This window comes from Eisenbergiella massiliensis (genome assembly GCF_003435485.1).
Window position 1 is genome coordinate 1,429 of sequence record NZ_QVLV01000020.1, and the last position, 57,671, is coordinate 59,099.

The window sequence follows — 57,671 nt, forward strand, 5'->3', positions numbered from 1 at the left end:
CATATAGCCCCCCAGGGAAACACAGGGACACGCAGGACTCTCCTTCGCCCCCCCCCACCGCAAGATCTTCTTCTCTTTTTCTAAAGAAAACCTTAAGACTTTTTATTTTCTTTTTCTAAAATAGACACACTCACGTCACAATTTTCCGTTATCATATATTTCAGATAGTTAAACAACTCAAAACTATCTCCCCCCTCATAAGAAAACGAAAAGCTGTCATGCGGATTTCCGCCGGCAGCTTTTTCGTTTGTATACCGCAGAAAAAATGACATACGGCCGCATCCCCCATGCCTGCCGTATGTCATTTTTTTACTTCCCCTACATACTTTATACTTACCTTCCGGGATTTTCCATCCATTCCCACGCCAGCTCCACCAGCCTGCTTCTCACCTCCCGGCTCTCAATCATCCTGTCCTGTGTAGCTTTCATTCCATACTTCACTGAAGAAAAGGCCGTTACAGCCGGTTTCACCCCGGCGTTTTCATATATATCCTTCAGCGTCTGAACGGCCGGTTCCAGGCCATGTTCCGGATTCCCAACCAGAATAATTTTCACCTTTTTCCAGAAACGCTTCTCCTCCGCTTCATCGTGAAGCCTGGGAGACATGCGTTCCAGCAGCCGGTAGAAAGCCGACGGTAAATTACCATTGTAAAGCGGCATGACGAAAATGCTCTGTTCTTCCTTATCCATCCACGCCGTCAGCGCGGTCAGCCCGTCCTTTTTCGGGCAGCTGCCGTGGATGCACTCATATTCACATGGTCCGCAGCCCTCCAGGCTGAAATCATGAATTGACCGGATCACAAGCCGGTTATTCGTCTGCTGACGCAGAAACAACAGAAAATCTCCGCAATTGCCGTTCTTTCTGGAACTGAAATTTAATCCAAGCATATCTGCCGCTTCCCTTCCTTCAGCCACCGCACCGTATCCTGAATGGTCTGCATCAGGTCACGCGGGCTGTAGCCTAATTCTTTTGTAGCCTTATCATGTGAGAACCTGTCATTGCTTCTCAGCGTATACAATGAATAAACCGTGTACAGCGGACGTTTCTTTTTCCATCTGGCATAGCCCGCCAGCAGAGGGGCGGCCGCCTTCGCCAGCCACATGGGAAGCACCGGGACGCTTCTGCATTTACAGGTTTTTTTAGCCATGGCAAGCACCTCGCGGATTTCGTAGTGGCGGTTGGAAAGAATATAGCATTCCCCCTTTCTGCCTTTCTCCGCCGCCAGCAGGCAGCCCGTTGCCACATCACGCACATCCACAAAATCATAACCGCCTTTGACGCAGGCCGGAAGCCGTCCCTGAATATAATCGCTTACCAGCTGTACCAGGTAATTTCCCGTGCCGCCAAAGGGGCCGAGAATTCCCGACGGATGGACAATCACCGCATCCAGCCCCTGCTTTACCATATCAAGCACCGCTCTGGTCGCTTCCGCCTTGGTTTTGGCATAGCCGCCGAACACTTTCTTTTCAGAAAAATCCGTTACTTCCTGCATAACCCCAAAGCTTCCGTTTTCCGGAATGGCATGGACCGAGCTCACGTAAACCAGACGTTTTACATGCTTTTCCAGACACAGCCCGGCTACTGTCTTCGTTCCATTCACATTCACATCATAGATCAACGGGGTTACCTCATCGGAAATATCAATCATTCCCGCCGTATGAATAACATAAATCTGCATTCCCTCCAAACCTTCAAAAAGGGGAAGAAGCGACTCTTTTTCCCTTACATCCCCTTTATAATAGGTGACATTTTCAAGCTCCCTCTCCTCCTGTCCCGGCAGTATCAGTCCCCTCACCTGACAGTTTTCATTTGCAAGCATACGGACAATCGTGTTCCCAAGATGTCCGTCCGCGCCCGTGACGATATACATTTTCTTCATGGTGAACCTCCCAATCCAGAATAATTTTCCTCAGGCCGCAACGCATCCCGTCTGATGCCAGTCTGTCTGCACCAGGGTATTAACCGACGTTTCAGTATGGAAATAAAACATCTGATTTCTTTCTTTATTTGTAACAGTTCAGGACGGCATATCGTCCTGAACTGTTCCCTTTACTTTATTATATCAACCTGTTTTTTTCTCTACAATGGACAGTTCCACGCCAGTTGTGCAGCTTTTGAACACATTGGAAAAATTTGTTGTCCATTCGATTTCTTTTATGTTTTATAAAGAAACAGTTAATAAATTTTATAGCTTTTTATGAAAATAGTCATACTCCTGACACATTTTTCGGGTATCATAAATTTCAGATAGATGAACAACACCTATCTCCCCCTCATAAAAGATAAGATAAAAAGGCACCTGTCCGCAGGCGCCTTTTTATCTTATCTTTTCACGGCCAGCCGGCCGCTTATTATCCGGATGGATATTATTCCCGACACTCCACAATTCCGGTTATATTTCCATAATCTCTATATCCTTCATCATTTCCTCCGCCAGCTTCAGAGGCACATTCCCGCTTTCCAACGTGGTCGCATTGGCCGCGGAAACAGCCGCCGCTCTTTGCAGCAGTTCTTCTTCCCCGATGCCAGCCGTCATGGACATGGCCAGGGAAGCCACCACGCTGTCCCCGCAGCCCACCGTGTTCATCGCCATAACCCTGGGCACCCTGGCGTAAAGGCAGCGTCCTTCCCTTGCCAGTATCAGCCCCTTGTCCCCCAGGGAAATCATGACCATCCGGATGCCGGAAGCCAAAAGCACATTGGCCGCATCCTTCACATCCTCCCGATCCTGCAGCCGTCTTCCGATAATGTATTCCAGCTCCTTACGGTTGGGCTTCACAACAGCGGGAGCAGCCTGAATCCCTTCCTTCAGCAGCTCTCCGCTGGTATCCAGAATCACTTTTTTCCCCATCGCGGCCGCGCTGCGTATCAGCCTTGCGTATATATCTGCAGAAATGCCCGGCGCCGCGCTGCCTGAAAGGATAATCAGGCTGCTCTCCTCCGCCAGCCGGATAAAGCTTGCGCCGAACTCCTTCAGATGCGCTTCACTTATGTGCGGTCCCGGCTCCAGAATCTCCGTTACATAGCCGTTATCCGCCACAATATTCATACTGCTGCGTGTTTCCTCCTCCACATGGACAAATGCGCTGCGTATTTTCAGCCTGTCCAGCTGGGCCTCCATCCATTTTCCCTGATAGCCTCCAAGGAAACCAGTGGCAGTCACCTCATAATCGTACTGCCTGAGGATTTTGCTTACATTGATTCCCTTTCCGCCCGGGATATTATCCACCGACCGCATTCTGTTCACACGGCCGGGAAAAAGTTCTCCTGTCCTGTAGGTCTTATCCACCGCCGGATTCAATGTTACCGTCAAAATCATATCTGCCTTCCGTTCCGCCCGCCGGCTTCCGTTTTCCTGCGGGCCTTCTGTTATTTTCTGTAAATTGCAGCTGCTTCGTCCCACCACAGTTACTGCAAATCCTTCTTCATTCCTATTTTATCATACTTCCCCGTTTCACGGCATCATATATGGAGAAATTTTATAACAGCCAGCAGCAGCCCGCCTGTTACCCAAAATCTGTTTTTCCGGCGGCTTGCTTACTGATACTGCTGCATCACCAGCTGGAGCTTCGTATTTCCCTGATAGGTATTGAGGGAAGGATAATAGGTTACGGACATGCGTATATCCTGGGTCTTTCCCAGATAAAGCCTGTCCACAGCTTCCTGCCCGAACCGTGCAGCCATGTACGCATTCAAAGGCGCCGGATCGCCGAAGGCCATCATCTCCCATCGCTTTCCGCAGTCATCCAGCACGGTAAAGCGCACGGCATTCCCATTTTTCCCCAAAATGCGGGCTGAAAGGAAGGCCATATCCTTCTGGGCAAATACCGGCTTGGGATTTCCGTTGCCAAAAGGCTCCAGCAGCTCCAGTTCCCGCACAAAATCCATGGATACATGGGAAACAGGCATCGGTACGTCGATATGTACTCTTTCCTCCAGATCGCTTTCCGTCAGGGTGCAGACAGCATTGATTTCCCTGCGGAAATTCTCCACATCCTTTTCCTCCAGGGAAAGGCCGGCCGCCATTTTATGTCCGCCGTATTTGGTAAAAAGCTGTTTTACCTTCGTCATTTCCTCAAACATATGATAGGTTTCGATGGAACGTCCGCTTCCCTTCACCCCCTCTTCCCCTTTTGTGAGGACAAAAACGGGCTTGTAGTATTTTTCCCGCACCCTTCCGGCAATGATTCCCGCCAGGCTTTCATGGCAGTCGGGCAGGTACACCACCAGCACCCGATCCTTTCCAAGCCCGCTTTCTTCCACCAGCTTAACCGCCTTTTTGACAAAAATATCGGTCATTTCCTTCCGGCTGTCGTTAAGCTGCTTCAGATCGGCCGCTATCCGCACTGCTTCCCCTCTGTCCTCAGCTTCCAGCAGCTGAAGGGCTCTTACCGCCGTATCCAGCCGCCCGGTGGCATTCAGGCACGGCCCCATGACAAAACCGATGTGATAGGCAGAAAGCTTTTTCTTATCGATGCCGTTTACCTCCATCAGCGCCCGAAGCCCCTGGTTAACGGTACTCTGCATATGGGAAAGGCCGAATTTTACAATTATCCGGTTTTCATCCAGAAGCTCCATGACGTCACATACCGTGGCGAACGCCGCCAGCTCCAGTAGTTCTTCCAGAAGCGCACTCTCCCTTTTCTCCAGCCCCAGCCTCCTGAAAAGGCTCATAATCACCTTATAAGCCACCACAGCGCCGCAGATACCTTTGTAGGGATAATTATCCCCTTCCTGCTTCGGGTCAATTACCACATCCGCCGGAGGCATCAGATAGCGTCTTTCCCCGCCGCTTTCCTCATAGGGAACCTCATGGTGATCCGTGACGATCACCGTCATTCCTTTCTTCTTTGCCAGCTCAATCTGGGGCGCGGCGGCGATGCCATTGTCGCAGGTAATGATGGTATCAACTCCTGCCTCCCACGCATCCTCCACCAGATGCTCATTCAGGCCATAGCCGTCCTTCATCCGGTGCGGAATGGCAGTATCCGCCAAGGCCCCCGCATGGAGCAGGCCCTTATGCAGGATAAAGGTGGAGCAGATGCCGTCCGCATCATAGTCTCCTATAATCCGGATCTGCTTATTTTCCCTGATTTTTCTTTCCAGGATTTCCACCGCGCACTCCATGCCCAAAAGCAGCCCGGGATCATACATTTCCTCCACGGTCCCCTGCAGGTATTTCCGGATATCGTCTTCCTCCACAATATCCCTGTTTCTGATAATCCGGGCGAGTACCGGACTGATACCGAAGGTTTCACCAATTTTCTGAAAGTCCGCTCTCTTTGCGGCTACGAACCATTTTGCCATATCAACATTCTCCGTTATAATCCAGAGCGGCAGAACCATTCAAAAAATCCGCCCCGGACAATACAGTTTCTCTTACATTTATGGGTTTAAAAAGGCGTTCTGACAAGCAGAACGCCTTTCCTATCAATCAGCTTTTATCTGGACTTGACTTTCACCGCTGTGTTCTTGCTCTTTCCCGCAATCCTGGTACGCAGGACAAACCACAGCGCACCGGTTATGCATACGGAAGAATAAGTACCGCAGACGATACCAACCATCAGAGGCAGTGCAAATTCACGGATGGAGCTTACGCCCATGATATAAAGCACTGCAACCATAATGAAGGTTGTCAGCGAAGTAAAGATACTTCTGGACAGTGTCTGTGTGATACTCTTGTTCACCAGCCCGTTCAGCTCACTCTTTCCTTCCAGATTAATATTTTCACGGATACGGTCGAAGATAACGATGGTAGCATTGATGGAGTAACCTACAATGGTAAGCATACATGCAATGAAGGTGCTGCCCACGGATACCCGTACCGCCGCATAGAAGGCCAGTACCACCAGTACGTCGTGAATCAGGGCTGCAACAGCGCTGGCGCCGAAACGGATGTCCTTGAAACGGAACCAGATGTAGATCAGCATGCAGACAGTTGCTATCACTACCGCAACGACTGCTTCCCTTCTCATTTCACCGCTGATGGTGGAGCTGATGGTTTCTGCCGTAATCTTCTCCTGATCCACGCCGAAGCTCTCCGCCAGGGTATTATTCAGCTCTTCTCTTTCCGTCACATCCAGTGTCCTGGTTTTGAAAATTACCTCATTGGTTCCCTGTACCTTCTGGGTCTGCACGTTGCCGTCGCCGGTAATCTTCTCGATCATGGGAACCACATTGGCATCGATATCCTCAATGGACATATTTTCATTAAAGGTAACGTTGGTGGAGGTACCGCCGATGAACTCCAGGCTGTAGTTCAGGCTCTGGCCGGTTCTTCCCTTGTTCACACCCATAAATACGAAGCCTGCAACAATCAGGACGATGGAAATTGTAAAAAATACCGCTTTTTTGGAAAGGAAGTTCACAGGCTTCTTTTCCTTTGCGCGTCCGTACAGCTTTTCGTTCTGCATGCCCACTGCATAGAAAGCATTCAGAATCAATCGCGTTATCACCAGCGCCGTGAACATGGAAACCACGATACCAAGAGCCAGTGTCTGCGCAAAGCCCTTAACCGTACCTGAGCCCATGAAGCCCAGCACCGCAGCTGCGATAAGTGTGGTAATATTTCCGTCCAGAATTGCGGAAAGCGCCTTCTGGAAACCGATTTTTATAGAAGATTTCACCGTCTTGCCGGTGGCGATTTCCTCACGGATACGAGCGAAAATAATAACGTTGGCATCCACCGCCATACCGATAGACAGGATAATACCTGCAATACCGGGAAGTGTCAGGGTGATTTCAAAACCGTTGAGCAGCAGGATCATCAGCACTACGTACATGCACAGTGCCAGGGAGCTTGCCACACCGGGAATCCAGTAAACAGCGATCATGAATACCATAACGATAGCCATGCCGATAGCTCCTGCCATAAGGCTTGTCCGGATGGCCGCAGAACCAAGCTGTGCGCCGACCACGTTGGAACGCAGCTCTTCCAGCTCCAGCTTCAGTCCGCCGATACGGATGGTGGAAGCCAGCGTTTCCGCCTCTTCAAAGGTGCCCATACCGGTAATTACCGCAGAACCGTCCGTAATTTCAGACTGTACTGCCGGCGCGCTTACAACGGAACCGTCATAAATGATGTAAATAATGTCCCGTGTGGGAGCCGCCTTCTTGGTGGCTTCTGCAAATTTGACTTTTCCTTCTTCCGTCAGCGTCAGCTGAACTACCGCCTCCTGGTTGCCCAGGCTGTTCTTCTGGTAGCCGGCCTGTGCATCCGCCACATCCGTGCCTTCCAGAACCACATTTCCCTGGGAATCCTGGAAGGAAAGGGAACCGGGCTTGCCCAGCTCCTCCAAAACCGCATTGGCATCGGATACACCGGGGATTTCAATATTGATACGATCTGAACCCTCCTGGTATACCTGCGCCTCGGTGGAGTAATTTTCCACACGCTTCTGCAGCTTGTAGATGGTGTCATTCATGTCAGCGGCGCTGGGTGCCTCGTCCCCAACCACCTGATAGGTGATGCTGACGCCGCCCGCCAGGTCAAGTCCCTGCTTAACGCTGGAAGCGGAGCCTGATTTGTTCTCGCCTACACCAAAAATGGACACATAGCCCAATCCGGCCAAGATGACGATGAACGCAATCAGGGTAAAGATTCCTTTTTTCTTGTTCATTGCTTTTTTCTCCTTCATTCTAGTCGGCCAGTGCCGCTTTTATCATAATCGCACATTCGATACGCTTTTTCTGGAGTTCGCAGCCCAAATCATAGGTGCCGTTGATATTGCCCGTAAAGTTATAGGCATTTGCCGCACATCCGCCGCTGCAGTAAAACTTGGCGAAGCAGTTCCTGCACTTTTCCTTGGCATAAACATTGCAGGTCTTGAATTCATCCCGGATATCCGTCCTGACGATTCCGTCATCCACATTTCCCATGAGGAACTCTTCCTTGCCCACGAACTGATGGCAGGGATAAAAATCGCCCCACGGCGTCACAGCCAGATACTCTGTCCCTGAGCCGCAGCCGGAAAGCCGCTTTGCCACACAGGGGCCGCCGCTTAAATCTATCATAAAATGGAAGAAATTAACGCCCTTGCCTTCCTTCTGCCGCTTTAAAAGCTCTGCTGCCAGCTTGTCATATTCCTCAAGCAGCACGGGAAGATCCTCTTCTTTGAGGGCATAGGGTTCCGAAGGCTCCGCCACCACCGGCTCCACGGAAATCTGCTCAAAGCCCAGATCCGCCAGATGCTTTACATCCTCGCCAAAGTCCAGGTTATTGTGGGTGAAGGTGCCGCGCACATAATAATTGAACTGATCACGGCTCTCCGCCAGCTTCTGGAACTTGGGAACAATGATGTCATAGCTTCCCTGTCCGCCTCTGTGAGGACGCATTTTGTCATTTACTGCCTTACGTCCGTCAATGCTGAGGACCACATTGGACATTTCTTTATTAACAAACTCCTGAACCTCGTCGTTGAGCAGGATTCCGTTGGTCGTCAGGGTAAAACGGAATTTCTTATGATTGGGCTCCTCCAGGCTCCTGCCGTAGGCTACCAGGTCTTTTACCACCTGCCAGTTCATCAGAGGCTCGCCGCCGAAGAAATCCACCTCAAGATTCACCCTGCTGCCGGAATTGGCAACCAGAAAATCCAGGGCCTTTTTCCCCACTTCAAAGCTCATCAGGGCGCGTCTGCCGTGATATTCCCCTTCCTCCGCAAAGCAGTAGCGGCAGGCAAGGTTGCAGTCATGGGCAATATGCAGGCACAGCGCCTTTACCACCGTCTGCCTGTTCTTGAAATCCCCGATATAATTTTCGTAAATATCCTCCGTAAACAGCTGTCCGGCTTCATACAGCTCCAGAATTTCTTCTACAGCTTCCTCCAGCTCCTGTTCTGTATAAGAAAGCTTTTTTTCAGAGAGCTGCTCTTTTCCAGACTGCTGTCCTTCACCGGAGCGCTCCGCTTTCAGCGCTGTAAGGATACCCTCTTTTTCTTTTACTCCGTTATTGATGCATTCCTCAATCCGTGGTATCACATCATAGACACAATCGTCCACAACATGTACGCTTCCGCTGTTCACATCCATTACGATGTTGTAGCCGTTGTTTTTGTACTGGTGTATCACTGGAAAACTTCCTTTCTGTTTTATAGAAACTGTCCGGGGCCGGACTCCGAACGCCAGTCCCCAAACAGTCTTTTATCCATTTCCGTCCGCCCTCTCAGGCCGCAAGTAAAAAAGCTGCGCCCCGCCTCGGCCATGTCTTCACGTATAATAAGCAGCGATGGGTATCGCTGCTTATAAAAACCTTATGCGGTTTCTTTCGGAGCTGCTTATTTCATTTTCTCGCAGCTCTGGTTTCCTACTGTGCAGGATGTCTTGCAGGCTGACTGGCAGGATGTCTGGCATTCGCCGCAGCCGCCCTTCTTCATGGATTCTTTTAAGTCTCTTGTGGTCAGTGTTTTAATATGTTTCATACCATTGCCTCCTTGCATGAGAAAATCCGCGGAAACGGATGCTCTTTATCTGGACAGAGGTCGGCCTGAACCCCAGGCGCCATTGTCTAAGCTAGTATATCATAGTTTTTTATTGAGGGAAAGTATTTTTTGTCAAAAAAGTGCTGTAAAAAAAGGGGTAATCATGAAAGATGATGTAACGGTCCGGACCGGTCAGAGCTCAACTGCTGCCGGCTGATAACCGCTGCCTCGCAAAATGCATCGTCTCAGCTGAGCATCCCGCCCAGCATCCCGCCGGCCGCACAGATTGACAGCGTGGTAAAAAAGTGTGTGCCCAGATCCTTAAATTCGTGGTTCACCGCCAGCGATATCAGCGCCATCACCGCGAAATAGGCAAGTCCCACCGCAAGCCCCCAGAGGAACTTTCTGCTTCCCATTCTTTTTCCCGTCATAAACCCGGCAAAAAACACGGCAATCACGTAAATGACGATAATGGCAATGGATACGATTTTCTCGGACAGCTGGAATTTGTAGAGAAACAGCGCCAGCAGCAGCAGGAAGCCTCCTGTCAGTATGTAGGAAAACAGCAGGCACTTCAGCAGAAACAGTATGTTGGAACTCCTGATTTCTTTTTTGTCCATATTCCTCTCCTCCTTGAAACATGTATATTCCCTTCCCCCTCCGATTTATTCCTTTTTCCTCATTACTGTCCGGCCAAATGCAGCTTCATCCAGTTGCTTCTTAGCCCGGAAACGGCTATTGTCAGGAAACGGGGGCCTTACTTTCTTTCTCTTCCCCGGCGATTCCTTTCTCTTCCTTAGTGATGTGCTTGACATTTCGCTCAGTTTTATGTAAGATTCCTATAATTACTCATAATAATTCAGGCAGACATCCTGTCCTGAATTTTTACAAATACTTAGGAAAATTTATCCCCTGAGCTGAATGCTCCCGGGACTTATTAAAAAAAGGAGTGAAATTTTACGTGGATTCATCGTCGGTCCTACAATTTATTTTTCTGATTGTTCTTATTGCCCTGTCGGCATTCTTTTCTTCTGCGGAAACCGCCCTCACCACCGTCAACCGGGTGCGTGTGCGTACGCTGATAGATGAAGGGAACAGGCGCGCTGCGGTGCTCCAGAAGGTCCTGGACAACTACAGCAAGATGCTCAGTTCCATTCTTATCGGCAACAACGTGGTAAACCTCTCCGCTTCCGCCCTCACCACCACACTTGCAATGAAACTATGGGGAAATTATGCGGTGAGCATCGCCACCGGCGTCCTGACGCTGGTCGTCCTGCTTTGCGGCGAAATCGTCCCCAAAAATGCCGCCACCCTGAATGCGGAAAAAATATCCCTGGCTTACGCCCGCATCATCTATTATCTGATGAAGCTGCTGACGCCTCTGATTTATATTGTGGATCGGCTTTCCGTAGGCATCATGATCCTGCTGCATGTGGATCCGAATAAGAAAAAAGATCAGATCACGGAATCTGAATTGAAAACCTACGTGGATGTCAGCCATGAGGACGGCGTGATTGAATCCGAAGAACGGGAAATGATTTACAATGTGTTCGACTTCAGCGACGCCGTTGCCAAGGACATCATGATACCCCGTATCGACATGAGCACCATCAATGTGGAAGCAGGCTATGAAGAATTGCTGGGGGTTTTCAAGGAATATATGTATACGCGGATTCCTGTCTACCAGGACGATAATGACAATATCATCGGCCTCGTCAACATCAAGGACTTTATCCTGGTGGAGGATCGGGAAAACTTTAAAATCACGGACATCCTCAGGGATGCCTATTACACCTATGAATTTAAAAAGACTGCCGATCTTATGATAGAAATGCGCGAGAAACGCTTTAACGTGGCTTTCGTGCTCAATGAATACGGCTCCTGCGTGGGAATGATTACCCTGGAAGACCTGCTTGAGGAAATCGTAGGGGAAATCAGGGACGAATATGATGCGGACGAGGATGAACTGATTCAGGAAATCGGCGAACGCCAGTATCTTGTGGAAGGCGGCATGAAGCTGGATGACATCAATGACGCCCTGGGAACGGAGCTGGAAAGCGAAGACTATGATTCCATCGGAGGCATCATCATTGAAATTCTGGACCGCATGCCGGTTCCCGGCGATGAAGTGACCACCGAAGCCGGAATCATGCTGCGCGCTGAAAATGTGCAGCAAAACAGAATTACCAAAGTTCTGATGACGCTTCCTGAACCGCCTGCACCGCAGGAGGATGAAGGCGATGGCAATGGCCGGGATTCCTTTTTTGATAAAGGGGGCCGGGAAGAAAATTCCGGCGACCAGCAAAGCTGATTTAATTACAATACAAAAACGGACTGCAGGCTGGCAGTCCGTTTTTACTATATAAAAGGGAGGTTTATGTAAAAGGAAGAATGGATGCATTCCTCCTGGAACGAAATAAATCTAAAACCCGGACGATCCCTCAAAGGAAACGCCTTCCTTCCCAAAATAGCAGATACACTCATGACCCTCCCCATCCGTAATGCGGATGGCTTCCTGAATATTATCCCCCACAGTCAGGCCGACTCTGGCGGCCCGGGCTGAAGCTGGATCAATCCCGTTTTCTTCCAGTCCGGCCAGAACAGCTTCCATGTTGGAATCCAGATCGTACGAATAGGAGGTCTCCGCACTGCTGATTCTCTGCAGGCCGCCGCCGTCATATGCCAACACTATATAGCCGCATTGTCCTTCATCTGCGCAATAAGTACAGTAATATAGTTCCTTATCCGATAAACTGTTTCCATCCGCATCCAGCATCTGATAAGCAGCAAAGCTGTCGTAGCTCCACACCGCATTTTTCAGATTCCGGCAGGTCCAGTCATTTATCAGTTTTTTGAATATATTTTTCTGAAACATTCCAAAAGCTCTTTTGTCCTGGCCTTCATAATAGGACCGGCGCAGGGCGTCTGCCATAAGCTCCTCATTATCTGAGGGAGGTCTGGTCACAGTTTTCTGTGTTTCTTCCTGTGTTTCTTCCTGTGTTTCTTCCTGTGTTTCTTCCTGTATCTCTTCCTGGGATTCCGAGGTATTCTGCCGGCCGTCCGCCTGTATCCCGCACACCGCCAGGCTTATTCCGAAAACACAGACTGTCATGTAAAAAATACCTGTCTTCTTTTTCATAACATCCCCCATCTTCCCGGCTTTGCCTTGAATAAATTCTTCCGCAGCTGCGAAGGAACTCAACAGCCGCTTTTTTGTATCTGTATCCATAATATCCCTGTTTTCTAAATAAAAAGCGGGGTTATTTCTCAATATTTCCTGAAGATTGGCGATGTATTTTCTTTATGTCCCGGGGATGCCTTCCGCTCAGGCCTATGAATGCAGCTTCTCCTCCTTTGGCTGCAATTCTTCTGCTTTGGGCTGCAATAATTCTGTCTATGGCTGCAGATCCTCTGCCTTCACCCGGACTCTCACCTTCCTGTTCGTCCATTCCTCCGGTATATCTTCAAAGCCTGTAATCACAGGAGGCGTATTATCAATATTGATAATATTCAGCTGCAGCTCTCCCTCCCGGACCGTATAGTCTTCACCGCAGTTTAACTGACAGGTAACAATACCATTTTCCTTTACTGTAAACGATTCATTTCCGCCTGGAATCCCGTTCCAAATGTAGCTTTCCGGCGGTACTGACGCTTCGCCCAGCTTTTCATATTCGGCGTGAAGGACCACTTTTTTCGTCCAGTCCGCAGTATCCGCCGAAAGCCTGAAGCCAAAAACAGGCTCACCCTCTTCCATCAGACCGGAGAAACTGAAAATCAGCACGCTGGTACTGCTGCCCGGCCGTGCCGCCGATACCTCCCGGGAAAAGCACAGCGACAGACCGGCCAGCGCCGCGGCAAATACCGCCGCCTTCCTGACTCTTCCCGGCGTCCGCCCGCTTTTTCCCCCGCGGCCTCTCTTAAACTTCCTGATTTCGGCTTTTTTCAGCCTGATTTCTTCTATTATTTTTACTTTAATTTCTTTTTCTTCTTTTTTCATACTTTTCTCCTATCTGCCCTTTCTGCGGGCATACGACTAATGTCGGGCTGCTGCACACGCCCTTTTCACCCCGTTTTCTTCGGTTGTCGTATTCCCCCCTTTCAGGAAGACAAACGGGCTCTCCTGCAGCTCTGCCGCAGCGCGGATTCACAATCCATGCGCGGTAATCCGGCAGAATGTCTACTGTAACAGATAATAAAATGGGAATAATTGAGCGGAGCCGTCTGCCGATTCCCTGCGGATGCTCCCTGAAAAACAGACTGCGCTGCCGTGCATAACGGCCCGATGCCGCGCACGATAGTGCCAAATGAGAATAACACCGGAATGGTGTAAAAATATATTACACGAAACCGTTATGAAATGCAACCATAATTTTATGATTTTTTCCTGGAATTTATACGCACCGATACACGGGCGCGCCATAGAATAATAGCAAGAAAATACAGGTGATTTTATATGGCCGAATTTACTTATACCATATTTCTGGATGCAGGACACGGCGGTTCTGATCCCGGAGCTACATTCAACGGACGGCAGGAAAAGGACGATACGCTGAACCTTACCCTTGCCGTGGGAAAAATCCTGGAAAGCTACGGCTTCCGGGTCATTTATGCCAGAACGGAAGATATCTATCAGTCTCCCTATCAGAAGGCAGCGCTGGGAAATGACTCCGGCGCCAATGTATTTATCTCCATACACCGTAATTCCAGCCCTTATCCGAACCAGTACAGCGGTGTGGAAAGCCTGGTATACAATGCATGGCTTCCTGCCGGGACCATTGCAACCAACATAAACCGCCAACTTGAACAGGTCGGCTTCAAAAATCTGGGCGTGAACGAACGTCCCAATCTGGTCGTCCTGCGCCAGAGCAATATTCCCGCTGTCCTGGTGGAGGTCGGGTTCATAAATAACGAAAAGGACAACGAGCTTTTTGATCGGGAATTTGACGCCATAGCCAGAGCGATTGCCGACGGCATCGCAGGAACACTCTGGAGCTGGTAGCCTCCCTTTCCCAAAGTCCAATTTCCCGTAACGGTCTGTCGGTTATCAGACCCTCGCTGCAGCAGCCGGCAGGATGCCCCGCGTAACTACCCGACTCGCTGCCACAGAAAAAAATACTGTGAAGCTCTACCATATTTCAGGAGCTTCACAGTATTTTTTTAATTTTTATATTTTTCCTTTTTCTCAGGAGAAAACCCGATATCCGCAGCCGGGTTCCTGCGGGCAAGCCAGGCAAGAACCGTCTCGGCATCCTGTTTTTCCTCCAGGCGGATGTCCGTCCGTCTGCCACCCTCTGTCACAAGGATCAGATGCTCCACCTCATAATTGGTGGTGCCGCAGCAAAGCCTGCTCTGCACATCCTCTACCTGCCTGTAGGCCCATAAGATTTCCCGCCACGCCAGATACCAGACGCCCAAAGCCTTTTTTCGGAACAGATAAGTCTCTCCCAGATGGAATTTCCCCTGAACCGTGCTTTTCTCATAGTCCGCCGCCAGCTGCCTGTCTTCAGCCCTGCCCGCTCCGGGTATCCATTTCATAAGGCTCCTCCTCCTTTTTCCCGGCCGCAGGCCTGCAACACAGGCCCGCAGCTGTCAAATACACTACAGAAACAGCGATACCAGCGGTATTGTAACGATACTGAAAAGCGTACTCAGCACAGTTCCCCTGGTACAGCAGGTTTCATCCGCCCCGTATTCCGCCGCCAGCGGAACCACGATGCTGCCCACCGGCATTCCCAGCATGAACACGAAAATTCCCGCCAGCTCCGCAGGCAGCGCAAAATTCCTGATGACCAGCGCCGCCGTCATGGGAATGATAAGCAGCTTGATTGCCAGAAAAGCATATATTTTCGCCTCTCCCAGAAGCTCCTTCAGGTTTGCCTGGGCGATAGACGCCCCAATCAGCATCATGGACATGGGAATGGCCGCATTGCCCATGTAGCCTGTGAAGCTTTTCACGCTCTCCGCCGCCGGTATGTTACCCGCAAAAACCACAGCGGATACCAGGCAGGCGGCCACGCCGGGATTCATCAGCTTTTTTAAATCGGTCTTTTCCTTTTTCCCGCCCGAAATCAAATGGATCCCATACGTATAAAGCAAAATATTATAAATCAGGATATAAAAAGATACATAAAAAACACATTCCTCGCCATAAACACTGGAAACAAGAGGAATTGCCATAAATCCCACATTGGAAAAAACAGTCATCATACGGTACAGATGGTTCTGGGAGGGCTTCACGCGCAGCAGGCGCACCACCAGAAAGCTGACCGCAATCAGGATGATAAAATACAGGAGGATAAGCAGCAGGTTTATAAAAACCTTTTTTCCGTTCTCCCCGCCGCTTCTTCCCAGCACTCCATTGATGATAATCAGCGGATTCAGTATATTTACCACAATTTTCGACAGCTTGCCATAGGCATTTCTGTCAATCCATTCTTTTCTATAGCTGTAATAGCCGATGGCCATCATTGCAAGAAGTATCAGCATCTGCTGCAAAACAACAAAGGTGTCCATTTCCTTAATCCCCCCATGCCGTCCATTCTATCACAACCTGCAGGGGATTTCCACAGAAAAAGCTTTTCCATGCTACTGTGCCGCAGTCAGATAATTGGTGACGGCATAAACGGTCTGTCCGCCTACGGTCAGCCTGGACCAGCCGTTGCTGCCGATACCGGTGCGGGCCGCCGCCTCTCCGTTATGAAGCACGCCCACTATCGTATCCGGGCTGTCGGTGCTTGGCACCGAGCGCAGATTGGTTTCACTCTTCGCAGTAACCACATCATTTACCGGGGTAAAGGTAATTCCCGCCTCCGGATTCTCCGGGGTAGGGGTACTGTTTGATTTGTAGTTTAAATCCGTGGTCAGATAGCTGCTTACCGCATAGAGAATCTGTCCGTTATAGCTGATCTGTGACCAGCCATTGCTGCCGATGCCCACCCGTGTTACCGTATCGCCGTAATGGATGGTTGCCGCAATGGTATCCGGATTGTCCGTACCGGGTGCTGTACGCAGATTGGTGGTATCCTTGGCTGTCACGGTTTCATTCACAGGTTCGTAGGCCGGCCCGGTCTGTACGGGCGCCTGCGCTTCAGAAGGTGCCTGATAGCCCAAATCCACCGTAAGGAAGCTGCTTACCGCATATACCTTCTGCCCATTGTATTCCAGACGTGACCAGCCGTTGCTGCCTACGCCGGTACGTGTCGCCGTCTGTCCGTTAACCAGCCTGGCCACTACCTGGGAGCCTTCCGCCGTAGTGGGCGCAGTGCGCAGGTTGGTCTCTATCTTGGCCGTTACCGTCTCGTTTACTTCCGTGAAATTAATACCCACCTCAGGATTGGCCCCTACCTCCTGCGCCGGCGTGGGATCCTTCGCTTCCGCCTCCCTGCTGTAGCCAAAATACGCCACATTCACATCCACCTTTTTGCTGATGCCCGCCACCTGGCCCTGGCTGGTATACTGCCACATGGCATGCGTACCCGAATATGCGGAAGCCGGCGTTTCCGGAAAAGGTTTCTCAGGATACTGGGACACCCATATTTTATATTTGTTTCCCAATGCATTCATATCCCATTCCTTACTGCCTTCCATTTCATTTCTGGAGGCGTAAAACATGGGCGTATATCCCGAAGCCTGCACCGTATCAAGGAAGGCGGCCGCGATACCCGTGCGCACCGACTTGTCCAGGCCATACTGCCTGCTGTCCGGCGATGAAAAATCCTCACAGTTATAAGCCACCGGATAGGTGATTTTATATTTTGCAATAAAATTCACCACCCAGGAGGCCTCTTCCCTGGCTTCCTGCTCCGTAATGGCTGATGAAAAGAAATATGCGCCCACTTTAATGCCGTTTTTCTGGGCCTCCTGCATATTATAGCGGGCCGTGGGATCCTCATAAATAATCCCCGTGGCCTTCGTACGATAGCCCACGCGCACCATTACAAAATCGATTCCCGCCTCCTTCACCTTCGTCCAGTTGATATTGCCGCCCTGGTATTTGGAAACGTCAACCCCAAGCGTTGCCTCTGCGGTTTCTCCTGCGGCTGCGGACATGGTATCCGTATTGATGCTTACTGCCGCTCCGTTCCCCTGTCCGGAAGCATTCGAAGACTTCTGAGGGTCCTCCTTATCCTCCATGCTTCCCACCTCGGCCGCTACGGCAGGCTGTGCAGCCGGTTCCCGGCCCATATCCTCCGCCTGTCCGGAAGCCGTTTCCTGCACTGTTTCCTGCATTTCTTCCGTGCCGTCCGGGCCACTTTCCGGAATGCTTTCCGCGGGCGCCGTGCTCTCCGGTTCCCTCTCACCATCTGTGACGTTTTCCGTAAACGTCCCCGTCTCCTGCTTTTTCCCGCCTGTGGTAAATTTCAGAATCAGAAAAACCGCAGCGGCAACTGCCAGCACCGCCAGAATAACCGGCAGGACCATCAGCAGCGTATCCTTCGTCCTCCGTTTTCCACGTCTTCTTTTGTATTTCCTGTCGCTCATGTCCATCCCCCTTTTTTGGCTGAATCATGCCCTGCCTGTACGGCCGTCCTTTTACATCAAAGCCCTTCCTTCCCACCCGGGAAACAAAAACCCCTGTTTACGGAAGCTGCCATAAACAGAGGTCACTGAACAAAACTGTATTATCCCTGAAGCCCATTAGCCTGACGCTCCATATTTTCCACCACCACATCATGGATATCGCCTAAGGAAGCGCAGTATTCCAGGACCTTCCAGGGTGTATTGGTATGAAAATGAATCTTAATCAGTTCCTCATCCCCAACGGCTAGCAGGCAGTCACCCTCGATATTTTCAGTGATGTACTCCGTAACGGCGTCCTCTGACAGATCCTCTCCTTCAATTAAAAGCTGTGTATCAAATTTGTATGCGAGCATAATAATCCTCCGGTAAATATTTTCGTTTTACCGCTATATTCTACTCCTCCATAATGTAATCTGTCAAATCCTGCCTGAACTGTTCCCAGCTGTCCTCATGCTCCACAAAATACAGCGGACATTTTTTCCCGCCCACATCATAGTGACGGAGCACATCGTTCGGCGTAAGCTTATATTCACGCAGCAGCCACGCCGTCAGCTGCAGCAGGGACTGGTAGGTGGCGTCCGTAAATTTCCCGTTCTCGTCCACAAAACAGCATTCGATGGATATGGAATCATAGTTTCTTGTCTTTACCGCATAGGCGATTTCATCCAGGGGCAGGCACTGGATAATCTCGCCCTCATAGCCGATCACAAAATGCGCGCTGGCCGAACGCTCCCCTGTAATCCCCAGGTTTTCAAAATAGCTTCTGTTCTGTTCCGCCGAGGTGTCCTTATTGGCCGTATAGTGGATAAAAATATTCCTCACCTCAGTGAGCGGCTCCGCCGGCCGGGAATAAGGATTCACTGTGAGAAATTCTTCTTTAATCAGCGGTTTTTTCGTATCATTTTCCCGGATCAGCTCCCGTTCTTCCCTGGTGTTCCCGGAAAGCACGTCCGCATCCCGAAAGCGGCCCACCACTTTCCACAGAAGCGTTCCCAGCAATCCCCCCAAAACAATAACGCCGGCCACAAGAAATGCTCCGGCCAGTAACCGCTGCCGTTTCCGTCTTCTCCTGCGCGCTATGGCCGCCGCGCTTGCCCGCCTGCGCCCCTGGTTCTCTCTTTTTATACGCCTGTCTGACGGATATTCTTCCACTTTTCGTCTGTACGGCATATCTTCTTCTCCGACGCGCCTGCGCGCACCTGACGCCTTACGTGACGCTCTGTATTCCGGTTCTTCTTCCATATTGGATATGTCAATAAACTGGAGATTCCTGACAGCCGTATTGCCCACACTGTCTCCATAATGTCTGTTCCGTCTTCCTGTCTGTCCCCCTCGATTCGCCATGACTGTTCATCCTTTGTTGACATTTTTTACTGAATTATGTATAAAAGTATAGCAGATCTATTGGAGTTAATATTTAATAAAAAATGAAGTTTTCTTTAAAATTGTTTCCCCTATTCCCAAAAAACGGCATTTGCTTTATAATTAGTAACAGATTCTGTGTAAAAATGAGGAAATACATATGTATAACAATGAAAATAACCAGGGCTTCGGCCCTTTTGAAAATGGAAATAACGGCGGTTATCCTTATGGCGGCCAAAACGGCCCCGGGCAGCCGGAAGTAAATCTGAACGGACAGCCCTGGCAGAATCCCAATAGGCAGCCAGGAGCAGGTTCAGACGTGCCGCCCCAATATTACAATTCCCAGGCCTCCGGCCCCTATTATACCGGCCAGGGCGCAGCAGGAGCAGGCGGCTATGGCTTTCCCCCGCCCTACCAGGGCGCAGGGCAGCCCAACATGCCTTATGGCCAGGCCTCAGGAGACGTATACGATTCCCGGAAAAACAGCGGGCTGGCTATCGCCTGCCTTGTATTGGCTATCCTCGGATTTCTCAGCGGCATATTTTTTGTGGGAATCGCGCTGGATGTACTGGCGGTCATCCTGGGCATCATCGCTCTCATCCAAAACAATAAGAAAAAAGGGCTTCCTGTTGCAGGGATGATTGTGGCTGTACTTTCCATCCTGCTTACCTTCCTCTTTTATTATATAATGGCTATGGATAAAGATGCCTCTGTCCGCGGGATTAAGGATGCGGACAGGTATCTGCCCACAGCGGAGGAAAAGGCTGCCAGCAGCGAATTGATGGAAAATATCGTCCAGCAGGACTATGCCGCCTCCCGGAACCTGATACTGATTTATGAAAACAAAAATACGCAGGACATACAGCTGGAAATTACCGTTACTTATTATGATGAAAATGATAACCTGCTTTTCCTGCGGAACAATTATATCTGGAGCTGTCCGGCAGGAGGAAAAGCTGCCGTAGAGGTAACGCTTCCCTATGATAAAGATTACAATGATATCCCCTACAGCCGCTATGAGGTGGATACGATTGCAAGAAAAACCGATCCCCAATATTATACGCCGAACTACGGGAAGGATTTTCAGATAAAATCAAATCAGGGGCTTCAGGGCGGCGTGATCGCTTCCATCAAGAATCCCACCGGAAAAACCTTCGACTCCGTGGAACTGATGTGCGTTTATTTTAAAGACGGCGCCGCAATCGGCAGCGCCTATGAATTCATCTCGGATATGGGAAAATCAGCAACTGTGGAGTTTTCTTCTCCATATGACGTAAATTATAATGATTTAAGCTATGATGATTATGAAATATTTATCAACAGCACCACCATATATTCTGATTAATATTCCCGCCGGCCTGAACCGTTACGTTTTGGCTTTAATACCGAACAAACCCGGAAATGCCGAAAGCACCTGCCTTTGCCTGTTATTATGCGAAAGCAGGTGCTTTTTGATAACTATGGAAGATTTCTTTTTTTCCGCCGCCGGCCTTCAGTCATCCCCACGGCCCCATACCTGAATCTCTCCTTCTTCAATCAATCGCAGGAACACATCTGTCAGATACGGATCAAACTGGGTATTTTTTCCTTTTTCCAGTTCCTTTACCGCATAGGAAATCTGCATCGGTTCTTTATAAGGCCGTCTTGCCGTCATCGTATCAAAACTGTCAGCCAATGCAAGGCAGCGGGCTCCCAGGGGAATCGCTTCACCCGCCAGTCCGGCCGGATAACCTTTTCCGTCGTATCTTTCATGATGCCCCACCACCGTCGGAAGCACATAGTTCATATCCGGCAGATATCGTATCATCTCCACCGCATTTTCCACATGTTCCTTCATTACCATGTATTCCGCTTCCGTCAGCCTGCCCTGTTTTTTCAGAATGCTTTCCGGGATTCCAATTTTTCCAATATCATGAAGCAAGCCTGCTTCCCGGATGATTTCCACCTCTTCCTCCTTCAGTTCAAGCGCCTGGGCAAGAAGGGTGGCGTACTCCGAAACCTTGAGGGAATGGCGGAAGGTAATCTGATCCTTTGCATCCACCGCAGCCATCAGCGCATAAATAGTAGGGGCAATCCGCTCAAAGGAAGTCCGGTAATAGCCGGAACGTTCCCTGGGACGGTCCTCTTTTCGCCACAGGGCGGTCTGATCCTTTCCCCTTGTTTTCGCATAATAGGCAGCGCGGACACAGCAGCCCAGAAGCTCCTCTTTATCCTCCACATATTCCGGATAAATTACGATTCCGCAGCTTACCGTCAACTGATGGAGCAGATCTTTCTTTTCTCGGCTGCTGTCCCTGATCCGCCTGCGAATCCGCTCTGCCGTATCAAACGCCTGCTCCTCCGTCATATCCGGCTCAAGCAAAAGGAACTCATCCGCTCCAAAACGGTAAATTTCTCCCTGTCCAGTCTTTTCCCTGCGAATTGCATCCGCTACGAATTTCAGAAGCGCATCGCTGTTCATATATCCGTACATTTCGTTATACAGCTTGAAACCGTCCACATTGATATCAATGAGCGCGGCGTTTCCGATTTTGGTACCCATATCCTCCTGCAGCCGCTGTAAAAGGCAGCTGCGGTTCAGCGCGCCGGTTATTTCATCCGTCATCGCATCCCTGTGCGCCTTTCCGCGAATCCAAAGCTCTTTTTGCACCAGCGCTCCCATACCGCAGATTAGCTGCAGGCATTCCCTGTTTTGCGCCGTCATAAGCTCCGGCTTTGGACGGAAAATCATAAAAACCCCGTCTTCCTTCTCCTGCAGACATACCTTTCCAATCATAACAGTCTCAAAGGAAACAGGATGCTCCCCTCCAAAAAGTGCTGCCTGTGTTACACCTTCCATTTCCGGGAATTTCCCCAGACGGCATACCTGCTCAAAGCAGTCTTCGCGGCGTATAAAAAAAGACAGCCCTTCACTTGCCGTCAGCCAGGCGGCAGCCTCTGCCAAAAGAGCATAAATTTCATCCGTACACGATGCCCTTACCAGCTTATTCTGCAGTTCGTCCAGGAACTCCTGTCTCAGCTTCTCTTTTTCCGCCATAGGCACACTCCTTGGGATATGATTTTAGTGAAAACAGCCGGTTCAGGTAAAAATCCCCCACCGGCTGTTTATATTTCCGTGTAACTGTTCAGTCCCTTCACAGTTACGTTTCTGTCTCTTATTCTTTTTCTTCTGTAGGATTGATGGAAATTCCCAATTCATCCAGCTGCTTTAAATCCACCACATTGGGAGCGTCCGTCATCAGACAGGATGCGTCCTTTACCTTGGGGAATGCGATTACCTCGCGGATGCTGTCCGCACCGGTAAGCAGCATGACAAGACGGTCCAGGCCATAAGCCAGTCCTGCATGCGGCGGCACTCCGTATTTGAAAGCATCAAGCAGGAAGCCGAAACGTTCATAAGCGCTTTCCTTTGTAAATCCAAGGGCTTCAAACATCCTCTCCTGAATCCCGTCGTCAGAAATCCTGACGCTTCCGCCGCCCAGCTCCGTACCGTTGAGCACGATATCATAGGCCTTTGCACGCACCTTGCCCGGATCAGTCTCCAGCATATGCAGATCCTCTTCCATCGGCATGGTAAAAGGATGGTGCATTGCCATGTAACGGTTTTCTTCCTCGCTCCATTCAAAAAGAGGGAATTCCGTAATCCAGAGGAAGTTGAATTTGCTGTTATCAATCAGGTTCATCTGCTTTGCCAGCTCAAGACGCAGGCCGCCCAGCACGTTCCAGACAACCGTATTCTTGTCTGCGGCAAACAGCAGCAGATCTCCCGGTTCACCGCTCATTGCTTCTACCAGCGCTTTGAGCTGATCCTCGGTCATGAATTTTGCAAAAGAAGATTTATAGCTTCCGTCAGGCAGCACGCACAGATATGCAAGGCCCCTGGCGCCATAGCCTTTGGCAAAGTCCACCAGCGCATCAATTTTCTTTCTGGGCATTTCCGCCTGTCCTTTGGCATTGATGCCCCGGACGGATCCGCCGTTTTCCAATGCGGAGGTAAATACGCCGAAACCGCAGCCCGCTACTACGGAGGAAACATCCGTCAGCTCCATGCCAAAACGGGTATCCGGCTTATCGGATCCAAAACGATCCATGGCCTCCTGCCAGGTCATACGCTGGATTGGAAGCTCCACCTCAAGGCCGATTGCTTCCTTACAGATATATTTCAGCAGCTTTTCATTCACTGCAATCACATCGTCCACATCCACAAAGGACAGTTCCATATCCACCTGTGTGAATTCGGGCTGTCTGTCCGCACGCAGATCCTCATCACGGAAGCATCTTGCGATCTGGAAATACCGGTCATAGCCTGAACACATCAGTAACTGCTTGAAAATCTGAGGGGACTGGGGAAGCGCATAAAAATTCCCGGGATGCACACGGCTGGGCACCAGATAATCCCTTGCCCCCTCCGGTGTGGATTTGGTGAGCATGGGGGTTTCAATTTCCAGGAAGCCTTCCCTGGACATAAACTCCCGGATCGCCATGGTGATCTTGCTTCTCAATATGATTTTGCTCTGCAGATCAGGTCTTCTCAAATCCAGGTAACGGTATTTCAGGCGAAGCTCTTCCTTGGTTTTGGAGTCTTCTTCTATGGGGAAGGGAGGCGTAAGCGCTTCAGATAAAATACGTACCTGGGACGCCCTGACCTCGATTTCTCCGGTAGCCAGGTTTTCATTGACAGCGCCGGCTCTCTTTTCTACTTTTCCCACAACGGCAACCACATATTCACTGCGCAGCTTTTCCGCCTTGGCAAAGCCCTCTGCGCCCGCGTCGCTTTCTTCAAATATAACCTGCAGTATCCCGGAACGATCCCTTAAATCCACAAAAATGATACCGCCTTTATTTCTCTGCTTGGCAACCCAACCCATAACGGTTACGGTTTCTCCCACATTGGCAGCGGATAATTCGCCGCATCTGTGGGTTCTTTTCAGCCCCTTCATTGACTCAGACATGATGTGCCTCCTTTGTTTTTTCTGTCTCAAATATTATAACTGTCCCATACCTTCACAGCTGCCGATATTTATTTTAAAGGCTCCCGGTAGAACTCTTTGAATTCTTCCCAGCCTTCCTTCATCAGCTGTTCCTTCTGGAACTTTTTATTTTTATTCATTCTGGCAATCAGCACCTGCATGCCGTCCGCCCTCTGCGACTGCGCCTCGGCAATGACTCTGCACAATTCTTCTCCCGCAACACCCTTTTCAATAAGGTAAGCGATTTTCTTCGGTTTGCCCGGAATCTGGAAACCATTTTCCATCATCAGAAGGATGATGCGTTCAAAACCGATGGAAAATCCGCAGGCCGGCACATCGCTGCCCGTAAATTTACCAACCATTTTATCATAGCGTCCGCCGCCTCCGCAGCTTCCGCCGAATTCAGGGATTGCGATTTCAAAAATAGTCCCTGTGTAATAGGACATGCCTCTTACCAGCGTAGGATCGAATACCATTTCAAAATCCGCTGCCTTGGTAGCGCTCACGCTGTCCGAAATTTCACGCAGGTTGTTTACTACTTCCGCTTCCAGTACGCCCTCCAGCTTTCCGGCAAGATATCCCAGGCCGTCCTGCGCTGTTTCCAGGCCGCGGAACAAATCCATGTATTTATTTATGCTTTCCTCTGAGAAGCCGCATTCCTTCAGTTCCGCCGCTACGCCGTCAAGGCCGATTTTATCCATTTTATCCAGAATAATGAATACCGTGTCGAAGCTTTCCTCCGGGAAGCCGCTGTATGCCGCCATAGCCTTCAGGATTCTGCGTTCATTGATGCGGATCTGGAAATTGCGGAAGCCCAGCTTTCCCAGTGTGGTTGTGGTGGCAAGAATCAGTTCAATTTCAGCCAGGTTGGAGGGCTCTCCCAGGATATCTATGTCACACTGCATAAACTGACGGTAGCGTCCTCTCTGAGGCCTGTCCGCACGCCATACATTCCCCATCTGCAAGGCCTTGAAGGGCGTGGGCAGCTGGCTGGCATTATTGGAATAGAAACGGACCAGCGGCACCGTCAGGTCGTAGCGCAGGCCGCCGTCAACCAGATCAGCTTCTTCCTTTGCATTTTCCAGGTTCAGTTTCTCTCCCCGTTTCATAATCTTGAAAATCAGTTTTTCATTATCTCCGCCCTGCTTGTTTGTCAGGTTTGCAATATTTTCCACACAGGGCGTCTCGATGGAGGTAAATCCGAATTTACCATAAGTATCCTTTATTACGCTGATTACATAATCTCTCAGCTGCATTTCAGCCGGCAGAATGTCCTTCATGCCGGTTACCGGTTTTTTACTTAAAGCCATTTTCCTGTATTCCTTTCCCGCCGCCTGCCGCGGCTGTCCATTCTGTTGCTGCCATTTTACGGTTCGCGCAGCTGGTGCGCTAACCTGCCGGACAGCATTTTGATTCTAACTGTTCACTTCGTTCTCAGTTATGCAAAAATCCATGAAAATCGCCTTCGGCGATGGATTTTTGCTGTTCTGCCCTACGTTTTTTACGGTTCGCGCAGCAAGTGCGCAAACCTGCCGGACAGCATTTTGATTCTACACTTTTTTCCTTTTCTTTTCAAGAGGAATTGGAAATCCACCCGGAGGCTGAAGCTTTGGAGAACCTGAGCAGTTACATATCAGCCGCCGAGGAGTTTTCGTTTTCGGTCTATCATTTCATCAATTTTTTCGATGTAGAGGGCTACGTCCTTCACGTTATCGCAGCGTTCAATACGGCCGTCGGGATATACGGCTTTGGAAATTGTGCCGGCGCCCAGGGCCATGATGGTCTGTTTTTCCTCCATGATGAGGATGTTGTAAATACCATAGTTGCCCTCTGTGGCATAGCCTACATTTTCAAAATTGCCGGACATGTTCTTCTGGCGGTAGAGATAATAGGGCTTCATGTTCATACGGGCGGCGCCCTCTGCTGCTATTTCCATGGTTTCGTCCGTATTATGAAGGGTTTCAATGCCGTTTTCTTCTATCCAGAGGCTGAGTCTTGAGGCACGTTTTATGGCGAGGGAGTGGACTGTCAGGCTGTCAGGGCAGAGCCTGGTTACCGCCTCCATGGTCCGCTCCACATACTCCTTTGTTTCTCCGGGAAGCCCCAGGATGAGATCCATGTTGATGTTGGTAAAGCCTTCTTCCCTGGCCAGCCGGAAGGCTTCCTCCACCTGTTCCACCGTATGGCGGCGGCCGATTATGTTAAGAGTTTCCTGATTCATGGTCTGGGGGTTGACGGAAATGCGTGTCACGCCGAACTCCTTTAAAACCCTCAGCTTGTCTCTCGTGATGCTGTCGGCGCGTCCGGCCTCCACAGTAAACTCCTTTACCTGGGAAAAATCAAAGGAGGCTCTCACTTTTGACAGCAGTCTTCTCAGCTCCTCCGGCTCCAGCGTGGTGGGGGTGCCTCCGCCGATATATACGCTGTCCAGGATTTTATCCTGGCAGGCTTCCCTGACGAAATCAATCTCTTTTTCCAGCGCTGTCAGATACTCTCCCACTCTGTCCTTCCAGGAAAAAATGGGGAAGGAGGTGAAGGAGCAGTAAAGGCAGGTGGTAGGGCAGAACGGAATGCCTATATAAAGGCTGTAGCCTTTTTCGTAATGGATATCCGCCAGAATGCGCTTTTCTCTCTTTGCTATGTCTATGGCCAGCAGGGCTTTTTCCTCACTGCAATAGTAGGTTTCCTGCATGTAGGATAGGATATCCGCTTCCGTCATGGGATTCTGCGTCCCCGGCGCATTTTCCTCCAGGAACTGCATGGCTATCTTAGTAGGGCGGATACCGGTCAGCGTGCCCCAGGGAAGTTCTTTTCCCGTATGGGCGGAAAGTACGCGGTAAAGAAGCTGTTTCAGCTCATTCTTCACAACCGGGCGTTCCTCCGGCCTGCTCAGGACAGCCTCATGCTCCGTACCGGATAAATTTACCCGGATAGCCCTTTCTTCAAACCATATGGATATGGATGGGTTATCCCCATCCGATTCAAAATCTTTTGTTCCTTCTTCAAACACCTTCACCGTCTCCGCCGGATAAAAAGCTTTGACGATGGAATGGATGTCGTATTCAAATTGCGGTTTGTTCAGTCTGACTGCAAGCATGTTGTCCGACCCTTTCCAAGATTAGTAAAACCAATCCAGCCCTTCGGCCGATTGGTCTTTGCTGATATCCCTGCCTAAAATAATGCATAGACATCTCCGTTTATTTTATTATCGAAGTAATCCTTTAAACATAAAATTGCCTTCCACTTTGCTTCTGTGGTATCTTTCCAGCCAAATTTCAGAATGGAGGAAACCATCTTTTTTTCTGCGATACAGTAGCCATCCGCCAGTGACAGCGCATCACACAGCTGTATCAGACGATCGTAGTCATCATATGTTATCTGAGACAAATACCGTCGCACCCAATCCAGTTCCTCTTCCGAACAGTCCCAGCTATCATAAACAGCCTCGGGATTCTGATACTGGAAGGTATGTGTCATACAAATCCTCGCCTCCTCCGGATGTCCCTGTTCCATCAGGAAGCGATATCCCTCCAGGGCATGCCTGGCCTGCATGGGGCCGTATTGCCTGCCAATATCGTGAAGCAGTCCAAAAACATAAGCACGCGAGACATCCATTCCTGCTTCAGCTGCAATTCTTTCTGCCAGAACAGCCACATTCCGTGAATGGGCAATCCATGGACCGGGATTCTGCTCTCCCGCTTTCTCCAAAAGATGTTCCGCATCTTTTCTTCCTGCCATAGTTCCTCCGTGCCTGAGCAGTGCTGCCAGGCCATACGAATTAAATATGATTACTGACAGTAAGGATTATACTTCTTCTCGTCCGCGATTGTAGTTTCATCGCCGTGTCCGGGATATACGATGGTGTCCTCAGGAAGCACCAGCAGGCGTTCCTTGATGGAGTGAACCAGGCGTCCCATGCTTCCTGTGGGAAAGTCCGTGCGTCCCACGGAGCCTTCAAAAAGAGTGTCTCCCGCAAAAAGGACTTTTTCCTTTTCCATGTAATAGCAGCAGCTGCCCTTGGTATGTCCCGGAGTGGCTATCAGCTGGAAATGCATGCCCGCAAGGTCCAGCTGCGCGCCGTCCTTCAGATAATTATCCGCCGCCACGGTTTCCGGGCGGCCGGCCTGATCGGAGACGTTTTTCGAAGCGTCCTCGCAGACCTCTTTTTCCTCTTCATATGCATAGATCGGCGCGCCGGAAAGCCTGCGCAGTTCATTTGCGCCCCAGATATGGTCAAAGTGGCCGTGGGTCAGGAGGATAGCAGCCACCTGCAGCCCTTTGCTTTTCAGCGCTTCATAGATCTGACCGCCCTGATCCGCAGGATCAATGAGGACCACTTCCTTCTGATTTTCCGGGGAAACAAAATAGCAGTTCGTCTGGCACATGCTCAGCACCATGCGCCCAATTTTTAATTTTGCCATATATTTAACTTCTTTCTATATCGATAACACTGTCAATGGTCCTTATTTTATCAATGATGCGGATTAATTCATCTCTGCTTGCTATCTCAAAGGAGGCGGACAGAGTTGCCATTCCCTGCTTGTTGGTACGTGTATTCATGGCGAGAATATCGATGTTCTTTTCCGTGAGCGCCCTGGAAATGTCGGCCAGGAGTCCGCTTCGGTTGTTGGCGTAAATATTGATTTCCGCCAGATATTTTTCATCTGTACGGTTTTCCTGGGAAGCCTCCCATTCCGCATCAATCAGCCTGGCGCGCTCAGACTCCGGCAGGTTGATCACATTCACACAGTCCGTCCTGTGGATGGAAATTCCTCTTCCTCTTGTAACAAAGCCGATGATCTCGTCCCCGGGAACCGGCGAACAGCATTTGGAAAAACGGACCGCCACATCATGGATGCCCTTGACCACAATGCCGTTTTTACTCTTGGCGCGGGGCAGCATCTGCCTGGCCTGGGCATTTTCAGCCACATTGGCCAGAACCTCTTCGTTGCTTAATACCTTGGGATGATCCTTATCATACAGCTCCTGCATGCGGTTCAGAATCTGGCCTTCCTTCAGGCCGCCGTGCCCTACGGCTGCCAGCAGGGATTCCCAGTCCTTAAAGCCGTACTTTTTCATCTGCGCCTCCATGTAGGGAGGCTTCATGATTTCGGAAATATTAATGCTCTTTGCCTTGCAGTAGGCAAGCAGCATTTCCTTGCCCTTGACGATGTTTTCCTCTTTAAATTCGTTCTTGAACCACTGGTTGATCTTGTTTTTCGCCTGAGTGCTCTTGACCAGGTTCAGCCAATCGCGGCTGGGTCCCTTGGAATTCTGGGAAGTAAGTATCTCGATACGGTCGCCGTTCTGGATCTCATAATCTATGGTCACAAGCTTGCCGTTTACCCTGGCGCCAATCATCTTATTGCCCACCGCCGTGTGTACGCTATAGGCAAAATCAATGGGCGTGCTGCCCACGGGAAGCGTTTTCACATCGCCTGTGGGCGTAAAGCAGTATACACTGTCGGAAAACAGATCCAAATCGCTCTTGAGCAGATTCATAAATTCCTTATTATCCGACATGTCACGCTGCCATTCCAGGATCTGGCGCAGCCATGCAAGCTTTTCTTCCTCCTGGGCCGCCACCTTCTTGCCATCGGAGGCTTCCTTATATTTCCAGTGGGCGGCAATACCATATTCCGCCGCCTTATGCATTTCCATGGTACGTATCTGAATTTCGAAGGGCTGTCCCGAAGAGCCGATAACCGTGGTGTGCAGTGACTGGTACATGTTGGGCTTGGGCATGGCGATGTAGTCCTTGAAACGCCCCGGAATGGGCTTATACATTTCATGGATGACGCCGAGCGCCGCATAGCAGTCTTTTACTGAATCCACAATAATTCTCACGGCAAACAGATCATAAATCTGATCCAGTGTCTTGCTCTGGTTCTTCATTTTCTTATAGATGCTGAAAAAATGCTTGACACGGCCGTCTATCTGGGATTTGATTCCCGCATTTTTCATGTGTTCGGTCACTTCGTCCACAATCTGCTGGATGTACTCTTCCCTTTCGCTTCTGCGTACTGCGATTTTATCCACCAGGTCATAGTATACATCCGGCTCCAGATATTTCAGGGAAAGGTCGTCAAGCTCCACCTTGATTTTGGAAATGCCCAGGCGCTGTGCGATGGGCGCATAGATTTCCATGGTTTCCCTGGCTATCTTCTGCTGCTTCGCCGGAGGCTGGTACTTCAGGGTACGCATATTGTGGAGCCTGTCGGCAAGCTTTATCATAATGACGCGGATGTCCTTTGCCATGGCAAGGAACATTTTACGGAGGTTCTCTGCCTGCATTTCCTGCTGATCCGCGGTTTTATTGTCCCCATTCCCCTTATCACTGGGGAAGTTAATCTGCTGGAGCTTTGTTACGCCGTCCACCAGAAGGGCCACATCAGGGCCGAATTCCTTTTCGATTTCCTCTTCGGTCATGATCGTGTCTTCCACCACGTCATGAAGAAGGCCTGCTTCTATCGTTTCCTTATCCAGCTCCAGATCCGCCAGGATAATGGCCACGCAGAGAGGATGGATGATATAAGGCTCGCCGGACTTACGCACCTGCCCTTCGTGGGCGGCATAGGCAATTTTATACGCTTTCTCGATCATGGAAATATCATCTGACGGGTGGTATCTGCGCACACGGGAAATAAGGTCCTGATAAAGCTCCTCAGGACTTAAATATTCCTTCATGGCCTCAATCCGTCCATCATCCAGCACCAGGCTTTTTCCTTTCTTCTGCTGCCGGGCAAGATTTCCGCCGCCCTCGTATACGATTTTGCTTTTTTCTTCCGGCTGCACCGCTGCTTCTTTCTGAAGTCCGGTCTGCATTCTATCCGTTGTCTTTTCTTCCGTCATACTCATATCATCACCGGCGCCACTTTTTATTGTTATAGCCAAAAACCCTGATGTACAAGGTCTTCACCTGTTAAATCCTGTTCTATTATTTTCCTTCATAGCAAATTGCGGACTCCAGACGGTAGCCCTTCAGCTTTTCCCTGCCCTTAAGCCCTGCAAGCTCCATAAGTACCACTACTCCGACCACTTCGCCGCCCAGGGATTCCACCAGGCGGATCATTGCCTCCGTGGTGCCTCCTGTCGCAATCAGATCATCCACAATCAGAATCTTCTGGCCGGGCAGGATCGCATCCTTATGTATCTCGATCACTGCAGTGCCATATTCCAGCTCATATTCCATGGAAACCGTCTCACAGGGGAGCTTCCCTTTCTTTCTGATGAGCACAAAGGGCTTATGATTATTATAGGCTATAGGGGTGCCGAAGATAAAGCCTCTGGATTCCGGCCCCACCACAATATCAAAATCCAGATCCTTAACTAACTCCTGCATGGTGTCAATCGCCAGGTGCAGGCCGTCTGCATCCTGCAGAACGCTGGTCACATCCCTGAACATGACCCCTTCCTCCGGGAAATCCGGAATACATCTCACATATTCTTCCAGCTTTTTCATTCTGTCCTCTTTCCGCCGCAAACCGGCCTTTCTTTTACTGGGCTGCCGAATTGTCCCTGCCCTTTATGTCTTTTCCGGAAAGACTTTTTCCTTCTGGTCATTTTTCCCTAAAAAACTATTATTTATTATATTATTTATCCTTGTATAAGTCAACCGCCCAAAATGCCTGTATTTACAGGGTTTTTGACCTGTCACAGCGTCATATTACCATAGAGAAGGTCCTTCATTACGCCAAAAAATTCCCTGACCATGTTGTTCGCCTGCATAGGAATATCTGAAGGCGCCGCCAGTCCGCATACGGTCCTAAAGCCCTGCTTAACCGCAAGCCGCGTTCCCCGGTAGACATGGAAATTATTCGTAACAATCCCCACGCTGGCTGCTTTGGGAATCAGTTTTTGGGAGAATTCCAGATTTTCCTTGGTATTCGTGGACTTGTCCTCCATCACAATCCGTTCCGGCGCAATTCCTTTCGCAACAAGGTAATCAAACATTCCCTGCGCCTCGCTCACCGGCTCATTGCTTCCCTTCCCTCCTGAAACCACCACAAGCGTAGCTTCATTTTCTTCCAGGTAGGTCACCGCCGTATCCAGCCGCAGCGCAAGCGCTTTGCTCGGGCCGCTGTCCCGCATCTGGGCCCCGAGGACAATCAGATAATCCAGCCCCGGCTCCCCCTTGCTGTGAAACCTGCTGATAATCAGGCCTTCAATAAAAAGGAACACCAGAATTCCGGCCGCCAGCACGATTACAAGCAGCAGCTTTACCGCTGCCGGAAGACGGCTTATTATATTATTTTTCCACATCCAGGCCAGTGCCATAAAGCCCGCGCCGGCCGCTCCCCAGATCAGGAAAAACCAGGAACCGAAAACTCCTGATATCAGAATCCCCGCACAGTAAAGCAGGCACAATATCCCCACAGTTAAAAAAATATATGTCATTTTTATTTACACTCCTTTTTATCTTTTCCTTTATGGCCTTCTTATTTTAACACACTCTGTCCTTTCCTGTCCTGTTTTGTCATAAAAATACGTTCTGTAACGCGTTGTCTGCCGCTTGCGTCAATGATAACATTATGATATGTACGTGCCATGTATAGTGCCAGAAATAACAAGAAAGGCGGTGGTACAGACAAATGAGCCGGGAATGGACGAAAAACCCACAGAAGCTGGAAATCCTTCTGCAGAATTTTGCAGATATAATATGGGAATACGATACACAGGCAAAGGATCTATATCCGGAAACGGAATGCGCGCAGCGCTTCGGCCTGCCGCCTGTCATACATAACGGGGCGCAGGGGCTTGTTCAGTCGGGCATCCTGCATCCTGATTATCTGCCGTCGCTTTCCCATGTTTTCCGCTCGCTGGAATCCCAGGAATGCACACTGTCGGCAGAGCTTCTCTCCAGGCTTGGCGCCTGTCGGGATTACCGGTGGTACCGGGCGGTTTTTACCTCTTATTTGGACGATGCCGGGAATATGCAGGCAGTGGGTTTTTTTCAGGATATTGACAGCGAGGTGCAGCACAGGCTGAAGCTGCAGCATCTGGCAAATATGGACGGCCACACGGGAGTCTACAATGCAGCCGCCGGCAGACAGCTCATACAGAGCCGGCTGATGCAGCAGAGCCCCTGTACGCACAATGCCATGTTCGTCTTTGATGTAGACAATTTTAAAAGCATCAATGATACCTACGGACACTGCCAGGGAGATGAGGTACTGTTCCGTTTTGCATCCATTCTGCGGAATGTATGCCGCCGTACAGATACTGTTTTCCGCATTGGAGGGGACGAATTCGGGTTGTTCGCATACCAGACCTGTGACGAAGGGCTTGTGGAACGTGTCTGCAAAGAAGTACTTCTGCGCACCAGGGAACTGAACGGAAGCTGTGTTCCCGTCAGCGTAAGCATCGGCGCCGCAATCAATAAAGAGTATGCCCCTTCTTATTTTGATTATTACCGGGCGGCTGATAAAGCCATGTACCAGGCAAAGAAAAACGGAAAAGGCAGCTACGTAAAAACTATCTTCTAAAATTCCAGTAAACAAAAATCCGGCCACAGAAAATTCTGTGACCGGATTTAAACTTATAGGGTAACTGTTCAGTTACATCATTCCCATTCCGCCTGCTCCGGCAGGTGCTGCGGGAATATCCTCTTTGATGTCTGCAACAACGGTTTCTGTTGTCAACAATGTGGATGCAACGCTTGTTGCGTTCTGCAGTGCGCTTCTGGTAACTTTGGCAGGGTCAAGAATACCTGCTTCTACCATATTTACATACTCTTCCTTCAGAGCATCGAAGCCCATGCCTACTTCCATTTCTTTTACTTTGTTGATGATAACGCTGCCTTCCAGGCCTGCGTTTGCAGCAATGTGGTACAGAGGTGCTTCCAGGGCTTTGAGTACGATTCTTGCGCCTGTCTTTTCATCTCCGTCCATTGCTTCAGCCAGTTTGGAAACTTCCTTGGATGCATGGATATATGCAGATCCGCCGCCTGCGATAATGCCTTCCTCAACTGCTGCCCTTGTAGCTGCAAGTGCGTCTTCCATACGCAGCTTCGCTTCCTTCATTTCTGTCTCGGTTGCAGCGCCCACACGGATAACCGCTACGCCGCCAGCCAGCTTCGCAAGTCTTTCCTGAAGCTTCTCTCTGTCAAAATCAGAAGTGGTCTCTTCGATCTGTTTCTTAATCTGGGAGATTCTTGCCTGGATTTCATCCTTGCTGCCTTCGCCGTCAACGATAACCGTATTTTCTTTCTGTACCTTAACGGATTTCGCACGTCCCAGGTCTGTGAGCTGGGTTTCTTTCAGATCAAGGCCCAGTTCCTCGCTGATTACCTTGCCGCCTGTAAGGATAGCGATATCCTGAAGCATTTCTTTTCTTCTGTCGCCATAGCCGGGAGCCTTAACAGCTACAACGTTGAAGGTTCCGCGCAGTTTGTTTACAATCAGGGTGGTCAGCGCTTCGCCTTCCACATCCTCAGCAATAATTAACAGCTTGGCGCCGCTCTGTACAACCTGCTCCAGCAGAGGAAGGATTTCCTGGATGTTGGAGATCTTTTTATCTGTAATGAGGATATAGGGATTTTCCAGAATCGCTTCCATTTTGTCCATATCTGTGCACATATAAGCGGAAACATATCCTCTGTCGAACTGCATACCTTCTACCAGGTCGAGTTCTGTCATCATGGTCTTGCTTTCTTCGATGGTGATAACGCCGTCTCCGGAAACTTTTTCCATAGCGTCTGCTACCATTTCCCCGACTTCGTCATCTCCTGCGGAAATAGATGCAACTCTTGCGATCTGCTCTTTGCCGTTGATCTTGGCGCTCATTTTAGCAATAGCTTCCACTGCGCATTCGGTGGCTTTCTTCATACCCTTTCTGAGGATAATCGGGTTAGCGCCTGCTGCCAGGTTCTTCATTCCTTCGTTTACCATTGCCTGAGCCAGGACGGTTGCTGTCGTGGTACCGTCGCCTGCTACATCATTGGTCTTGGTGGCAACTTCCTTTACCAGCTGTGCGCCCATGTTTTCGAAAGCATCTTTCAGCTCGATTTCCTTTGCGATGGTTACACCGTCGTTTGTAATAAGGGGAGCTCCGTAGGATTTATCAAGAACTACGTTTCTTCCTTTCGGTCCAAGTGTTACCCTGACGGTATCTGCTAACTGATCTACGCCGGCTTCCAGAGCTGCACGGGCTTCTGCGCCGTATTTAATTTCTTTTGCCATGATTCAAACGCCTCCTGAATTTATGATTTTGGTTTCGTGTCTGCTTATTCAATTACTGCAAGAACATCGGACTGCTTTACGATGATGTATTCCTGATCGTCATCCAGCTTAACTTCCGTACCGGCATATTTGGAATAGATTACCTTGTCGCCGGCTTTCACTTCCATCTTAACTTCTTTTCCATCGATTACTCCGCCGGGGCCTACGGCAATAACTTCTGCCTGCTGGGGTTTTTCTTTGTTCTGTCCGGGAAGAACAATTCCGGATTTTGTTGTCTCTTCTGCTTCTAACTGCTTCAAAACGATTCTGTCACCTAAAGGTACTAATTTCATAAAAATGCCTCCTTAATGAATTCTTTCTTTCACCGGTTTTATTTTGTTGTTAGCACTCATCTTGCTTGAGTGCTAAACACTATACATATATTATGTTTTTGGTTTATTTTATGCAACGCCCTTTACAAGACTAAAAATGTTGTTTACTCAATATATCTTAATTTATCTCTTGTTTTCTCTCTTTTTCTTAATTTCACCGTTTTTTATAAATTTATTATAAACAAATTCCGGTGTTTTCAAACCTTAATACAATGAGGATTATTCTTTTATTTTCCGGCAGCAAAGCTTTTGCCCGGGCCGTCTGCCGCAGTCCGGCAAAAAAACGCGGCCGGCAGAAAAAATCTGCTCCGGCCGCGGCCATATTTTAATATTTTCCGTAACTGCCCTGTACCCTCATTGTTACCATATTTCTATCTTTGCAGCCCCTTCTCCAGACGCTCCCTGTATCCCGGCATATTCTTTTCATCAAATTTATCCCGGAACATCTCATACTCCGCCTCGGAAAACAGCGCCGTAAAATCCTCTTCCACGCTCGCCCTGTTTACCATGCCAATGGCAACGGAAGGCGCCAGTATGGCATCCTCATAAGCCCTGCAGGCCTCCCTGACCCGCCGGCAGTAGGCTTCTGCCTCACCATCCTCCGGCACTTCAATCACCACATAAAAAACATCGCCGTCCACACGGCCCATGACATACTCAGGTTTTGCTTCCTGTTTCAGAATTCCTGCCACAGTCTTTATCAGTCTGTCGCTTTCTTCATCGCCGTAGTTTTCGTTTACAAACTTCCAGTCATTGATATTCACACAAATCAGCGCATCCGGCGCAGTCCCCGTCTCAGCCAGCTCCTTCAGCCTGCTGTCAAAGCTTGGTCTGCTCAGAAGTCCTGTCAGCGCATCCACATGCTCCCCATGCTTTGCCTGATATCTGTCCTTCTCCAGCGCTTCCTCCAGTTCATCTGCATAAATGGCAGTTTCCCGGAATCTGTACTGCTTTTCTCCCAGAGAAGAATACAACTCCACGACATTGTCAAGAACGGCTTCTGCCGTCTGTCCGGCGGCCTGTTGATTCAGCTTTGCATAAAGATGGCCGATGGTTCTGTCCGCCACACGGATCTTCCGCCCCGGATCACTTACCACATCCGGTTCAAATCCGGAGAAATCACCAACGCAAACCACCTTTTCCCCGTGCCGCTCCGTAAGCAGCAGCTCTGTACCCAGCGCCTCGCACAAACTGCAAAAGAGCCTTTGTATCTCGTCCAGATCATATAAATTTTCCAGACTGTAGTATTTTATGTTTTCCTTTAATCTTTTTTCCAGGGAAATCAAACCGTATGCCATACCCTCGCCCTTCCTTCTGCCGGCTTATGCCCGCGTTCTGCTGTTATTTTACCGCGGCTGTACGGAGCATTTCCGCGCAGCAGTACAGCCAAAATTATTATACTTTTTTTCCTGCTTTTTGTCCAGTTCCGGGCAATGGGAGAAAAAATTGATTTTTGTCCGGTTGATTTTCTCCCGTTTGACACGGCCTGTTCCAGACGTTAGAATAAAAATAAATAGTTTTACGGGAGGGAATATGTTTATCAACGAACAGTCCTTAATAAGCCTCAACGGCATGCCCCAGTATGTTTCCATACGCGCACAAAAAAAGGATGCGCCGCTGCTGCTCTATCTTCACGGCGGCCCCGGAGATGCAGCGCTTCCATTAGTCATGAAATTCAACCGCGGGCTGGAGGAGAACTTCACCGTCGTTGTCTGGGAGCAGCGCGGCGCAGGCAAATCCTATTACCGTTTTGAGGACGGCGCGGTCACCATGGAAACCTTTCTTCAGGATCTCCTCTCGCTTACTGCCATTTTGCTGGAACGATTCCGTCAGAACTGCCTGTATCTTGTGGGCCATTCATGGGGCAGCGTTCTGGGACTTACCTTCACCGCGCGGCATCCTGAGCTGGTGAAAACCTACATCGGCTGCGGCCAGGTAGTCAACATGAAGAAATCCTGCCGCACAGCCTGTGAATACGCTCTGGCACATGCCGACAGTAAGTCCCTGGAACGGCTTCGGACAATAGACTGCACCTACACCGGTGACAACTGGCTTTCCGATCTGCTTTTTGTTACGAAGCAGGTGGTAAAGCACAAAGGTTCTCTTTATGGAAAAACCAATTACAACAAGCTGATCACTCCCTTCCTTTTTTCCGGGTGCTACTCCCTTCCCGATCTGCTCCGCCGGCAGAAAGGCAGCCTGCAGGCAATCCGGCATCTGTGGCCGGAACTGATGGAGACGGATTTTGAAGGCGTGACCCGTTTCGGCACACATGTCATATTTATAGAAGGCAGGTATGACAGCCATGTATCCTCTGAATTAGCCAGGGAATATTTTGAAACCATAGAAACAAAAAAGCAGTTTTTCTGGTTTGAAAAGTCCTGCCATTTTCCGCAATGGAGCGAGAATGACCGTTTCAACCGGCTCCTGGCTGAAGTGTTGTTATAGCTTGATTATCGTTATAGCCGCCCCTTTGTAAATTTATAAGACGCATAAAATGGCTTTTGATATTATAATGTCCAATCTTCCCGCCGTCCCGAACTGTTACATTATAAAAACGGAGCAGGCATTTATCATGCCTGCTCCTCTACATAATCCATATAGTCAGCCTCGTCTGCAAAAAGCATATACTGTCCGTTCACACATCCCATGTAACCTTCACCAACATAAAAACCTTTCATACCGCGGCTCCTTTCTGCTATCTCAACTAAAACGTTTCTCTGTTTCCAATGTCAGGTCTCTGTGAGCCCTTCCATAGTCTAAGAATAGCATATAATGAGTCCGATAATCGGGACTTTGGCTCTGTCCCATTCGTATTCCAGGCAGTATTTTTACAGGTTTTTATGATTTACTGAAGCATTTGCAGGACGGGAAAATTTAGTAGTCCCTCAGAACCAGCTCCGTGATGCCCGGATTATTTCCTCCCTGCACCCGGATAATTTTCGGTTCTCTGCCGTAGCCATATTCCTCCTGAAGCATACTCCGTATGCCCGTGCCTCCGTGAAACCCGTGAATTATCCGCAGCCTGTATACACTGCTGTCCGTCCTTTTCAGCACGGCATCTACCTCAGCTTTTGCCTGAAGCACATTTTTCCCATGAAGATCGATTTCAATAATGCCTGCGTTCATCCATCTGCCTCCCGTCTCAGTTAATTTATCCCATCTCCCAGGAGCTTCCTCTTCAGCTGGTGTATTCCCCACTGAATCCAACAGAACATCCCTACATAGATTATGATGAGAACGGGGCTTAAATAACCAGCGTTTATTCCCAGCGCCACATACAGCCCAAGCTGTGAAATTGCCAGGGCGCTCAGCAGATAGGCCAGCTTTTTCCATCTTTTTACAAGTTCCGCCAGAGATTCTGAATCCGTATAAATTTCATATTCTTCCTCCGGCGTTCCCGGAATGTACTGTTTTTTCAGGTAAATCCACCCATTGAAGGTTTTCCCCACGAACTCCCAGCCCTGTTCCTCAAACAGCTCCAGATAACGTCTTTTCTCTTCCGGGTCGTTCATTACGTCCGGGTTGTAATCAATCCTGTGACGATAAAGGATTCCCGGCTGCCTGGTATAAATACTGAAAAAACAGCCTCCTTTTATCAGCTGCCAGCCCTGTTCCGACATTCTGTCAAGGTCCTGCTCCTCCCTGTCATAATTCCATGCCATATAGCCTCTGAATGATACTTTGGTATCCATAAATTCTCCTTTCCGCATCAGCCTGCCGGATATGTGTTTCTGCGGGCCAAAATTTTCACAATCCACTTTTTCAATGAAAATTTTTCCTAATCTACTTTTTCAGTAAAAGTTCAGGCGGCCGGCCTATAATCTTTTCCGCGCTTTTGAGCATCTCAATCAGCCGGACAAGCTCTGCCTCCAGAGCTTGTCTGCCGGTATCCGTCAGAACATACAGCTTTTTCCTCACTCCTGTATTCCTGCTTCCCCCTGCCGTTCCATACTCCGGTTCTGCGTCACATTCCGCAATCCAGCCCTTTTTCATCATATTGCTGACCGCTCCGTACATGGTGCCCGAACCAATCCTGACCCGGCCGCCCGACAGCTCCACGGCCTCCTGCATAATCCCATATCCGTGATTCGCATGCCGGTACAGGCAAAGCAGTATATAAAAATAACTCTCTGTAAGCGGTTCCTTCTTAGGCTCCATCCCTTTCTCCTTTCACAGTCCTGCCTGTGCATCTCACAGAACTATATCGTCATCCGTTATGTCGTCTTACGATATATCAACTTTCCTATATCGTAGCACGACATATGTCGTCTGTCAACATATTGCAGCAATTTCTGTTGCAGCCCTGTTATGATTTTCTCACTATTTTTTAAGAATAGCTTGCAAATTCCCGTTTTTTCTGTAAAATAGGTAAAGGCGACATGAAACAGGACATAATTAAAATAAGAAGAAAGCCGCCATGGCAGGTCGCCGTAAAGGAAATCCGATTCCTTATTCTGCCGGCTTTTTCAGTCATTACCGCCGCTTTTCGGCATTCGGAGGAAAATCCCCTGCCCGCCAAAGGGCAAATTTCTAAAGAAATTGCATTTTGCTCCGCAAAACATGGAGGATTAAAATGATTAGTGCAAACAACGTTACCCTGCGTCTCGGGAAAAAGGCGCTTTTTGAAGAAGTTAACATTAAGTTTACGGAAGGCAACTGTTATGGCCTGATCGGTGCCAACGGAGCCGGTAAATCCACCTTTCTGAAAATTCTTTCCGGGCAGCTGGAGCCTACCAACGGCGATGTGGTAATCACTCCCGGCCAGCGGCTTTCCGTCCTGGAACAGGATCACTTCAAATACGATGATTATACGGTTCTTGATACCGTAATTATGGGCAATTCCCGTCTTTATGAAATAATGAAGGAGAAGGATGCCATTTATGCCAAGGAAGATTTCACCGATGAGGATGGTATCCGCGCCAGCGAGCTGGAAGGCGAATTCGCCGAAATGGACGGCTGGGAAGCCGAATCCAACGCCGCCAGCCTTTTAAACGGCCTGGGAATTGAAACCGATTACCATTATTCCCTGATGAAGGATCTGAACGGAAGCCAGAAGGTAAAGGTCCTTCTTGCCAAAGCGCTGTTCGGCAATCCCGACATACTGCTCCTGGATGAGCCTACCAACCATCTGGATCTGGATGCCATCGCCTGGCTGGAAGAATTCCTCATCAATTTTGACAACACGGTTATCGTGGTATCCCATGACCGTTATTTCCTGAATAAGGTCTGCACCCATATCGCGGATATTGACTATGGCAAGATTCAGCTGTATGCCGGCAACTACGATTTCTGGTATGAATCCAGCCAGCTGCTCATCAAGCAGATGAAGGAAGCCAACAAGAAAAAGGAAGAGAAAATCAAGGAGCTGCAGGACTTCATCTCCCGTTTCTCCGCCAATGCTTCCAAGTCCAAACAGGCTACCTCCAGGAAACGTGCCCTGGAAAAAATAGAGCTGGATGAAATCAGGCCCTCCAGCAGAAAATATCCTTATATTGATTTCCGTCCCGATCGTGAAATCGGCAATGAAGTGCTGACCGTAGAAGGGCTTTCCAAAACGATTAACGGGGAAAAGGTGCTCAACAACATTTCCTTCATTGTGGGGCACAATGATAAAATTGCATTTGTGGGAAGCAACGAGCTGGCAAAAACCACGCTCTTCCAGATTCTCATGGGTGAAATTGAGCCGGATGAAGGAACCTTCAAATGGGGTGTTACCACTTCCCAGGCTTACTTCCCCAAGGACAGCTCCAAAGAGTTCGACAATGACTACACCATTGCCGACTGGCTGATGGGCTATTCCCCGGTGGACGATATCACTTATGTCCGCGGCTTCCTGGGACGTATGCTTTTTGCCGGGGAAGACGGGGTGAAAAAGGTCAGAATCCTGTCCGGCGGTGAAAAGGTCCGCTGCCTGCTTTCCAAGATGATGATTTCCGGCGCCAACTGCCTGATATTGGATGAGCCAACCAACCATCTGGACATGGAATCCATAACCGCACTGAACAACGGACTTATCAAGTATCCCGGCGTTGCACTTTTCGCCTGCCGCGATCACCAGTTCGTTCAGACCACGGCCAACAGAATTATGGAAATCCTTCCTGACGGCAGCATGATCGATAAGATCACAACCTACGACGAATACCTTGCAAGCGATGCCATGGCAAGAAAACGTACTGTTTATACTGCCAATAAGGAAGACGATGAAAATTAACCAGGACGGTTTCCCATGTGGATGCCCCTGGAAACGGGCTGCCTGTTAAATCCGGCAGCCCGGCATATAAAGGGGGAAGGCTGCCGTGAATCACGGAAAAGGTGCTTCCCTCTTTTGTTTCCTTCCGGCGGCCTTCACACTATGCTCCGGAGTAAAAATGAATGCGGCCTGTTGTCGCAGAAATCGAGGTAACAGATGAAAACAGTTGACTTACATGTACACTCCGATAAATCCGATGGGAGCATGAGTCCCTCCGAACTGGTTGACCTGGCCCTGGAAAAGGGGCTCAGCGCCTTCGCCCTCACGGATCACGATACCACCGCTGGACTGTCGGAAGCTATTTCCTACGCTGCCGGGAAAAATATTGAAGTCATTCCCGGCATTGAATTTTCCACGGAATATATGGGAAAGGACGTTCATATCCTGGGGCTTTTTATCGATTATGATAATCCGGAATTCAGCCGGAAAATCCAGGCCTTCGTGGATTCCCGGATCCTGAGGAACCAGAAAATGTGCGCCAACCTGCAGGAAGCGGGCATTGATATTTCCTATGAAAAACTCACCGCCGCCTTTCCTGATTCCGTGATAACAAGAGGCCATTATGCCAGATATCTTCTGGAACACGGCTATGTCAAAAGCATGCCCGAAGCCTTCGACCGCTACGTGGGCGACCGGTGCAAATATTTTGTCCCCCGTGAAAAAGTAACGCCTGAACAGGCGGTCCGGCTTATCCTTGATGCGAAGGGCCTGCCCGTGCTGGCGCATCCCACTCTCTACCATATGGGAAAGGACGCGCTGCAGAAGCTGGTTGCCCGTCTAAAGGAGGCAGGCCTTATCGGCATCGAAGCAGTTTACTCCACCTATAACGCGGGAGAAGAACGGGAAATGCGCCAGCTGGCGGAGCACAACGGCCTTTTGATTTCAGGCGGTTCCGACTTTCACGGCAAAAACAAGCCCGGACTTGAAATGGCCACCGGTTACGGAAAGCTCCTGATACCGGCTGATATCCTGGAAAAACTCCGTCAGAAAAGAAAGGAACTTTTTCATGCATAACCCCAATGATTCCATAAAAATTCTCTTTACAGACATGGATGGGACCCTGCTGCTTAATAACAGCACAGTTTCCGATGAAATGAAAGCAGCGCTGGACCGGCTCATCCGGAACGGCCACAAACTGGTCCTTACCTCAGGCCGTCCCCTGGACAGTATTTTAGAAGTCATGCAGGCCTCCGATTTGTTTTACCCCGGGACCCTGGTGATTTCCAACAACGGAAGCCTGATTTACGACTGCACCGCAGGGGCTCCTCTCATGGAAAAAACGGTCCCCTTCCCCATTGCCTCCGGCATCATACGGGAAGCGGAGGAACTGGGAATCCATATACAGACCTACACCGATCATGAAATCGTATGTAAGAAAGAAGACGAAGAGGTAATTTATTACCGCAAGCGCATTCATCTTCCCCTCATTACAGCGCCTGATATTTTATCCGTACTGGAACGGCCGCCCTATAAACTCCATACCATTCATCTGACGGACAAAACACTGCTGCTTAAGCTGAAGGAACGAGTGGAGGAAAAATACGGGACGGAAATTACCGCACAGTTCTCCAATGATCAATATCTGGAATTCTACAATCATGAAGCCGGTAAGGGAAATGCCATCCTGGCCGTATGCCGTCATTTCAATATTCCTGTGGGAAACAGCATCGCCGCAGGCGACGCACCCAATGACATTTCCATGCTGCAGGCCGCAGGGATTGGCGTAGCCATGGCAAATGCCGGGCCAGGCGTAAAAGAGGCTGCCGATTTTGTCACTTCACTGGACAATGAGCATAACGGCCTGACGGAAGCGATTGAAAAATTCATGCCTGGCTGCTGATATCCCAGACGGTTGCTAATCCACCCGACTGCTGATCCATGACTGGCTGCTAATCCCCGCCTGACTGCATATTCAGAAAAAAGCGGCTGCACAGATGGTTTCTTATCTGTGCAGCCGCAGCCAGTTAACAGGATACTGCCATAATTTAGCGTTCCTGTTCTCTATTTTTCCTTCAGCAGCATTTCCTCTTTCCGTGTCTTTCGTACCATCGCCCTCTTCAGCCAGTCATACAGGTTCTTTCCGGCCAGGGGAAGCAGCAGCATTCCTGCCATATACACCAGGATTTTAAGGAATGCAGGCCCATTATCCAGAAATGTCAGCTTTGGGAGCAGTGTGTCCAGAATCAGCGTATGATAGAGGAAAATATAAAGGGTATATTTCCCCAGGTACTGCAGCGCCTGCAGTATCTTATCCACCACCCGGTTTTGGAGCATTGCCAGGAAGGTGCATACGGAAAACAGGAAGAAAATTACTGCCAGTGAATATAATATCAGAGTAATTCCCGGAGGATTCACGCGCAGCAGCCAGCCAAACATGGATTCATCCCAGGCCAGCCGGTCATGCAGGAGAAATGCCATCGCTCCAGCAAGAAGCACGACGGACGCTGCTGAGGCAATTCCCGCCTTCTTTTTGCCGGACAGCGTAATATGCATATCGGCCGCAACCATCCCAGCCGCAAAGACGAACAGATACGTCCCTCCCAGCAGATATTTGCCTCCGCCATAGGTCTCCAGGGCAAAAGTATGCTTCATGCAGAACATGGATGCAAACCATGCCAGTACCAGGAAAATCCCCCGAAACAAAAAGGACGCCTTACCTCTCCTGCAGTTCATCACCAGCAAATAAAGCACCGGCGCCGCCGCAATCAGTTGTATATAAATAAGCACATAATAAAACTGCCCTTCCAGGTTGAAGTTCACCGCCCACAGCACAAAGGCTCCCAGATTCAGCTGGAACCCGGTGCGTACATACTGATAAACAGCCACTGCCGCCAGATAGGGAACGAGGATTCTTCCAATCCGCCTTACCACCCATCTGCCGGGCGATTCCTCCGGCTTCCTGTTCTGCAGGGAATAATAGGCGGTCATCCCCGCAAGGAAAAGAAAAACGGTTACAGAGTAAAAGAAAATATACTGTACCGCCTCATCCTCATACAGAATCCCCTTTACGTGATCAATTACCACCGCCAGAATTGCAAAGAACTTGGCACAGTTGATCCATCCAATCTGCTGTTTTTTTCCCAAACCCATTAAAATAAAATCTCTCCTTTTTTCAAAAACAATGCCTGCGATTTCTTTTCACACGGGCCTCAGGGTCTCTTTCCCAGACCGGGAAGCCGTTTAAAAGCTTAAGCAATGCCGCAAAAACCAGCACAGCTGCCAGCATGTTCTTCTCTTTATTTCACGATCTCCTAATTGTGTCCAGTATACCATCCTCCTTTCCTTACGGTCAATCCTTTTATCAAAAATTATTTTTGACTTTTCCGTATAACCAGCCGGCGGTTACCGTTCACAACTCATTATGGCTGTAATTGGCAACACAAAAACAGGTGCGTAAAACCATGCGCCTGCATGCTCTTACACACCTGTTTTCCACGGGCCTTCGCTTCCGGCAGCTTAACGAATCCCGCCGCCGTATGCTGTTTCATTCCGTCTGATAAATTTTATAATACTGTCTTTTCCAGGACCGGGGGTCAGCCTTCAACGATCAAATATCTTCCGTCACCCACTTCAAATACTTCATCCGCTTCCAGAATTTCGTCCAAATCAGCACCGTCCATGTCAATGCCTTCTTCTTCAAAATATTCCTTTACTTCTTCTGCAGATTCAACTACAACCGCCATACACTCTTCCAGAAAAGCTTCTGCTTCTTCCAGATTGGAAGCAACATCTTCTTCAGGAAAGAGCTGGCTCTGCTTCTTCAGAAAACACATTAAAACCGCGTCATCAAACTCGTGCATCTTCTTCCCTCCTTCCTCTTTGTTTCTTCTGCGTAACCGTTCAGTTCCTTCACAGTTACTCTTCTACATAAAATATACAGTCTATACGGCCTTTGTGCAAGACTTTTTTCAAATCCCGGCGCTTCTCTTTTCATCTTCTGAGCCGGAAGGGCCGCATTTTTCTGAAATAACCTTCCACACGCCCTTCTCCAGATAAGAGGGACAGATAAAACGGGCGGCTTCCTTTACCTCGGGCCTGGCATTTTCCACCGCATAGCTGAAGCCCGCGGCTTTCATCAGGCCAATGTCATTGGTATTGTCCCCAAAGGCCATGGTCTCCTCCCTGGACACGCCGAAATAGTCCTGCAGTATCCTCAGTGCATTTCCTTTATCCACAGAGGCGTCCATGAAATCCACCCATTCCTCGCCGGCAACGCAGGTCTGCACCTTTTCACCCCATTGAGGGATCAATACCTCTTCTCCCAGCTGCCGTATGCTTCCTCTGTGATATACCGCAACCTTCAGGATAACCGCCTCCTGGGCCAGCACATCCTCTACCTGCCGGAAGGTATTGTGGTAGCCGTATTTCATCATATCGAGAAATGTGCGGTTCTTCGTTTCCAGGAGACTGCCGTGGGGCGTTGATACCACAAATTCATATTCATTCCCCAGGCCGCGCAGCTGATGGATAATCTGCTCTGCATATTCCCTGTCCATGCTCGTCAGGGATATGTCCTCCCCCTTATAATGGATATGCGCCCCATTCTCCGCAATATAGCATATTTTATCAGCTACCTCCCTGAAAACATTCTGAATGCTGCACAGCTGCCTGCCGCTGGCGCCGCAGAAAATGACGCCCCGTTCCGCCAGGCTTTTGATTTCCTCCACAATTTCCGGATACAGATTCGGTGTGGAATCCGGTATCAGCGTACCGTCTATGTCAGATGCGATCAGTTTTATCATAACACTCCTATCCGCGCGCATCGGCGCATACGGTATTTTCCGCGGCGTATGCCCTGCTGTCTGTCTATAAAAATTCCAGCAGTTCAGCGGGTTTTTCAATAATCACGTCCGCGTGGTTATCCTCCAGCTCCTTCCGGTCGCGGAAGCCCCACAGAACGCCAACCGTAAAAAGCCCTGCGTTCTTTCCGGTGCGCATATCCACACTGGTATCCCCCACATAAAGGAAATCCTCCGGGGCAAGTCCCAGGTATTCTTCTATTTTAAAGACCCCGGCGGGATCCGGCTTTTTGGGGATGCCCGCCTTCTGTCCCTGGATGCAGTCGAAATAATCCTTGCCGAACAGGGTTTCCACCACGCTGACGCTGTTTTCATGGGGCTTGTTGGATAGAACCGCGATACGGATTCCTTTTTTCTTCAGTTCCTCCAGCAGAGGGATGATTCCATCATAGGGCCGGACCTGATACATGCAGTCTTTTGCAAACAGTCTGCAATATTCCTCATAAACCTCATCATAATGGGTCAGCTCAGCGTCTCCCGCCTTTGTCAGCGCCCTGCGCACCAGCACGGCGGAGCCGTCTCCTACAAAATATTTATAATCCTCCTGTGTAAAGGAGGGCAGACCGAACTTTTGAAGCGCCCGGTTCCCGCAGTAGGTCAGGGATTCTATGGTATTGGCAAGCGTGCCGTCCAAATCAAATATCACAGCTTTTTTCATGCAGGTTCTCCTTTTCTTGCAAAACAGACTGTCAGAAGCGCCGGCAGGTTACGTAAACGGCTGGTTTTGCCGCTTCGTAAAAATGTCAGCCGATCAGCTGTCTTTTTTTCAGTTCCTGGTAGACCCTGCCCACCGGCAGGCCCACCACGTTATTGTAATCCCCGCATATCCCCTGTATAAAAGCGGCGAAACCGCCCTGTATCCCGTAAGCGCCGGCCTTGTCCATAGGCTCTCCCGTCTCCACGTAACACCGGATTTCCTCTTCTGTCATAGGATAAACCCGCACATCTGTGCATTCATAAAAGCCGGCGGTTTCCGTCCTCCCCTTTTCTTTCCACACAAAGGCAACTCCGGTATAGACCTGATGCGTGCCGCCCTGCAGCTTACCCAGCATCTCCTCTGCCCGTTCCCTGTTGCCGGGCTTTCCCAGAACCTGCCCCCCGCAGGCCACAATGGTATCCGCGCCTATTACGACGGTGCCTTCCTCTGTGACGTTTCTTTCATAGACTTCCATTGCCTTATGATAAGAAAGCTCCTGAACGACCTCCTCCGGAAGCTCTTTGTCCGTAACCTCTTCCCATTCGCTGGGACAGACCTCAAACGGCAGACCTATCTGCGTCAGCAGCTCCTGCCGCCTGGGGGATGCGGAAGCCAGTATTATCCTGCTTTTCATCTTTTTTACTCCTGTTTTTTAACCTCTGTTTTTACTTCTGCTTTTATTTCTGTTTTTCCTTCGCTGTCCGGCGCTTCCCGGTTACTCCTCTTCCTCACTTACATGCTTTTCCGGGATGAACACCCGGTCATCATGAGGCGTCTCCTGGGCTTTTGCCGCTTCCATCGCTTCAACGCAGAAGGCAACCTGGGAATTAAAGGTTTCCTTTCCTCTTCTGTCCACCTTTTCATAGCTGCCGTCCGGCTGCAGCAGGTGGGCCTTCACCGTATCCCGCAGCTGCACGTCAAGAATGCGCAGCACCTTTTCCTTCAGCTTCGGATCCTCCACAGGGAACAGGATTTCCACACGGCGTTCCAGGTTCCTGGGCATCCAGTCCGCACTGCCGCAGTAAACCTCGCTCTTGCCCGCATTTTCAAAATAGAAAATACGGCTGTGCTCCAGGAATGTGCCCACGATGGAACGGACGGATATATTCTCGCTGACGCCGGGTATGCCCACCTTCAGTGAACAGATGCCCCGCACGATCAGCTCTATTTTTACGCCCGCTGCGGAGGCTTCATACAGAGCAGCTATGATATCCTGATCGCAGAGGGAGTTCATTTTGGCAATGATATGGCCCGTTTCCCCGGCCCGCACATTTTTCACTTCCCGTCCGATAAGGTAAAGGAACTTATCCTTCAGCCACAGCGGTGCAAGGGAAAGCTTATTCCAGGAAAGAGGCTCGGAATAACCGGAAAGCATGTTGAATACCGCCGTGGCATCCTCGCCGATGGCTTCGGAACAGGTCATCATGCCGATGTCCGTATATAGCTTTGCCGTGGCATCGTTATAGTTTCCGGTTCCCAGATGGACATAACGGCGGATGCCGTCTTCCTCACGGCGCACCACAAGCGTGATTTTGCTGTGGGTTTTCAGGCCCACCAGGCCGTAAATTACGTGACAGCCCGCCTTTTCCAGCTTTCTCGCCCATACGATATTGTTTTCCTCGTCAAAACGCGCCTTCAGCTCCACAAGCACGGAAACCTGCTTTCCGTTTTCCGCCGCCTGGGCCAGCGCCGCAATGATGGGCGAATTGCCGCTGACGCGGTACAGTGTCTGCTTGATGGCCAGCACCTCCGGATCCCTGGCGGCTTCCCGGATGAACTGCACCACAGGGGCAAAGGTCTGGAAGGGATGGTGCAGCAGAATATCTCCCTGCCTGATTTTATCAAAAACAGAACCCTCTTCCATAAATTCCGGCACCGGCTGGGGCACATACTTTTCTTCCTTCAGATGCTCAAAGCCCTCCAGGCCGTACATTTTCATAAGGAAGGTAAGATCCAGGGGGCCGTCGATATGGTAAATATCCTCTTCCTCAATGGAAAGCTCATCCTTGATGATGCGCAGCAGGCGTTTATCCATGCCGGCTTCCACCTCCAGCCGGATTGCCTGCCCCCACTGTCTCTTTTTCAGCTGTTTTTCGATTTCCTTCAGCAGATCCTCCGCCTCGTCCTCATCAATGGTCAGATCCGCATTTCTCATGATACGGAAAGGATGGGAGCACACCACGTCATAGTTGAGAAAAAGCCTGGAAATATTCCGCTCAATCACCTCTTCCAGAAGGATGACCGCCTTGCCGCCGTTGTCCCCGGCCGGAATGGGCACAATACGCGCCAGCACGCTGGGCACCTGGACCGTGGCAAATTCCAGCTCCCCCTTTTCTTTCCGTTTGGAAAGCAGCGCCCCGATATTTAAGGATTTATTCCTGATGAGGGGGAAGGGCCTGGAGGAGTCCACCGCCATGGGGGTCAGCACGGGATATACATTTTCCTCAAAATAGGCGTCCACATATTCGGCCTGATCCTTGCTCAGCTGCTCGTGCTTTTCTACAACCGTAAGGCCGTTTGCCTTCAGCAGCGGCAGCAGGGAACGGTTGTATGTAGAATACTGCTGGGCCACCAGCTCGTGGGTCACCACGTTCAGCTTATCCAGCTGCTGGGCGGCGGTAAGCCCCGCAATATCCTTTTTGGTATATTTCGCATTTACCATGTCCTTCAGCGATGCCACGCGCACCATGAAAAACTCATCCAGGTTGGATGCGGTAATGCTTAAGAATTTCAGTCTTTCAAACAGCGGGATCTGTTTGTCTCTCGCTTCCGACAGCACTCTTTTATTAAACAGAATCCAGCTCAGTTCCCGGTTGGTATAAAGCTCAGGGTCCAGATAATCTTTTTTCTCCGCCATAATTTTTCTCCATTTATATGAATTCTTTGTAACTGCTTCTTCCCTTCACGGTTACAATTTTTTCTGCTTAATGACTGGATGTAAACTGAAAACCTCTTCGAAAAATGACGCTTTGGCCTCAAACAGCCCTCTTTCCAGGGTGATATCCTCCGCGGTGTTCACCGTGATGATCAGCTGATCCTCCTTCAGGGTCGTCCTGAAATCCCGGAACTTCTGCTTGTGGCTGCGATCCAGGCCGTTTGCCACCCGCAGGATGGCCGTCAGCTTGGCAATGGTAAGATAGGACTGGGTGTCCAGTGTTGTGGTGGTCCCCAGCTCTTCATAATAGTCAAAATCCTGATGGTTATATTTAACCACGTTGGCGACAATTTCACGTTCCCTGTGGGAAAGGCCGATGATCTCCGTGGCCATGACAATGCTGTAGGAACATTCCCCCAGATTCACCATGCTGATATATTTCCCGCAGTCGTGGAGCAGGGCGGCAATGCGCAGCAATAGCCTCTCCCTCTTTCCCAGTCCATGCACCTTTTTCATGCTGTCAAAAATCGTGACGCAGATATGCTCCAGGGTTTCGCCGCGGCGCCTGCTTCCCATGAAGCGCTTGCTGATATTCCTGGCGCAGGCTACGATATCCTGTTCAAAATCATGCTTCGGCCCGATGATTTTATTTTTTTCCGCATATTCATAGGCAATGCCATCGCAGAGCGTCACGCCGGGCGCCCACAGCAGCTTGGCTTCCATGAGCTTCGCCACGTTGTAAATCAGTACGGCGGAAATAAATATCAGCGGAAGGCTTTCCACGGAAACGCCGAAGTGGGCCGCCACTTCTTCCTTAGTATGGCTGCGCAGGGCTTCCATGAAAACGCCGTAACTTGCGCTGTCCACATATCCCGGCGTCTGGGAGCCGGTGAGCCTTTTCTGAATCAGCGTTGACACATAATCATCCACAATGATAATATTTTCAACGATTCTGTCCTTCAGATACAGCTTTTTGAAAACGGAGAGCTGGCTGTCGATCATTTCCTCCAGCAGCCCTTCGTATTTGGCGGGCCTGGCGTTCAGCTTGTTTAACAGCTCCTGGAGGCGCAGAACGCCCAGGCGCAGGTTCTGGGTGGCTACCAGCGTATCCTTGTCAAACAGGGAAACCTGGATGCTGCCGCCGCCGATATCCACGATCGCCGTCCCTTTTTCAATAATTTTGTTAAAATCCTGGCCCTTCAGCGCAATGGATTTGTAATCCAGGAAACGCTGCTCGGAATTGCTGAGCACATCAATATGGATTCCCGTGCGCTGCTGGATCTGATCCAGCACGATCATGGTATTTTCCGTTTCCCGTATGGCACTGGTGCCGTAGGCCCTGTAGTCCTCCACCTTGTAGCTGCGCATGATTTCTTCGAATTCACGGAGGACACGGCATAGTTCATCTACCTTTTCATAGCTGATTTTTCCGGTGGCGAAGGTATCGTTTCCCAAATCGATCCGATGGCGGATATGGTCGATTTCCTTCATGCTTGTTTTCGCCGAAAATTCAAATATCTTCATGGAAAGCTCATAAGATCCCACGTCTATGGCGGCAAAAGTCTTCACCCTGCATCCCTTCCTTTCTTCCCCTGTTTTCGCTCCTACATCCGGCCCAGCAGATAATCGATAAACTGCTGCGCCGTCCTGCCGGAAAGCCCGCCGTGGTACAGCTCCCACTTATTGGCTTCTGCCAGCAGTTCCTCCTCCGGCATGGTTACCCCGTAACGGAGCGCCAGCGTTTTTACGATATTCTGGAACTGGGCTTTATCCGGCGCGCCGAAATAAATGGTCACGCCGAAGCGGGATACCAGAGACAGCTTTTCCTGTACGGTGTCGTTATTGTGCAGATCATCATCCAGCTCCCTCTTGTCACTGAATTTTTCCCTGACCAGATGCCTTCTGTTGGAGGTGGCATAAATCAGGACGTTGGCCGGCTTCTTCTCCAGCCCGCCTTCGATAACCGCCTTCAGGTACTTATATTCGATTTCAAAATCCTCAAAGCTCAGGTCATCCATATAGATGATAAACTTATAATTCCTGTTTTTAATCTGGCCGATCACATCATTCAAATCCTGGAACTGGTGCTTATATACCTCAATGATGCGCAGCCCCTGTGAATAATATGCATTGGCAATGGCTTTGATGCTGGAGGATTTTCCGGTTCCCGCATCGCCGTACAGCAGGCAGTTGTTTGCCTTCTTTCCTAATACAAAGGCTTCCGTATTGTCGATGAGCTTTTTCTTGGCGGTTTCATAGCCCACCAGATCGGAAAGCTTCACGTGGGCGATGTTCAGGATCGGTTCGATTACCGTTTCCCCTTCCTTATGGGCGATGCGGAAGGCCTTGTGCAGGCCGAATTTGCCGACGCCGTATTCCTTATAAAATTCCGTCAGGGTCGCCTTCATCTCCTCCGGCGTCCCATCCTCCCGGAAACGCACGGCCAGCGTGCAGATGCGGTCGCGGATACGGGTATTGTACACCTTGCTCTCCTGCATATTCCCTTCATAGGAAAGAGCCATGGAAAAAGCAGGCGCTTCCAGCTTATTCATCATATCCGTAAAGTCATAATCAAAAAATTCTTTAAAAATAGCAATGTCATGCAGCACCGCCTCATTGATGGTGCCCTCCACAGCTCCCCTGATTTCACAGGCGCGGCTGTAGCTGTTTTCATTATTCACAAGCAGGTTCGTCAGATAGCAGTGCCACAGGTTGCCTGAAAAGCCATGGCTTCCGGCCATTTCCAGCAGCCCGTGCATACACTCGTACAGCAGGGAGCTTTCCTTCTGGATGCCCTCCTCACCGGTACCGTAATGCTCCATCAGCCAGACCATGTCCGCAAGCAGCGCGCCGTCCTCTCCAAAATCCTTATATACAATCAGCTCTTTTTCTCTCATTGTGCCTGTCCTTCCCATCCTCTTTATAATCAAAAAACATCACTTTTAAGGCTCTGCCGTCAGTAATTTCCCAAAATCCGCATGTTCTGCGCTTCATCCCGCAGCCCGCGCAGCGCATTCTTTACCGCGCTGTCAGCCAGGTTGCCGTCAAAGTCAACGAAAAACCGGTATTCCCAGTTGCGTCCTTCAATGGGGCGGCTTTCTATTTTGGTCATGTTCAGATTGTTGTAGATAAAATGGGACAGCATGTGATAAAGGGAACCGCTTTCATGGGCGATTTCGAAGCAGATGCTCACCTTTTTTGCATCCTTGCGGAAAATCTTCTGGTTGGTGATTATAATGAAGCGGGTGGAATTCGTCTCAGACTGGTTCACGGGCTTTTTAAGCACCTCCAGCCCGTATACCTTGCCCGCATATTCGCTGGCAATGGCCGCCTGTGTACAGTCGCCCTCCTGCGCTACCTTTCTGGCGGCAAAGGCGTTATTGGGCAGGCTGATCTGCTTCCAGTCATGCTCCGCCAGAAACCTTGCGCTCTGCATCAGTGACTGGGGGTGGGAAAATACCGTCCTGATATCCTCCATCCTGGTCCCCGGGACGCCCAGCAGGCAGTGCTCTATCCTGATTATCTGCTCTCCCACAATATAATTTTCAAATTCCACAAGCAGATCATAAATTTCGTTCACGATCCCGGCGGTGGAATTTTCAATGGGAAGCACGGCGAAATCCGCGCTGCCTTCCTCTATGGCGCAGCAGGCATCCCGGAAGGTATCCACATGGAAGCTGTTTACCTCCTCTCCGAAGTACTGATGCATGGCCGCCTGGGAATAAGCCCCTTCCGCCCCCTGAAAAACCACTCTCACCCGGTCATCCACCAGGGAATCCACCCCGATGAAGGGAAGGCGTCCCATGCTTCCTTTTTCCGCCAGCAGCTGATACTGGAGCTTGCGGCTCATGGACATGATCTGCTCAAACAGCTCCCCGATCCCTGTGCGGTTAAAATCATTATGTGTCAGGGACTTTACCCTGGCGATCTTTTCTTTTTCCCGTTCCCTGTCAAAGACCTTCTTCCCTGTTTCTATCTTCACCTCGGCCACATGCTTACAGATGTCCATCCGTTCCTCATAGAGGCTGACAATCTGCTCATCCACCGAATCTATCTGTTTCCTCAAATCCCCTAAATCCATGCTTCTTCGCTCCTTCGTCCTTCACATACCAGGCCAGATGAGGCTGAACCGGTCCTGTGCAAACTTATTTTTCTTCAATCCAATTTATTTTGCGCTGTGTCAACCACATGCTTTTCACCATTGTGCTTAAGCTCCTCCAGCATCTGCTTTGCCGTCTTTCCAGTGAAAGGATGCCTTACGAACGGCGCTATTTCACACAGCGGCGCCAGCACAAAATCCCTGTTCTGCATGTCGGGATGAGGCACTGTAAGCGTTTCGGTATCGATCACACAATCATCGTAAAGCAGCAGATCCAGATCCAGCGTCCGCGGCCCCCAGTGTACCTTACGCTCCCGTCCGGCCTGCCTTTCCACCTGCTGCAGCTTCTCCAGCAGCTCAAAGGGCGTAAGCAGCGTTTCCAGCTCCATGACGCCGTTGAGGAAATCCTCCTGCTCAACGCCGCCGTAGGGCGTGGTCCTGTAAACCTTCGAAACCTTCACCGGACGGCAGAGCGGATGCTCCTTCAGCTCCTTCAGCCCTTTTTCCAGATAATATTCTTTATCCCCCATATTGGAGCCAAACGCAACGAACGCCCTGTGCCAGCCCCTCTCAATCCGCACCGACACATCCCCGAAGGGAAGCGGAATCGGCGCCTCCGGCTTATGCAGTTCCAGCTCCAGCCGCCGGATCAGCGGAAATGCCAGCAAAACCTCCTGCGCAGTCTGCTCCGCCGCCCGTTCTATCAAATCATAGGTCTGGGCGCACATAACCTCGTTCATCAGCCTGCACACCTCTCCATAATCGGTGGAGAGCTCCAGCCTGTCCGTCAGCCCCGCTCTTCTCGTATCCGTATATAACACCGCATCCAGGAAAAAATGCTGTCCCTTTTCCTTTTCCTCCGGATAAACTCCATGATGCGCAAAAATTTCCAGTCCCTTAATCCGTATCTGATCCACAACGGCACCTCCTTATTATATTACTGTTCACTCCGTGACCAGTAACTACCTGCCCTCCTGCAGGATCGCCTCCGCCATACGAATGGCCCTCTTATTCGCCTTCACATCATGCACACGCACAAAGGAACACCCGCTCAGCACCGCAAATACCGTGGTCACCAGCGTACCCTCCAGCCTTTCGTCCGCAGGCAGATCAAGCGTCAGCCCTATCACCGACTTCCTGGAAGTCCCCAGCAGCAGCGGACAGTTAAAAATCCGCAGGCTGTCCAGATGATTAATCACCTCCAGATTATTTTCATAGGTTTTCCCAAAGCCCACGCCCGGGTCCAGGATAATCTTATCATCCCTGATTCCGGCCGCTTCCGCAATCCGCAGCGTATCCGCCAGATCCGCCGCCAGATCCTCCAGGAAATTCCCGTAATCCGCATTCTGTCTGTTATGCATCAGGCAACAGGGCAGCCCGCTTCCCGCAATCGTCTCCGCCATCTGGCCGCCGTCATATTTCAGTCCCCAGATATCATTAATCAAATCCGCCCCTGCCGCGATTCCCGCCTGCGCCACCTTATACTTATATGTATCCAGGGAAACCGGCACGTCAAACCGTTTCTTCACCGCCTCAATCACCGGAGCCACCCGCGAAGTCTCCTCCTCCTCCGAAAGCAGCGTATACCCCGGCCTTGTGGACTCCCCGCCGATATCCAGGATATCCATCCCATCCCCAATCATCTCCTCCACATGCCAAAGCGCCCTGTCCATCTCATTAAAACGCCCCCCATCCGAAAAAGAATCCGGAGTCACATTCAAAATCCCCATCACATATGTCTTCCCGCTGTCAACAAATTCCCTGCCGCCTATAACCATCCTGCCTGCCTCCTGAAAAATTATCTTTTCTCACGCCCGTCCTAATTTCACTGCTCTCCCACACTCTTTGTATCTGCCCTTCTCCCCTCTTCACAGCCTGCCTCCCCTCGCCGTGTCATTTCCTGCGGGGTGTCCGGCGCTGTCCTCCCTTCCTGCTCCCGGCAGGTGTTCAGTGCGTGAGTCACGGGAAAATGGAGTGATTTCTTACTGGTTTGTTATTCTCTTCTGCTGCCCGCCCAAAGCGGCGCTGTTTAACGAACGCCAGTGAGGAGTTCGCGCCGCTTTGGCAGCAGAAGAGAATAACAGACCGGTTAGAAATCCCCCATTTTCCCGTCCGAACGCGCGGAACACCTGCCGGGAGCAGGAAGGGAGGACAGCGCCGGACGCCCCGCAGGAAATGACACGGCGAGGGGACACTTCACCACTTCAGCAAAAGGTTCTTTTTGGAGGGCGGCCAGCTGCAGGCGCCTTCCGCCGGGCATGCAAAGCAGGGCCGGCTTTTCTTATCCGCCCTGTAAAGCACCCCGCGCAGGCTCTCCTCCTGTGCCAGCTTTTTTTCCCTGTGCCCTGAAATCGCCCGGAGGATTTCCTCCCGCTCCGGTTCCTCAAAGCCGCAGTCAAAAAGAATCTCCTCCGCCAGCTGTGTTCCGGCAAGCTCATGGGGCGTGCCGTCCTCATACTGCCGGAACCTGCCGCAGTCATGCAGCAACGCCGCCGCGTAAATAAGCTCCTTCTCAATTCCCAGCCCCTTTTCCAGATTTTCAATCCAGGAAAGCCGGGCCACATCCAGGAAATGAGACATATCGTGCCTGCAGAAGATCCGTTCTTCTTCATATTTCCGGTTTTTTTCCACACATTCCCTGTACTTCGGATTGTGCAGTATCCTGTTGACTCTGTCCATACCGCTCTTCCTTTCCCCGACAGGCTGTGGAGCAAATTTCAAATACGCCCTAACACTCCAGCATATGATAAAAGGTTTCCTGCAGCGCGGCATTCTCTTCAAAAGCACCTCTTGTCGCCACAGTTACCGTCTTGCTCCCCGGCTTCTTCACACCGCGCATTGTCATGCACATATGCTCCGCCTCAATCAGGATCATCACTCCCTTTGGCTTCAGATAATCCATCAGGGCATCCGCCACCTGCGCCGTAAGCTTTTCCTGAAGCTGCGGCCTTCTGGCGAAAATCTCCACCGTCCTCGCCAGCTTGCTTAAGCCCACCACCTTACCGTCCGGAAGATAAGCCACATGGGCTTTTCCGAAAAACGGCATCAGATGATGCTCACAGGTGGAATAAAAGGTAATGTCCTTTTCCAGCACAATCCCTGCGCCCTCCGCCTGAAACTGCTTGGAC

General features: G+C 50.1%; 50 protein-coding genes and 1 pseudogene (1 of these 51 running past the window's edge). 8 read left to right on the forward strand and 43 right to left on the reverse strand.

The annotated features are described in order from the left end of the window. Nucleotides 1–333: 333 nt before the first annotated feature. The 8 genes from DXC51_RS21810 to DXC51_RS21845 all read right to left on the reverse strand — a co-directional run bounded on the left by DXC51_RS21810 (nucleotide 334) and on the right by DXC51_RS21845 (nucleotide 10,037). Nucleotides 334–888 (reverse strand): flavodoxin family protein, encoded by a 555-nt coding sequence (locus DXC51_RS21810; RefSeq protein WP_021634040.1) that lies wholly within the window; start codon nucleotides 886–888, stop codon nucleotides 334–336. Continuing rightward, nucleotides 876–1,880, reverse strand: a complete 1,005-nt coding sequence (locus DXC51_RS21815; RefSeq protein ID WP_021634041.1) for an NAD-dependent epimerase/dehydratase family protein — start codon at nucleotides 1,878–1,880, stop codon at nucleotides 876–878. The genes DXC51_RS21810 and DXC51_RS21815 overlap by 13 nt, the downstream gene beginning before the upstream one ends. Nucleotides 1,881–2,393: 513 nt before the next feature. Further along, entirely contained in the window at nucleotides 2,394–3,320 is a 927-nt protein-coding gene (pfkB, locus tag DXC51_RS21820; protein ID WP_021634043.1) for a 1-phosphofructokinase, read from the reverse strand. A gap of 218 nt (nucleotides 3,321–3,538) precedes the next feature. After that, nucleotides 3,539–5,308, reverse strand: coding sequence for a single-stranded-DNA-specific exonuclease RecJ (gene recJ / locus DXC51_RS21825; protein ID WP_035320726.1), 1,770 nt, complete (start codon nucleotides 5,306–5,308; stop codon nucleotides 3,539–3,541). A gap of 134 nt (nucleotides 5,309–5,442) precedes the next feature. Further along, nucleotides 5,443–7,620, reverse strand: a complete 2,178-nt coding sequence (locus DXC51_RS21830) for a protein translocase subunit SecDF (RefSeq protein WP_025490878.1) — start codon at nucleotides 7,618–7,620, stop codon at nucleotides 5,443–5,445. 19 nt (nucleotides 7,621–7,639) lie between these two features. Next, a complete protein-coding gene (scfB, locus tag DXC51_RS21835) occupies nucleotides 7,640–9,067 on the reverse strand; it encodes a thioether cross-link-forming SCIFF peptide maturase (protein ID WP_117545439.1) in 1,428 nt (475 codons plus the stop codon). A 206-nt stretch (nucleotides 9,068–9,273) separates the two neighbouring features. Beyond that, on the reverse strand, nucleotides 9,274–9,417 hold the full coding sequence (gene scfA, locus DXC51_RS21840) for a six-cysteine ranthipeptide SCIFF (RefSeq protein ID WP_009250044.1): 144 nt from the start codon (nucleotides 9,415–9,417) through the stop codon (nucleotides 9,274–9,276). Nucleotides 9,418–9,662: 245 nt separating this feature from the next. Next, on the reverse strand, nucleotides 9,663–10,037 hold the full coding sequence (locus DXC51_RS21845; RefSeq protein WP_021634048.1) for a TIGR04086 family membrane protein: 375 nt from the start codon (nucleotides 10,035–10,037) through the stop codon (nucleotides 9,663–9,665). 341 nt (nucleotides 10,038–10,378) lie between these two features. On the opposite strand from DXC51_RS21845, the gene DXC51_RS21850 reads away from it, so the two are divergent. Continuing rightward, the gene (locus DXC51_RS21850; RefSeq protein WP_025490876.1) at nucleotides 10,379–11,728 is read left to right on the forward strand and encodes an HlyC/CorC family transporter; all 1,350 of its coding nucleotides are present in this window, start codon (nucleotides 10,379–10,381) and stop codon (nucleotides 11,726–11,728) included. A gap of 111 nt (nucleotides 11,729–11,839) precedes the next feature. Here the strand turns inward: DXC51_RS21850 and DXC51_RS21855 are convergent, their stop codons facing one another. Both DXC51_RS21855 and DXC51_RS21860 read right to left on the reverse strand, forming a co-directional pair. Then, on the reverse strand, nucleotides 11,840–12,556 hold the full coding sequence (locus DXC51_RS21855; RefSeq protein WP_147332392.1) for a hypothetical protein: 717 nt from the start codon (nucleotides 12,554–12,556) through the stop codon (nucleotides 11,840–11,842). Nucleotides 12,557–12,811: 255 nt separating this feature from the next. Then, nucleotides 12,812–13,414, reverse strand: a complete 603-nt coding sequence (locus tag DXC51_RS21860; RefSeq protein WP_117545441.1) for a hypothetical protein — start codon at nucleotides 13,412–13,414, stop codon at nucleotides 12,812–12,814. A 456-nt stretch (nucleotides 13,415–13,870) separates the two neighbouring features. Between DXC51_RS21860 and DXC51_RS21870 the strand changes: the two are divergent. Next, nucleotides 13,871–14,410: pseudogene (locus DXC51_RS21870) on the forward strand (N-acetylmuramoyl-L-alanine amidase family protein); the annotation flags it as partial. A 164-nt stretch (nucleotides 14,411–14,574) separates the two neighbouring features. Here the strand turns inward: DXC51_RS21870 and DXC51_RS21875 are convergent. The 5 genes from DXC51_RS21875 to DXC51_RS21895 form a co-directional block, all read right to left on the reverse strand. Continuing rightward, entirely contained in the window at nucleotides 14,575–14,952 is a 378-nt protein-coding gene (locus DXC51_RS21875) for a DUF6709 family protein (protein ID WP_117545443.1), read from the reverse strand. Nucleotides 14,953–15,015: 63 nt separating this feature from the next. Continuing rightward, a complete protein-coding gene (locus DXC51_RS21880) occupies nucleotides 15,016–15,930 on the reverse strand; it encodes an AEC family transporter (protein ID WP_117545444.1) in 915 nt (304 codons plus the stop codon). Between the two features lie 72 nt (nucleotides 15,931–16,002). Continuing rightward, the gene (locus DXC51_RS21885; RefSeq protein WP_181970168.1) at nucleotides 16,003–17,898 is read right to left on the reverse strand and encodes a GH25 family lysozyme; all 1,896 of its coding nucleotides are present in this window, start codon (nucleotides 17,896–17,898) and stop codon (nucleotides 16,003–16,005) included. Nucleotides 17,899–18,038: 140 nt separating this feature from the next. Continuing rightward, entirely contained in the window at nucleotides 18,039–18,290 is a 252-nt protein-coding gene (locus DXC51_RS21890) for a fatty acid kinase subunit FakA-related protein (RefSeq protein ID WP_021634058.1), read from the reverse strand. A gap of 40 nt (nucleotides 18,291–18,330) precedes the next feature. Then, nucleotides 18,331–19,281: a peptidoglycan recognition protein family protein gene (locus DXC51_RS21895; protein WP_242991349.1), complete on the reverse strand. Its 951-nt coding sequence runs from the start codon at nucleotides 19,279–19,281 to the stop codon at nucleotides 18,331–18,333. Nucleotides 19,282–19,459: 178 nt separating this feature from the next. On the opposite strand from DXC51_RS21895, the gene DXC51_RS21900 reads away from it, so the two are divergent. Beyond that, on the forward strand, nucleotides 19,460–20,644 hold the full coding sequence (locus tag DXC51_RS21900) for a DUF4190 domain-containing protein (protein WP_117545446.1): 1,185 nt from the start codon (nucleotides 19,460–19,462) through the stop codon (nucleotides 20,642–20,644). A 147-nt stretch (nucleotides 20,645–20,791) separates the two neighbouring features. Here the strand turns inward: DXC51_RS21900 and DXC51_RS21905 are convergent, their stop codons facing one another. The 9 genes from DXC51_RS21905 to DXC51_RS21945 all read right to left on the reverse strand — a co-directional run bounded on the left by DXC51_RS21905 (nucleotide 20,792) and on the right by DXC51_RS21945 (nucleotide 32,666). Beyond that, nucleotides 20,792–22,336, reverse strand: a complete 1,545-nt coding sequence (locus tag DXC51_RS21905; protein ID WP_117545447.1) for a bifunctional diguanylate cyclase/phosphohydrolase — start codon at nucleotides 22,334–22,336, stop codon at nucleotides 20,792–20,794. Nucleotides 22,337–22,454: 118 nt separating this feature from the next. Further along, nucleotides 22,455–24,251: an aspartate--tRNA ligase gene (aspS, locus tag DXC51_RS21910; RefSeq protein ID WP_102288248.1), complete on the reverse strand. Its 1,797-nt coding sequence runs from the start codon at nucleotides 24,249–24,251 to the stop codon at nucleotides 22,455–22,457. A gap of 68 nt (nucleotides 24,252–24,319) precedes the next feature. Continuing rightward, the gene (hisS, locus tag DXC51_RS21915; protein ID WP_117545448.1) at nucleotides 24,320–25,579 is read right to left on the reverse strand and encodes a histidine--tRNA ligase; all 1,260 of its coding nucleotides are present in this window, start codon (nucleotides 25,577–25,579) and stop codon (nucleotides 24,320–24,322) included. 323 nt (nucleotides 25,580–25,902) lie between these two features. Beyond that, nucleotides 25,903–27,366: a coproporphyrinogen dehydrogenase HemZ gene (gene hemZ / locus DXC51_RS21920; protein ID WP_117545449.1), complete on the reverse strand. Its 1,464-nt coding sequence runs from the start codon at nucleotides 27,364–27,366 to the stop codon at nucleotides 25,903–25,905. 74 nt (nucleotides 27,367–27,440) lie between these two features. Continuing rightward, nucleotides 27,441–28,007 (reverse strand): HD domain-containing protein, encoded by a 567-nt coding sequence (locus DXC51_RS21925; RefSeq protein ID WP_117545450.1) that lies wholly within the window; start codon nucleotides 28,005–28,007, stop codon nucleotides 27,441–27,443. Between the two features lie 50 nt (nucleotides 28,008–28,057). Then, nucleotides 28,058–28,690: an MBL fold metallo-hydrolase gene (locus tag DXC51_RS21930; protein WP_021634066.1), complete on the reverse strand. Its 633-nt coding sequence runs from the start codon at nucleotides 28,688–28,690 to the stop codon at nucleotides 28,058–28,060. A gap of 4 nt (nucleotides 28,691–28,694) precedes the next feature. Next, nucleotides 28,695–31,121 carry a RelA/SpoT family protein gene (locus DXC51_RS21935; RefSeq protein ID WP_117545476.1) on the reverse strand — a complete coding sequence of 809 codons (2,427 nt, stop codon included), beginning with the start codon at nucleotides 31,119–31,121 and terminating at the stop codon, nucleotides 28,695–28,697. 85 nt (nucleotides 31,122–31,206) lie between these two features. Further along, nucleotides 31,207–31,731, reverse strand: a complete 525-nt coding sequence (locus DXC51_RS21940; RefSeq protein ID WP_021634068.1) for an adenine phosphoribosyltransferase — start codon at nucleotides 31,729–31,731, stop codon at nucleotides 31,207–31,209. Nucleotides 31,732–31,922: 191 nt separating this feature from the next. Further along, nucleotides 31,923–32,666 (reverse strand): YdcF family protein, encoded by a 744-nt coding sequence (locus tag DXC51_RS21945; protein WP_117545451.1) that lies wholly within the window; start codon nucleotides 32,664–32,666, stop codon nucleotides 31,923–31,925. A gap of 194 nt (nucleotides 32,667–32,860) precedes the next feature. Here DXC51_RS21945 and DXC51_RS21950 point away from each other — a divergent pair, with 194 nt between their 5' ends. After that, entirely contained in the window at nucleotides 32,861–33,754 is an 894-nt protein-coding gene (locus tag DXC51_RS21950; protein ID WP_025490861.1) for a sensor domain-containing diguanylate cyclase, read from the forward strand. A gap of 72 nt (nucleotides 33,755–33,826) precedes the next feature. On the opposite strand, the gene groL is transcribed toward DXC51_RS21950, so the two are convergent. The 3 genes from groL to DXC51_RS21965 form a co-directional block, all read right to left on the reverse strand. Continuing rightward, nucleotides 33,827–35,449, reverse strand: coding sequence for a chaperonin GroEL (groL, locus tag DXC51_RS21955; protein WP_025490860.1), 1,623 nt, complete (start codon nucleotides 35,447–35,449; stop codon nucleotides 33,827–33,829). 44 nt (nucleotides 35,450–35,493) lie between these two features. Further along, complete coding sequence (locus DXC51_RS21960; protein WP_021634073.1) at nucleotides 35,494–35,781, reverse strand: co-chaperone GroES; 288 nt, start codon at nucleotides 35,779–35,781, stop codon at nucleotides 35,494–35,496. 410 nt (nucleotides 35,782–36,191) lie between these two features. Beyond that, a complete protein-coding gene (locus DXC51_RS21965; RefSeq protein WP_117545452.1) occupies nucleotides 36,192–37,118 on the reverse strand; it encodes a GGDEF domain-containing protein in 927 nt (308 codons plus the stop codon). A gap of 235 nt (nucleotides 37,119–37,353) precedes the next feature. Here DXC51_RS21965 and DXC51_RS21975 point away from each other — a divergent pair, with 235 nt between their 5' ends. After that, nucleotides 37,354–38,268 carry an alpha/beta fold hydrolase gene (locus DXC51_RS21975; protein WP_117545454.1) on the forward strand — a complete coding sequence of 305 codons (915 nt, stop codon included), beginning with the start codon at nucleotides 37,354–37,356 and terminating at the stop codon, nucleotides 38,266–38,268. A 429-nt stretch (nucleotides 38,269–38,697) separates the two neighbouring features. Here DXC51_RS21975 and DXC51_RS21980 read toward each other — a convergent pair whose 3' ends face one another. The 3 genes from DXC51_RS21980 to DXC51_RS21990 all read right to left on the reverse strand — a co-directional run bounded on the left by DXC51_RS21980 (nucleotide 38,698) and on the right by DXC51_RS21990 (nucleotide 39,981). Continuing rightward, nucleotides 38,698–38,949 (reverse strand): Smr/MutS family protein, encoded by a 252-nt coding sequence (locus DXC51_RS21980; RefSeq protein ID WP_021634079.1) that lies wholly within the window; start codon nucleotides 38,947–38,949, stop codon nucleotides 38,698–38,700. Nucleotides 38,950–38,969: 20 nt separating this feature from the next. Beyond that, the gene (locus DXC51_RS21985; RefSeq protein ID WP_162162496.1) at nucleotides 38,970–39,515 is read right to left on the reverse strand and encodes a DUF2812 domain-containing protein; all 546 of its coding nucleotides are present in this window, start codon (nucleotides 39,513–39,515) and stop codon (nucleotides 38,970–38,972) included. Nucleotides 39,516–39,606: 91 nt separating this feature from the next. Then, complete coding sequence (locus DXC51_RS21990; RefSeq protein ID WP_117545456.1) at nucleotides 39,607–39,981, reverse strand: PadR family transcriptional regulator; 375 nt, start codon at nucleotides 39,979–39,981, stop codon at nucleotides 39,607–39,609. A 415-nt stretch (nucleotides 39,982–40,396) separates the two neighbouring features. Here DXC51_RS21990 and DXC51_RS22000 point away from each other — a divergent pair, with 415 nt between their 5' ends. From DXC51_RS22000 to DXC51_RS22010, 3 genes are all read left to right on the forward strand, one after another. Further along, on the forward strand, nucleotides 40,397–42,034 hold the full coding sequence (locus DXC51_RS22000) for an ABC-F family ATP-binding cassette domain-containing protein (RefSeq protein ID WP_025490853.1): 1,638 nt from the start codon (nucleotides 40,397–40,399) through the stop codon (nucleotides 42,032–42,034). Between the two features lie 195 nt (nucleotides 42,035–42,229). Then, nucleotides 42,230–43,087: a PHP domain-containing protein gene (locus tag DXC51_RS22005; protein ID WP_025490852.1), complete on the forward strand. Its 858-nt coding sequence runs from the start codon at nucleotides 42,230–42,232 to the stop codon at nucleotides 43,085–43,087. Beyond that, on the forward strand, nucleotides 43,080–43,913 hold the full coding sequence (locus DXC51_RS22010) for an HAD family hydrolase (protein WP_021634086.1): 834 nt from the start codon (nucleotides 43,080–43,082) through the stop codon (nucleotides 43,911–43,913). The genes DXC51_RS22005 and DXC51_RS22010 overlap by 8 nt, the downstream gene beginning before the upstream one ends. Before the next feature lie 161 nt (nucleotides 43,914–44,074). Here the strand turns inward: DXC51_RS22010 and DXC51_RS22015 are convergent, their stop codons facing one another. The 13 genes from DXC51_RS22015 to folE form a co-directional block, all read right to left on the reverse strand. Next, nucleotides 44,075–45,163 (reverse strand): acyltransferase family protein, encoded by a 1,089-nt coding sequence (locus tag DXC51_RS22015; RefSeq protein WP_117545457.1) that lies wholly within the window; start codon nucleotides 45,161–45,163, stop codon nucleotides 44,075–44,077. A gap of 443 nt (nucleotides 45,164–45,606) precedes the next feature. Continuing rightward, the gene (locus DXC51_RS22020; protein WP_021634089.1) at nucleotides 45,607–45,873 is read right to left on the reverse strand and encodes a hypothetical protein; all 267 of its coding nucleotides are present in this window, start codon (nucleotides 45,871–45,873) and stop codon (nucleotides 45,607–45,609) included. 108 nt (nucleotides 45,874–45,981) lie between these two features. Further along, nucleotides 45,982–46,815 (reverse strand): HAD family hydrolase, encoded by an 834-nt coding sequence (locus tag DXC51_RS22025; RefSeq protein WP_117545458.1) that lies wholly within the window; start codon nucleotides 46,813–46,815, stop codon nucleotides 45,982–45,984. Nucleotides 46,816–46,879: 64 nt separating this feature from the next. Next, on the reverse strand, nucleotides 46,880–47,530 hold the full coding sequence (locus DXC51_RS22030; protein WP_117545459.1) for an HAD family hydrolase: 651 nt from the start codon (nucleotides 47,528–47,530) through the stop codon (nucleotides 46,880–46,882). A gap of 85 nt (nucleotides 47,531–47,615) precedes the next feature. Beyond that, a complete protein-coding gene (locus tag DXC51_RS22035; RefSeq protein WP_117545460.1) occupies nucleotides 47,616–48,203 on the reverse strand; it encodes a Maf family protein in 588 nt (195 codons plus the stop codon). Nucleotides 48,204–48,284: 81 nt separating this feature from the next. Further along, nucleotides 48,285–50,426, reverse strand: coding sequence for an RNA degradosome polyphosphate kinase (locus DXC51_RS22040; protein WP_117545461.1), 2,142 nt, complete (start codon nucleotides 50,424–50,426; stop codon nucleotides 48,285–48,287). Nucleotides 50,427–50,477: 51 nt separating this feature from the next. Further along, nucleotides 50,478–51,968: a Ppx/GppA phosphatase family protein gene (locus tag DXC51_RS22045; RefSeq protein WP_180998217.1), complete on the reverse strand. Its 1,491-nt coding sequence runs from the start codon at nucleotides 51,966–51,968 to the stop codon at nucleotides 50,478–50,480. 80 nt (nucleotides 51,969–52,048) lie between these two features. Continuing rightward, nucleotides 52,049–53,341, reverse strand: coding sequence for an ATP-binding protein (locus DXC51_RS22050; protein WP_117545462.1), 1,293 nt, complete (start codon nucleotides 53,339–53,341; stop codon nucleotides 52,049–52,051). A gap of 59 nt (nucleotides 53,342–53,400) precedes the next feature. Then, nucleotides 53,401–54,525, reverse strand: a complete 1,125-nt coding sequence (gene pheA, locus DXC51_RS22055) for a prephenate dehydratase (RefSeq protein WP_021634097.1) — start codon at nucleotides 54,523–54,525, stop codon at nucleotides 53,401–53,403. Nucleotides 54,526–54,599: 74 nt separating this feature from the next. Then, nucleotides 54,600–55,460 carry a 2-amino-4-hydroxy-6-hydroxymethyldihydropteridine diphosphokinase gene (gene folK / locus DXC51_RS22060; protein WP_021634098.1) on the reverse strand — a complete coding sequence of 287 codons (861 nt, stop codon included), beginning with the start codon at nucleotides 55,458–55,460 and terminating at the stop codon, nucleotides 54,600–54,602. A gap of 45 nt (nucleotides 55,461–55,505) precedes the next feature. Further along, nucleotides 55,506–56,321 carry a dihydropteroate synthase gene (gene folP / locus DXC51_RS22065; protein ID WP_021634099.1) on the reverse strand — a complete coding sequence of 272 codons (816 nt, stop codon included), beginning with the start codon at nucleotides 56,319–56,321 and terminating at the stop codon, nucleotides 55,506–55,508. A gap of 418 nt (nucleotides 56,322–56,739) precedes the next feature. Beyond that, nucleotides 56,740–57,222, reverse strand: coding sequence for an HD domain-containing protein (locus DXC51_RS22070; RefSeq protein WP_117545463.1), 483 nt, complete (start codon nucleotides 57,220–57,222; stop codon nucleotides 56,740–56,742). A 49-nt stretch (nucleotides 57,223–57,271) separates the two neighbouring features. Further along, nucleotides 57,272–57,671: the 3' portion of a GTP cyclohydrolase I FolE gene (folE, locus tag DXC51_RS22075; protein WP_117545464.1), read on the reverse strand. 158 nt of this gene lie beyond the right edge of the window; the window shows 400 of its 558 coding nt (coding positions 159–558); the start codon falls outside the window, past its right edge; the stop codon is at nucleotides 57,272–57,274.

Coding starts and splice junctions, on each gene's coding strand:
- DXC51_RS21810 (WP_021634040.1), bottom strand. CDS start 888: ATGCTTGGATTAAATTTCAGTTCCAGAAAGAACGGCAATTGCGGAGAT.
- DXC51_RS21815 (WP_021634041.1), bottom strand. CDS start 1,880: ATGAAGAAAATGTATATCGTCACGGGCGCGGACGGACATCTTGGGAAC.
- pfkB (WP_021634043.1), bottom strand. CDS start 3,320: ATGATTTTGACGGTAACATTGAATCCGGCGGTGGATAAGACCTACAGG.
- recJ (WP_035320726.1), bottom strand. CDS start 5,308: ATGGCAAAATGGTTCGTAGCCGCAAAGAGAGCGGACTTTCAGAAAATT.
- DXC51_RS21830 (WP_025490878.1), bottom strand. CDS start 7,620: ATGAACAAGAAAAAAGGAATCTTTACCCTGATTGCGTTCATCGTCATC.
- scfA (WP_009250044.1), bottom strand. CDS start 9,417: ATGAAACATATTAAAACACTGACCACAAGAGACTTAAAAGAATCCATG.
- DXC51_RS21845 (WP_021634048.1), bottom strand. CDS start 10,037: ATGGACAAAAAAGAAATCAGGAGTTCCAACATACTGTTTCTGCTGAAG.
- DXC51_RS21855 (WP_147332392.1), bottom strand. CDS start 12,556: ATGAAAAAGAAGACAGGTATTTTTTACATGACAGTCTGTGTTTTCGGA.
- DXC51_RS21860 (WP_117545441.1), bottom strand. CDS start 13,414: ATGAAAAAAGAAGAAAAAGAAATTAAAGTAAAAATAATAGAAGAAATC.
- DXC51_RS21875 (WP_117545443.1), bottom strand. CDS start 14,952: ATGAAATGGATACCCGGAGCGGGCAGGGCTGAAGACAGGCAGCTGGCG.
- DXC51_RS21880 (WP_117545444.1), bottom strand. CDS start 15,930: ATGGACACCTTTGTTGTTTTGCAGCAGATGCTGATACTTCTTGCAATG.
- DXC51_RS21885 (WP_181970168.1), bottom strand. CDS start 17,898: ATGAGCGACAGGAAATACAAAAGAAGACGTGGAAAACGGAGGACGAAG.
- DXC51_RS21890 (WP_021634058.1), bottom strand. CDS start 18,290: ATGCTCGCATACAAATTTGATACACAGCTTTTAATTGAAGGAGAGGAT.
- DXC51_RS21895 (WP_242991349.1), bottom strand. CDS start 19,281: ATGGCGAATCGAGGGGGACAGACAGGAAGACGGAACAGACATTATGGA.
- DXC51_RS21900 (WP_117545446.1), top strand. CDS start 19,460: ATGTATAACAATGAAAATAACCAGGGCTTCGGCCCTTTTGAAAATGGA.
- DXC51_RS21905 (WP_117545447.1), bottom strand. CDS start 22,336: ATGGCGGAAAAAGAGAAGCTGAGACAGGAGTTCCTGGACGAACTGCAG.
- aspS (WP_102288248.1), bottom strand. CDS start 24,251: ATGTCTGAGTCAATGAAGGGGCTGAAAAGAACCCACAGATGCGGCGAA.
- hisS (WP_117545448.1), bottom strand. CDS start 25,579: ATGGCTTTAAGTAAAAAACCGGTAACCGGCATGAAGGACATTCTGCCG.
- hemZ (WP_117545449.1), bottom strand. CDS start 27,366: ATGCTTGCAGTCAGACTGAACAAACCGCAATTTGAATACGACATCCAT.
- DXC51_RS21925 (WP_117545450.1), bottom strand. CDS start 28,007: ATGGCAGGAAGAAAAGATGCGGAACATCTTTTGGAGAAAGCGGGAGAG.
- DXC51_RS21930 (WP_021634066.1), bottom strand. CDS start 28,690: ATGGCAAAATTAAAAATTGGGCGCATGGTGCTGAGCATGTGCCAGACG.
- DXC51_RS21935 (WP_117545476.1), bottom strand. CDS start 31,121: ATGACGGAAGAAAAGACAACGGATAGAATGCAGACCGGACTTCAGAAA.
- DXC51_RS21940 (WP_021634068.1), bottom strand. CDS start 31,731: ATGAAAAAGCTGGAAGAATATGTGAGATGTATTCCGGATTTCCCGGAG.
- DXC51_RS21945 (WP_117545451.1), bottom strand. CDS start 32,666: ATGACATATATTTTTTTAACTGTGGGGATATTGTGCCTGCTTTACTGT.
- DXC51_RS21950 (WP_025490861.1), top strand. CDS start 32,861: ATGAGCCGGGAATGGACGAAAAACCCACAGAAGCTGGAAATCCTTCTG.
- groL (WP_025490860.1), bottom strand. CDS start 35,449: ATGGCAAAAGAAATTAAATACGGCGCAGAAGCCCGTGCAGCTCTGGAA.
- DXC51_RS21960 (WP_021634073.1), bottom strand. CDS start 35,781: ATGAAATTAGTACCTTTAGGTGACAGAATCGTTTTGAAGCAGTTAGAA.
- DXC51_RS21965 (WP_117545452.1), bottom strand. CDS start 37,118: ATGGCATACGGTTTGATTTCCCTGGAAAAAAGATTAAAGGAAAACATA.
- DXC51_RS21975 (WP_117545454.1), top strand. CDS start 37,354: ATGTTTATCAACGAACAGTCCTTAATAAGCCTCAACGGCATGCCCCAG.
- DXC51_RS21980 (WP_021634079.1), bottom strand. CDS start 38,949: ATGAACGCAGGCATTATTGAAATCGATCTTCATGGGAAAAATGTGCTT.
- DXC51_RS21985 (WP_162162496.1), bottom strand. CDS start 39,515: ATGGATACCAAAGTATCATTCAGAGGCTATATGGCATGGAATTATGAC.
- DXC51_RS21990 (WP_117545456.1), bottom strand. CDS start 39,981: ATGGAGCCTAAGAAGGAACCGCTTACAGAGAGTTATTTTTATATACTG.
- DXC51_RS22000 (WP_025490853.1), top strand. CDS start 40,397: ATGATTAGTGCAAACAACGTTACCCTGCGTCTCGGGAAAAAGGCGCTT.
- DXC51_RS22005 (WP_025490852.1), top strand. CDS start 42,230: ATGAAAACAGTTGACTTACATGTACACTCCGATAAATCCGATGGGAGC.
- DXC51_RS22010 (WP_021634086.1), top strand. CDS start 43,080: ATGCATAACCCCAATGATTCCATAAAAATTCTCTTTACAGACATGGAT.
- DXC51_RS22015 (WP_117545457.1), bottom strand. CDS start 45,163: ATGGGTTTGGGAAAAAAACAGCAGATTGGATGGATCAACTGTGCCAAG.
- DXC51_RS22020 (WP_021634089.1), bottom strand. CDS start 45,873: ATGCACGAGTTTGATGACGCGGTTTTAATGTGTTTTCTGAAGAAGCAG.
- DXC51_RS22025 (WP_117545458.1), bottom strand. CDS start 46,815: ATGATAAAACTGATCGCATCTGACATAGACGGTACGCTGATACCGGAT.
- DXC51_RS22030 (WP_117545459.1), bottom strand. CDS start 47,530: ATGAAAAAAGCTGTGATATTTGATTTGGACGGCACGCTTGCCAATACC.
- DXC51_RS22035 (WP_117545460.1), bottom strand. CDS start 48,203: ATGAAAAGCAGGATAATACTGGCTTCCGCATCCCCCAGGCGGCAGGAG.
- DXC51_RS22040 (WP_117545461.1), bottom strand. CDS start 50,426: ATGGCGGAGAAAAAAGATTATCTGGACCCTGAGCTTTATACCAACCGG.
- DXC51_RS22045 (WP_180998217.1), bottom strand. CDS start 51,968: ATGAAGATATTTGAATTTTCGGCGAAAACAAGCATGAAGGAAATCGAC.
- DXC51_RS22050 (WP_117545462.1), bottom strand. CDS start 53,341: ATGAGAGAAAAAGAGCTGATTGTATATAAGGATTTTGGAGAGGACGGC.
- pheA (WP_021634097.1), bottom strand. CDS start 54,525: ATGGATTTAGGGGATTTGAGGAAACAGATAGATTCGGTGGATGAGCAG.
- folP (WP_021634099.1), bottom strand. CDS start 56,321: ATGGTTATAGGCGGCAGGGAATTTGTTGACAGCGGGAAGACATATGTG.
- DXC51_RS22070 (WP_117545463.1), bottom strand. CDS start 57,222: ATGGACAGAGTCAACAGGATACTGCACAATCCGAAGTACAGGGAATGT.